We start from the raw sequence: 57,671 nt of genomic DNA, 5'->3' as shown, positions 1-57,671 counted from the left end.
TTATTCATTCCTCTATCTGAACCGGCCCAGATATGTCCATATGAGTCAGTTGCCAAAGAGTAAATATTGGTAGAGATAAACTCTTCTTCTTCATAAGTAACGACTTTATCAGGATCGTTAAATGGGATTTTAGCTAGGCTATTTCCTGAAGTACCAATCCAGATATTTCCTTTAGCATCCTCCAATAGCGTGTTTATATATTTACTAGGCAGCCCATTGTTGTAGTGGTAGTGGTGTACGGAACTGTCCTGATTGATTAGGTATAAGCCATCTTGGTTACTCCCAACCCATAACCTGTTCTGTTTGTCTTTCAGCATACAGGATGTAGCCGAAATTCCTGAAAGAAAAGGGTAGATACTATCATTTTGGAAATAGTAGACACCACTATTTCCACCTATGTAGAGTGTGCCGTGGTGGATTGTACCACATGTGAATGTTTCATCAGTAGCTATTTGATGGCTTGAATTCAGGCTTTTCCAATATTTGTCGTGGGGACTTTTCCTAAAAACAGCATGTTGCGTAATTAGCCATAGCGCAGTACTGTCAGCAACCAGTTTAGGTGATTCACTGGATTGGATTTTTGGTGGCAATGGTTCCGAATGAATTTTATTAAGGCTGTCCAGCCATTGTAGGTGTGATGAGTTTGTCCAATACAGGAAGCCATTTGGTCCGTAAGTGAGGGAGTGTACATTGGCTTCTTTGGCACCATGAGTTTCGTTGTAGAAGGCAAAAGCAAAGTTGTTTAACCTAAATATGCCATCAGGTGTCGCAAACCAGATTCCACCTTCCAAATCTTCCAGCAGGTCATTAACAGTTTGGGATAAGCCATTTTCTTTACTGAGCCTGATTGTATCATTCCCTTTGATACAGTACACTCCATGTCCGGCAGTAGCCACCCAGACTCTTCCTTTACTGTCCTTTAGAACCTTATTGATATTAGAAAATGAGAGGGCTTTGTATTGAGTAGGAATTGTCAATTGTTGATTTTCCAGTACATATAAGCCTTGAGAAGTGCCTACCATCCATTTGCCTTCATGAATTTGGAGCAGACAATTAACTTTTTGATTGAAAGGGATTTTGAACAGGTAGTCACCATTATTGTTAAGCATCGATATGCCGTTATGGTTGGCATAAATCAGGTGGTGTTCTTCAGTAAAAGCATAAGCTGTTAAGCCTGCATCCATTTCTTCATGATAAACAGCTTGTGTCAATTGTCTTGTTAGGCGGCTGATTTGCCCCAAATTATCCAAAAACCAGATGTTGTGTTCATCATCAGTAGAAAGGGAAGAGATGGTAATCGGAGAGTCTGTGTGGTCAAGGAAACTGCTGATGTTATTGCCATCAAACTTATTGAGTCCATTAGTGGTGCTAATCCAGATATTGCCTTGGTTATCTTCGGCTATACCTGTCGTGAAGTTACTGGAAAGCCCTTTATGCGTATCAAATATTTTGAAATGGTGACCGTCAAACTGACATACGCCACCTTCACTTGTTCCGATCCAGAGTTTGCCTCGTCTATCCTGTAGCAAGGAGGTACAGTGGTTTTGTGAAAGCCCATCCTTATTGGTGTAGTGTGAAAAGTTATAAAGTTGCGCACATAACGATTGAGCAGTAAATACAAAGGACAGCAGCAGTATTAATGCAGGGACAGGTAGTGAAGGGTGATACATGGGTTGAGTAGGGTTGAAATGGGAACCAGTCTTCTAATATAAATTTAGCAGCCCTTGCGGAAAGGAAAAGAAAAAAGTGATATACCTCAGCTAAATCAGGATATGAAAGTCCGAATGGGATATTTTCTAGTGTCTTGAATACGGTTTATCCTCAACAATTGTAAAAAAATATGGTATAATATGTTGAACTTGGTAATATCACGGCGCAAATAATTGCACTTATCTAATTTTCAATTGAATTAAATACTTAAAAAACTATTCCACAGATAATGAGACATTACAAACTTTTAGGGGCATTCCTTTCATTGCTGATGATAGGCTTTCATGCTCACGCCAAGTATGAGATTGATAGAGTGGAGCCAACATTCTGGTGGACAGGGATGAAGAATCAGGATCTTCAACTGATGATCTATGGAGAAAAAATTTCAGACCTGAAGCCTGAAGTCAGTTATCAGGGAGTAACACTTAAACAAGCTATCTCAGTTGAAAGTCCTAATTACCTTTTTCTGGACCTTCACATTAGTCCTGAGACAAATCCTGGAAAGTTTGATATTCTCTTTAAGGATGTAAAAGGGAAGACAGTAAAGCGATATGCCTACGAACTGAAGGAGCGTTCCCAGAAAGGAGAGGAGTACAAAGGTTTTGACAATAGTGATGTCATGTACTTGATTACACCTGACCGTTTTGTAAATGGTAATCCTGACAATGACAATGTAGCTGGGTTAAAAGAACAGTCAGACCGTAACTTTAAGGGAGGTAGACATGGCGGTGATATTCAAGGAATCATCAACTCATTGGACTATATCAAGGATATGGGTTTTACAGCTATTTGGGTAAACCCTGTTTTGGAAAATGACCAAGAAACATACTCATATCATGGTTATTCTACTACAGACTTTTACCGAGTTGACCCTAGGTTTGGTACTAATGAGGAATACAAGCAACTAAGTGATCAGGCAGCATCGAAAGACATTAAGCTGATTATGGACATGATCCTGAACCACTGTGGATCTGAGCACTGGTGGATGAAAGACTTGCCTTCTTCTGATTGGTTAAACTATCAGGAAGGAGAGTTTGTACAGACAAACCACAAGAAGGCGGCAATTTTGGACCCTTATGCCTCAAAAATAGATAAGGAAAAATACTTTGATGGTTGGTTTGTGAAAACAATGCCTGACCTGAATCAGCGTAATCCATTGATGGCGAATTACTTGATCCAAAACACTATTTGGTGGGTAGAGTACTTGAACCTTGCAGGTATTAGAATGGACACTTACTCTTATCCTGATATGGACTTTATGGCTGAGTGGACACGCCGAGTTATGGAGGAGTATCCGAATTTTAATATTGTAGGAGAGGAGTGGTCAGAAAACCCAGCATTGGTTTCTTACTGGCAAAAAGGTAAAGAAAACTTCAATGGGTATGTTTCTTATTTGCCGAGTTTAATGGATTTTCCATTGCAAGGAGCACTTAAGAAAAGTCTTCAGCGTGAAGCTGTACAAGCTTATAATGGCGGTTTGAATACAGTATATGAAATGCTGGCCAATGATTTTCTGTATGCGGATCCTTTCAATTTGGTAATTTTCCCAGACAACCATGATATGGACAGGTTCTTTACCCAAGTCAATGGAGATGTTGGGCTGTTTAAAATGGGAGTGGCTTATGTCTTGACAATGAGAGGTATTCCTCAACTTTATTATGGTACGGAAGTGTTGATGCAAAATGAAGGTCATCCTGGTGATCATGGGATTATCCGTACAGATTTCCCAGGTGGCTGGGAAGGAGATAAAGTGAATGCATTTACAGGCGAAGGACTTTCAGGTGAACAGAAAGATGCCAAGGAATTTGTAAAGAGGTTACTTAATTGGAGAAAAGACAACAAGGCAGTACAAGAAGGTAAACTGACTCATTATGCTCCTGAGAACAATGACATTTATGTTTACTTCAGGTATAATGCAGACGAAAAGGTGATGGTTGTACTGAACAAGAGTAAAAACAATCAGACCTTAAAACTGGATAGGTTCAGTCAGTTGCTTGAAGGTGTTACGCAAGGTAAAGATGTAATTAGTGGAAAGTCTTTTGACATGAAAGACAGTATTGAACTGACAGCTGATAGTCCAATGGTATTGGAACTGAAGTAAGTTCAATAAAATCTTATATATTTAGTATTGAAAGGCTTCCTATTTGGGAAGCCTTTTTTCAATTGAGAAAGTGAGGGATATTAATATATCACGAGATTACTAACGCAGAGATATTGGAAATAAGTAATCAGGTTGTTGATTATCCTGATGAAGAATCGGGCGTAAACTATGTAGCTTTTACTGCATGTGAAAAGGAACAAGTCCCTGCTTTTGATGCAAGTTGAGTAGATAGCGTATTAGATAGACATAGGATTACCTTTGTTTTGCAATATTCTATGGATATTTTTGGTCTTTCAGTGAACAAAGGAAAAATGAATAATCAGGAAGTAGCAGAGAGACTAAAAGAACTGGGGATTAAGCTTTATGGATTGAAAGAGCTTGAGCCGTTACACAGACAGGTTTGTACGACATTGTCAAATATAGTGAGTAATGGACATGAGCTGTTGGGAGCTGCTTGGGTATTGGCGGTACATAGAGAAGGTCAGGCAGTTGGAATGGTATGCATTATTCAAGATAAGTTGCTTTTTATTGCAGGTATTCCAGCTAAAGGTAAGATGATTTCTGAGGAATATCCTTTTGAAACGATGACCGATTTATCAGTTGCTTTACACCCAGTCACCCATGTCACTGAAGCAATGAAATTACATGCTGGAGGTTTTGAGCTAATCATGAAAGGATTAAAAGGTTTTATTCCTTCTGACTTTGTTAAAACCCTTCAGGAACTGGAAAAATGCCCATTGAAGTAATTGACACAAACACATAAGATAGTTATCCAAGGGTAACTTTTGATATACCAATAGACAAACACAACAACATTTTTTATGTCAATACCAAAAATTAAAATAAAAAAGATACTCATTGCCAATCGTGGTGAGATTGCAATCAGGGTCATAAGATCTGCCAAGGAATTGGGGATTAAAACAGTAGCGGTCTACAGTGAAGCAGACCGCTTGGCGCCTCATGTAAGAATGGCAGACGAGGCTGTATTGTTGGGGCCTGCACCATCTGCACAGTCTTATCTCCAAATGGATAAAATTATCCAAGTTTGTAAAGACCTTCATGTAGATGCAGTACACCCAGGGTATGGTTTCTTGTCAGAAAATGCAATTTTTGCGAAAAAAGTAGCAGAAGCTGGAATCAAGTTTATTGGTCCTTCACCTGAAGCAATTGAGGTGATGGGTAGTAAGTTGGCAGCAAAACAGGCAGTTGCGAAATATGATATCCCTTTGGTACCCGGTACTAGTGAGGCGGTGGAAGATATTGACCTTGCTAAGAAAAAAGCAGCTGAAATTGGTTATCCTGTCTTGATAAAGGCTAGCGCAGGTGGTGGCGGTAAAGGTATGAGGATCGTCGAAAAGGAAGCTGACTTTGAAGAAGCAATGGAGCGTGCAGTAAGTGAGGCAGTTTCTGCTTTTGGTGACGGTTCTGTGTTTATTGAAAAATTCATTACCTCTCCTCGACATATTGAGTTTCAGGTGATGGGAGATGAACATGGCAATACAGTACACCTTTTTGAACGTGAGTGTTCTGTACAGCGTCGCCACCAAAAGGTAATTGAAGAAGCACCGTCTGCGATCCTAACTCCTGAGGTTAGAAAGGAAATGGGAGCATGTGCAGTCAATGTAGCGAAAGCATGTAATTACTTCGGGGCAGGAACAGTAGAGTTTATCGTTGATGATCAGCTCAATTATTACTTCCTTGAGATGAATACACGTCTTCAGGTAGAGCATCCTGTTACTGAGCAGATAACAGGTCTTGACTTGGTGAAGACTCAAATAAAAGTAGCAGAAGGGGAGCAATTGCCTTTTACACAGGAAGACCTTGAATTTACAGGACATTCGATTGAAGTAAGGGTTTATGCAGAAGATCCAGCAAATAACTTCTTGCCAGACATCGGTACACTACAGACTTATAGAAAACCTGAGGGAATCGGTATAAGGGTAGACGACGGTTATGAGGAAGATATGGAGATTCCGATTTACTATGACCCAATGATTGGAAAGCTGATTGCGACTGGTGCTACACGTCAGGAAGCAATTGAGAGAATGTTGAGAGCGATTGATGAGTACCAAATTATAGGGGTGGAAACAACTTTGAACTTCTGTAAATTTGTACTTCAACATGATGCTTTTGTTTCCGGAAACTTTGATACCAAATTTGTCGAAAAGTATTTTAATCCATCTGTTTTTGTGGATGCCGATCATTCGGAGGAAGAAGAAATCGCTGTAGCATTGGTAGCACATCTTTTGGATAAAGGAAATACAACTGCTGTAACTACTGATCAGCAAGTAGAGAAAGGCAGCAAAAGTAAGTGGAAATCAAGACTACGCTAATAAATAAGGAATGGCAGGGGAATCAGACTTCTGCCATATTTGGATAGACTGAATAATTGAGATGAACAAACTTTTGATGGTAGTAGGGGCCGCAGTGATATTGCTGTCGGCCGGATGTTCCAAGTCCGTGAATATTTCAGACGAAGACTTCGATATGTCTCTCTGGAAAAATGACAAGAACGGTTGCAAGGGAGAAAGGCTAACAATTTTGGATGATTTTAAAGCTGTAAAGGATGAGCTGTTAGGTGTAAATGAGCTTGGCGTACAGAAGTACCTAGGTAAGCCTGACTTTGTAGAACTGGCAAGCCGAAATGGCAAGTACTATGTCTATTTTGTTAGCACCGGAAAGCAGTGTGAAGGAAGTGGAGTGGAGATTACAGGAGACTACTTCCGTGTAAGGTTTACGCCACTCAACCTTGTAAAGGAAATTAGCTACCATAAAGGTACAGTAAACATTGCTCAGTAATTCATAAAAAAATCCCTTCTAAATAGCATAGAAGGGATTTTTTACTTTGGAAACAGTCGTCATTACTGACCACTCATTACCCTTACATTTTCAGGGTCATTGTGAAACAGTTCGAATATTTTGTCCCCACCATCTCTTTTAACCTTACAGGTTGAGAAGTACTCATCATCAACACTTACCACTTGCGCCCAGCCCAAAGGTTTGCTTCTCTTGACAAACTTTCCTTCAAGGTTAACACGTGATACATGCACCACTTTCAGCCATTGTCCTACTTTCAGTCCATTGTTTCGACCTCCAGTTACAACAATTTCTTTTGCATAGCCTCTTTTCTGTTGGGCAATTTCAAAGATTTTCATATCCAGCGGAAAGTGCTGGTCAACAAACCTGATCGTATGTGGGCGGGCATTTTTGAGGGCAGCGGTAATTGCAGCCTCAGGGCTTTGGTAAAGTCCATCAAACACCCAGTAGCCTCCAGATCGGTTGTCGAATACATCTGAACCCAAGATTTCACCTGTTTCTACATCTATGACTTTCATGGTGAACGAAACATGGGCATTGTATCCTGCCAATACCTTTCTTGTACGGTTGCGATACCTTTCATATCGGTATTGCGGATCGGCAGAGGCACTGCTTAGGTTGCCTGTGATAATGTATTGCGCACCAAGTTTTTTACCTTGCTCCACAACAAGACCATCAATAAAGCTTTCCCCTTTCTGCAAGTTCTCTTCCGAAAGAATATCGTCAAAATTGGAGCGGTCAACTACTCGAAAGCGGTTGGATTTTACGATACCATCCACAATCACTTCGGTTAAACTGTTGGCATAAGCTCTGGCTCCTCTTGTTATAGAGGATGTGACTGGTGTTACGGCGACTACTTCTTTGTCTTGTGCATAGCTAGTCCCGATAGTTAAAAGAATCAGAATCAATCCTGAGAGTACACGTCTCATTGTTATATCTATTTACTTATTTTAAAATGACACCTCAATTAATGAAATATTGGATAAAATTAAGGAATATTCCATGAAAATGTAGTCAGAAAACAGTTTCAGTCATAATCAGTTTCTTCTATGAAGTCACTTTGAAAACTTCTGTAATTGGTTTTTGTAACCTAGGTGTAATGGTTTTAGCTGTATTTAATAAAAGGACAAATAGCAAAGGCATTTTGGACAATTTTCTTTCTGAAAGTTGAAATCAGTAACTTGCACAAGATTATATAGAAGCAGACAATTTTGATTGTCAAGTTTCCCGTTTGTGGGAAATCAGATAGGATTAGCATAATTAATGAGCGAATGGAAAAGGGATTAATACCAGTTAAAGTAACCAGCAGAGCAGCCGAAGAGGTAAAGAAGATATTTAGCAACAAGCAGATACCGGATGGTTATAGGCTTCGTGTAGGAATGAAAGGCGGAGGATGTGGAGCTGCAGGATTTTTTCTTGGCTTTGACAAGGAGCAAGAGCATGACCAGATTTATGAGATAGAAGGACTTGAGGTACTGATTGACAAAAGACACATCATGTACTTGCTTGACCTTGAGCTGGATTTTGAAGAAAGGAGAGATGAACAGGGGTTTGTGTTCAATAAACCTTGATTTTACTAAAATTTCAAAAATTAAAGTGTTCTAAGTGGTTTCTGCATAGAACACTTTATAAATTGAAGGAAGAAGACTTTTGTACTGTAGCTTGTCGTGCAGTATAGGCACCTTTTTCAGAACAATCTAAAGTGTAACCCCTCAGATATTTCGAGAATATGAGTGAGCAAAATAATTCGCAGCGGATAGGTGTGATGTTACCATTGGTGATCGCAGTGTCGCTGTGCGTTGGAATGATTGTCGGCGGTGAGTTTCTAAGCCCTTCTAGACAGGGAGGTGGACTGGCACTTAATACTGGTAAGCTGGAACAAGTGCTGAACAATATAGACCAGTATTATGTGGATTCAATTGACAGTGAAGTTTTAACCGAAAAGGCGATCAAGGCTGTGATTGAAGACTTAGATCCTCATACTTATTATATTCCTAAAAATGACGTAGATATCGTCAATTCACAACTTCAAGATGGTTTTGAAGGGGTCGGGATTGAATTCAGGGTCTTTAGAGATACGGTAAAGGTCGTGTCCGTTTTGGCAGATGGACCTTCAGATAAAGCAGGCATTCGTTCAGGAGACAAACTGGTTTTGGTGAATGGCGAGACAGTAGCTGGTCCAGGATTGGATTCTGATGAAGTGGTCAAGAAGCTGAGGGGGAAAAGAGGAACAAAAGTCAATATAGGTATTGCAAGGAAGGGAAGTGACAATACACTTTATTTCAACGTTACGAGAGATAAAATTCCTACCCATTCTGTAAATGCTGCCTATATGGTGGATGAAAAGACAGGATATATCAAGATCAGCCGCTTTGGAACCAATACTTATGAAGAATTCAAGGAGGAACTTGATAAGCTGATGGAAGAAGGGATGAAGCAATTGGTTTTAGACCTTCGAGACAATGGTGGAGGATATATGGGACAGGCTGTTCAAGTGGTTGATGCACTTTTGCCAAAGGATAAGCTGATTGTATATACTGACGGAAAGGGTTCAGCATTTGATGAACATGAATACTCAAAGAACGATGGCTATTTTGTCAACCAACCAGTAATTGTATTGATCAATGAGCATTCAGCTTCAGCATCTGAGATTGTGACGGGAGCGCTTCAGGATCATGACAGAGCGTTGGTAGTTGGTAGAAGGTCATTTGGAAAAGGATTGGTTCAAAGGCAAATCCGTTTGCAGGACAATTCATTGCTTCGACTGACGATTTCCCGTTACTATACACCAAGTGGCAGATGTATCCAGAAGCCTTATAAAGGAGTGCAAAGTTATGAACAGGAACTGGAGGAGCGTTTTATGCACGGAGAGTACTTTGTGGAAGATAGTGTACAAGTGCAAGATAGTCTACAGTACAGAACCGTAGGTGGAAGGAAAGTATTTGGAGGAGGAGGGATCTTACCTGATGTCTTTATTGGAATGGATACTACTTTTTATACCAATTATTACCGTGATCTTCTTCAGAAAGATGTGATGAGGGATTTTGCCATTGAATATGCCAATGAGCATAGGGAAAGGCTGGAAGGCATGGGAATGAAGCAGTTCATTTCAGACTTTGAACTCGATAATCAAATGGTCAAAGAACTGCTGAATAATGCATTGGAAAATGAGGTGCATTTTAATAAGGCTGAGTTTGCATTGTCTCGGGACAGAATTCTGAGAGATACAAAAGAGACAATAGGAAGAGTGATTTGGGGAGATCAGGCATTTTTCCCTGTCCATAATCAAGGTGATCCCACTTTTATGCAGGCAGTACGCATGTTTGGTCAGGCAGAAGCATTAATGGGTGTTACCAAAACCAACTAAAAGACATTATATCTAACACTTAATATGATTCCCTTCAGCAGAAGTAAAGCTGTTGAAGGGAATTTTTTTTAACCTGAATTTAAGACTTTAGACTAAGATGGATAAAAGAGTTATATCGGGCGCTTTGGTAGTTGGAATTAGCTTTGTATTGGCGGGTATTTGGCAGCCAGCTACATTGCTTGAATTGACAGACCATTTGAATCAGGTAATAAGGTATAACTTTGGTCTGTTTTACTTGGTTTTGGGGCTTCTGTTAGTGGTATTCTGTATTTGGGTGGCAATGTCAAAATACGGGCATGTAAAATTGGGGGACGCTGATGATAAGCCAGAATACAGCCGTCTATCTTGGATTTCCATGCTCTATAGTGCAGGAATGGGGGCAGGGCTACTCCAAAGAGGCGTTCAGGAGCCTTCTTACTTTTTCTGGTATCCACCATCTGAAGCGGTTTCTGTAACTACCAATGCCATGAAATATGTGTTTTTCCATTGGGGACTAACAGCATGGGGCTTCTATGCTTTCTTTGGTTTGGTAATAGGATATTATCAGTTCCGGCTAAAGCAGCCAGCCTTAACAAGTACCGCCTTACCTAAAATTAACTCACCGAGGATACAAAAGTACTTCAAGTCTGGAGCTGACTTGCTGGCAGTGATCGCTACCTTATTTGGTGTCACGGCCTCATTGGGGCTTGGAACTATGCAAATAGCAGGAGGGATAAGTCAACTGTATGAGTTGGACTCCTTCAATTCACTGGCAATAGTCATGATCATACTGCTAGGGACTATTTCATTGCTCTCTGCTATGTCTGGCATTACAAAAGGTATCAAATGGCTCTCCAACATCAATATGACAGTGGCTTTGGCGCTGATGCTTTTTGTCTTGTTGGTAGGGAATAAGCAGGCTGTTTTTGGTGCTTTTGCTGAAGGAACGATAGCCTATGTGAGCGATTTTTTCAGGTTAAGTATTGATACAGGCTTCTTGGGAAGTGATTATAATTTTGTCCATGACTGGACTGTCTTTTATTGGGCATTCTGGTTGGCTTGGGCTCCTTTTACAGGGGTGTTTATTGCTAGAATTTCAAAAGGAAGAACAATACGGGAATATGTATTTGGAGTATTGCTTTTACCGACTATAGGCACGCTGGTATGGTTTGCCATTTTTGGCGGAAACATACTGAACATTTTGGATGCGAAAAGTCTTCAGCTGGAGCAAGGAGCTTTCACGAACCTATATACGTCCATGTTTGAGTTCTTTCAATACCTACCATTTAGCGAAGCCTTGAATTTGATCACTGTATTCCTGCTGTGTACTTTCCTGATTACCTCTATTGATTCAGCTACATTTGTATTGGGTATGATGAGTAGTCGGGGTGTAAACAACCCAAGTGGAAAGGTGAAGCTACTTTGGGGAATTATCATACCTGCCGTTACCATTATTTGTATTTATATAAGCGGGGATGAAGTGCTGAAAACGATGAGTAATTTGTTGGTGATAGCCGCATTGCCATTGGGTTTTCTGATGACCATTATGCTATTCGATTTTGTGAAAAAAATTCGGAAAGGAAAGTGAAATAAGGTAATAAAAAAAGGGAAACGCATTGCGAAACCCTTTTAAATTAAGTTAGTAACCCAAAAACTAACTATTTCTCATTGCTACTTTCTACTATAACCCTTATTTCTCTATATATATCTATTATCTCTTGATATCTTTCAAATTCCTTACACTACAAATTAACGTCATAAAATTCGAAAAAGTTACACCCTTTAATTTTATTAAGAAATTAGTGGTACTTATTTAAGATCAATTAAGGTTGTGACAAAGAGCTGGTAATTGATTCAACCTTATTGGAGTAGGGAATAAGGTATTCAGGAAGGTCATTGTCATTTGTATCTATCCTGAATGTCCTCGTTTTATCTCCATAGCTGTACCTAATAAATATACCTCCTTGATCCGCACAATCAGGGCAACCGAATATAGAGTCGGTTTCATTCAAAAGCGCTGAAGGGAATTCAGCTAAGAGAATTTTAGCCATTTCATATGATTCAGAAGGCAAGGCTTCAGGTTTAAAGGGGACTTGTTCAGGTATAATATAAGTGACACTATCATCTTGATAAAGCATCTCATTGTCTATTAAGTAAAGGTGCGTGCAGTTGCCTAGACATTCACCGTAATACAGACCAAAAACCAACTGCTCATCCTTAAGAGTGGTTTTGGAAGAGCTACTATCTACCAGCGTCTTGGTTATCTCTTCTACTTTATTGCTAAAAGGAATCAGGAATTCTGGCAATTGCTCATCATAAGTATCGATACGGTATTCATATATCTGTCCCTCAAGCCTGAGTTTTAGGTAAATAGCACCTTGGTCTGCACAGTCTGGACAGCCAAAAACGGTATCATTACTTGAAAGCAATTCTTGAGGAAGTTCATTCCAAAGTACCTTGGCTATGTCATATGAAGAGTGTTCTAAAGGTTCCTCTTTAAATGGAACAGTATCAGGAATTCCTCTTTCAACGTCATCATCTTCAAATAACAAGCTGTCTTTCAATAAAAATAGGTTTGTGCAGTTTCCGGCACAGAAACCATATGAGGTTCCAAAAATCATATAATCCCCTTCTGATGGAGCTATAATGGACATAGTGTCATCGTCATCACACGAGAGGTAGAGGTTAACAATGAGTAGCAAGCAAATCACTTTGAATATTCTTTTCATAGTAGCAAAAATGTGTCAAGCTGAGTAATGCATATATAACTATATGACACTTCGATAATTACTTTGGTTGGTTTAAATCAAGAATGAATAGGTAAGTAATAGATAATGAGGTTGTTAATAAAGAATATTATAGAGGCTTCTTTTTATTGAATATTTATTTTCAGGCACTTCAATTATTCAGATAGTCTTATATTGCGAAGGAAAAGTTATATAAACTTGTGGTTTAGTACATATGAGACGTCTTCTTTTTTCACTTCTATTATTATTTATTGGATTTAATGCACGTGCTTTTGACTTGGCGGAGTTTTATTACCTGACTGACAGTAATGAGCAGATGGTACCTAGCCGGTCAATAAGCTATTTGAAAGAAAAGGGGCAACGATTGGGGATCAATGATGTACTGAAACTTGGAAAAGAGAAGTGGAGCTATGAGGCACGAGCAGAAGTATTGACCATGAAAGATCCAAGTGTACCTTATTGGATTAGGGTTGATTTGGTTGGAGATGCTTTGAAGAACGGGGAGTGGATGATGGAAGTGCTGGACAGCCATGTGGATAGCCTGGCAGCTTATGTTGTAGTAGACAGTGTTGTTCGGGATTTGGGTACATCCGGAATGAAAATGCTATTCGGTGAAAGAACCTTTAAGCACAAGAACTTTATTTACAATGTACCTTCCGGAACGGAGCATGTTACCTTTTACTTTAGGTATACTTCCGTTTATCGGACAGCATTTATATATAAGGTATGGAAAGATGAACGGTTAGTAGAGTATGCCACAACAGAATACTATATGCTTGGAGGGTTTTATGGTATTCTAGTCCTGTTGGCTGTCTATAACCTTCTATTGTTCTTTTCAGCAAAAGAGCGGTTCTACATCTTTTATGTACTCTTTGTAATCAGCTGTATTTTTGTGGGAATGGTAGAAGACCGGACAGGTTTCCAGTTTATCTGGCCATCAATGCCTTTCCTCAATCGAATAATCGATTATATTTCTCCCTTATTCTTTCTAGTGGCAACGGTCTTGTTCGGTAGTACTTTCTTGAGAATGGATGAAAAACATAAGACTGGCTGGCGCCTACTATGGGTGACGGTCGGGCTTAACTTGTTGTATTTCTTCTATGGGTTATTCAAGGGGCAGTTACTTTGGAACTCTCCTTACTATATTTTGCCTTTTGGGGTTGTCTTTGTTTATGCACTGATGATTTTACGGAAAGGAGACATGGAAAGCCGTTTCTTTTTGGTGGGATATGCATTTGTAATGCTTGGGGTGTCTATTATCTCCTTGCGAGCATTAGGCATTTATATCATCTACCACATTCTAGGAGTCTATGCTTTTAACTTTAGTTTGATCATGAAGGTGTTTTTCTTCTCAATGGCGTTGGCTGAGCGCTACAGGATGCTTAAGGAAGAAAAAGAAAGTGCGCAGCAGCGTATAATTCAACAGTTAAGGGATAATGAAAAAATTATTGAGCAGAAAGTTGTAGAACGTACTGACAAAATTAACAAACAAAAGCTGATCATTGAGTCTAAAAATGATGAACTCAGTGAAGTAAATCAGCAACTGGAACAGCAGTCACTTCAATTGGCAAAGCAGGCAGATGAGATAGCTCGTATGAATGAGTTGCTGAAAGGAGAGAATATGCAGCTTCAGGAAAGTGTAAAAGAAATTGCTACAGCAAGAGTACTCATGCAAGACGTCAACATGGATGAGTTTACAAGGATATTTCCAAACGATCAGGCTTGTTTCCAATACCTGGAAGAACTGAAATGGGATGGAGAGACCTTTGAGTGCAAGAAATGTGGCAATGATAAGTACTCTAAAGGTACAGGTCCTTTTGCGCGACGCTGTACCAAATGTGGATTTAATGAATCAACAACAAACGGGACATTATTCCACCGACTTCACTTCCCAATTCAAAAAGCTTTCTACATACTGTTTTTGGTATATGCCAAGAAAGGGGATGTTACAGCCGCTGAGCTTTCAACAGAATTGGATGTGCGTCATAATACTTGTTGGAAGTTCAGTAAAAAAGTGAAGGAGAGATTAGGGAGATTGAAAGATGTAAAAAGTACAGATAAACACGGGTGGTCTAAACTCATTATAGACTAATAAATTAACATTTAACATTTTTTAACATTATTTTTAAGTGCAAAATGAAAATCGTTAAATTTCTATTAAAATATATGTAATTGATAGTATATCAGTGAGTTGCAATTTTGTTTTTTAAGTGAAAATGCCATTTTTTCACCGAAAATTACTTTATTGTTTTTTGTACACTTATCAGTCTTATTTGCACTCATTCAAGCTATCGTAATCAGTCTAATCCCGGGTAAGATTGGTACATGGCTGAACAGTTTATACACACTTAATACTGAAAGTAAGTATGAAAAACAGAACTACTCAACAAATCAATACCTTGTATGTGCTGGTATTGGTTGCACTGCTGGGAATATTACCCTTTAGCAAAGCAGCAGCGCAATCAGATACGGTAGTAGGAGGTAAAGTCATCTCTTCAGATGACAAGATGCCATTACCGGGGGTAAACGTAATGGTAAAAGGAACTAATAACGGAACTATAACCAATTTTGATGGTGAGTATAAACTCACAACTACTCAAAAAAATGTAACCCTAGTTTTTTCTTTTATTGGATACCTTTCAAAAGAAGTATCTGTAAATGGTGCGTCTAACATTGATGTAACACTTGAGCCTGATGTAGAGCAACTGGAAGAAGTTGTTGTAGTCGGTTATGGTGTGCAAAAGAAAAGTGTTGTGACAGGTGCTATTTCTTCTGTAAAAGCAGATGAGATTGCCAAAACACCAGTTCCATCAGTAGAGCAAGCACTTCAAGGTAGAACAGCGGGTGTAATGGTGTCTAACGACACAGGTCAGCCAGGTGCAGGTATTACAGTTCGTATACGTGGTGTCGGTACCAACGGTGTTGCTTCTCCACTTTACATTGTAGACGGTGTACAGGTAGAAAACCTAAGCTTCTTAAACCCAGGTGATATTGCATCAATGGAAGTCTTGAAAGATGCTGCTTCTTCTGCAATATACGGTTCTCGTGGTGCTAATGGTGTTGTATTGGTAACAACGAAGAAAGGTAAATCTGGAAAGCTAGTTCTTAACTACGATGGTTATGTTGGTGTACAGAATCCAAGTAGAAAAGTGAGTGTCCTGAATGCAAGAGAGTATATGACTTTGCATAATGAAGCTCGTTACAACGATGGACAAAGCCCACTGTTTACTGAGGAGCAAATTGCTAATAATACAGTAGATACAGACTGGCAGGATGAGATTTTTAATAAGAATGCCGTAATGACTAACCACCAGCTTCAACTTTCAGGTGGTAATGATATCTCTACGTTCTCGGTAAGTACAGGCTACTTTGCTCAGGATGGTATTGTTGGTGGAGGTGATAAGTCAAACTATAACCGTTTTACTTTCCGTATCAATTCTGAACATAAATTCACTGATAGAATTACTTTAGGACAGAACTTATCATTTACGAAAACAAATTCTCAAGGAATTGAAGAGCAAAATGAGTTTGGTTCGATTCTTTATGCTGCGACTATCCACGATCCAATTACACCTGTATATGTAACTGATCAGGCTGAGATTGATCGTTTGGATCAGATTTCTCCAAATCCAGTAAAAGATCCTAGTGGAAGATTTTATGGAATTTCTCAGCAAGGCTTGAGAGAGATTGTAAACCCAATGGCTGCTCTTCAGAATACTTTTAATGAAAACATGAGCCGCCAATTAGTAGGTAACTTCTATGGAAGTATCAAGCTAATGGATGGTCTGACTTTCCGTTCTGACTATGGTTATAACATAGGCAATTCAAGCTATAGAGGGTTCACACCAGTAGCTTACTTCAACGTAGTAAATAGGGTAAATAACAACAGTACTTGGACTGGTTCAAGCCAATATTACAACTGGCAGTTGGAGAATGTACTGACATACGAAAGAACACTAGGAGATCACAATTTCACGTTGATGGCTGGTACGACTCACATTAATGAGTACAGAGAATGGATTAATGGTAGCCGTACTAATTTGAATCTGTCAGGATGGGATTATGCTTGGCTAGATAATGGTGCTAACGATGAAACACAAAAATCAAATGGTGCAGTTGGCGAAAGCAGATTGATGTCTTATTTCGGAAGATTGAACTACAACTATAGAGAGAAATACCTGCTGACTGCTACAATCCGTATGGACGGTTCAAGCCGTTTCGGTCCTGACAATCAGTTCGGTTACTTCCCTTCAGTATCAGCTGGTTGGGTGCTTTCTGAAGAAGACTTCCTGAAGCAAAGTGAATTGATCAGCTTTATGAAGCTTAGAGCATCATGGGGACAAATTGGTAATGAAAAGATTGGAAACTTCGCTTATCTATCACTAGCAGGTGCTACAATCAGTTACCCATTAGGAGTTTCTGGGTCACCAGTTACAGGTTTTGGTATTCTAAACGCTGCAAACCCAGCATTGAAATGGGAAGCGTCTGAGCAGACAAACATTGGTCTCGAAATTGGCTTGTTGCAAGACAAGTTGACAATGACAGCTGAATACTATAACAAAGTAACGAAAGGATTGCTGTCAGAAGAGCCAATACCATCTTATGTAGGTTTGAATAACCCAACTTCGAACTTGGGAACGGTTGCAAATAGTGGTGTAGAATTAAATGTCACTTACCGTACAATCGAGCGTGACTTTAACTACAGTATTTCAGGTAATGTTGCTTATAACCAAAATGAGATAACTGAACTGAACAACCAAAATGGTTATATCAACTCTGGTGCATATTATGGACATTCGGGTAATAGCCGTATGGAAATAGGATACCCATTGCCTTTCTTCTATGGTTATAAAACAAATGGAATCTTCCAGTCTCAAGAAGAAGTAGCATCATATGTTGGACCTGAGGGACAAGTGATTCAGCCTGATGCTAAAGCTGGAGATATCAGATTTGTAGATACCAATAATGACGGTAAAATTGATGATAATGACAGAACAAATATCGGTTCTGCTGTACCAACTTGGACGTATGGTCTTACGTTAGGAGCTGATTACAAAAACTTTGATTTGTCAGTATTCTTCCAAGGACAGGCTGGTAACAAAATTGCAAACCTAAGCCGCCGTCAAGACTTGACTTATCAAAACTACAATGCTCGTGCATTGGATCGTTGGACTGGCGAAGGCAATGATTTCCCAAGAATGACACACGCTGACCCTAATAAGAACTACACGCGTTTGAACGACATGGTACACTTGGAAGATGGTTCATTCGTACGTGTAAAAAACATTCAGTTGGGATATACTTTACCAAATACAATAGCTGAAAAAGCTGGCTTAAGCAGAGCAAGACTGTACATGTCAGTACAGAACCTTTACACTTGGACTAAGTACTCTGGTTTCGATCCTGAAATCGGTGGTGGCGGATTGGAGTATGGCGTAGATAAAGGCGCTTACCCACAGTCTCAAGTTATTCTATTCGGTACTAACCTTACATTCTAATCTATATACAGTATGAAAGGGATTAAAATATTTGCATTCGTCCTATCGGCGATGATGCTAGGAAGCTGTACAGACTTTTTGGATTTGGATCCAAAGACTGCACAAACAGAAGAAAACTTTTTCCAAGACAGAAAAGATGCATTTGCTGCATTGATGGGTATTTATGAGCCGCTTCGTTCTGACTTTGGACAATCATATCACCCATATGCCATGGTATCTGATATCATGTCTGATGATGTGTACCCAGGAGGCGGTGGATCAGCAGATATGTTGACATGGCAAAATGTTGCAAGATTTAAAGCTCAGCCTCAGGAAGATACTCCTTTGGCAATGTGGAAAAAAGGATATAGAGGAGTAGGAAGAGCTAACCAGCTTTTGGCTAAGTTTGATCAAATACAGTTCAAGACTTCAGAGCAAGAAGATGCTGAAAACTTTAAAGGGGAAGCCCTTTTTCTTAGAGGTCACTATTACTTTGAGCTAGCTCGTTTCTATGGTAATATTCCATTGAGCTTAGAGCCACTTGCTGCTGATAACTGGCAAGGAGTAGAGCTGACTTCAGCGGATGAGGTATATGCTCAAATAGCAGCAGACATGCTTGCAGCTATTCCAATGATGAGAGACTCCAGATTTGGTGATACTCAATTGGGTCGTTTGACAAAGTGGGCTGCTATGTCAGAGATGGTAAAAGTATTCCAGTACTATACAGGTTACTACAATAAGACTGAGTTGCCAGTAGCAGGCGGTGGTAGTTTTACACTTACTGATGCTATCGAGATGGCTGAGTCTGTAGTCAATGAATCAGGTCATACGCTATTGGAGGACTACGCTACACTGTTTACTGCTGAAGGTGATTTCTCAAGTGAAGTGATTTTTGAGATTCCATTTACAAGTAGTGGAAGTGGTGAGTGGAATGATACGAAACTAGGTAATATCCAGTGTCAAATGTCAGGTCCAAGAGGCCATAATGGTAATATGTTGCTTCAAGGATGGGGCTTTGGAATACCAACACATTCTCTTTATGCGGAGTTTGAAGCTGGTGATGAGCGTCTTACTGCTTCAATAATTACAGGTGAGCAACTATTGAATGATACTCCAAACTTGGAGGCAAGCTATACCAACACTGGTTACTTTACATTCAAATACACAACGCATATTAACCGTCAGGCAGAGTCGAATCCGGACTTGAACTGGCCACAAAATTACCATTACATCCGATTGGCAGATGTGATGTTGATGGCAGCAGAATTAAACCTTAAAGCAGGTAACACAGCAGCTGCAGTAGATCAGGTAAATATGGTACGTAGTCGTGCAGGTTTGGCCGACGTTTCATCTGTTGATTTGGATGGTATCTATCATGAAAGAAGAGTGGAATTGGCATTGGAAGGTCACCGTTACTGGGATCTTTTAAGAAGAGGTGTTGATTATGCAAAATCTCAGATCGATGTAACAAATTATGAGATGAGAGCACCATCAATTGCTGGCAAGCCTGCAACTGGTGATGTGGGATCTCCATCGGATTTCGAGGTTAACTTCGACGCTGCTAAGAAGGGATTATTCCCAATTCCTCAATCAGAAAGGGATCTTAACCCTAATCTGAAACAAAATGATGGCTATTAATCTAAAACCTGATACAAACATGAAATTCAATAGATTTTTCATATATCTGATGGCAGGTCTGATCTTAGGTTTGACTGCCTGTACGTTCGAGCCAGAAAAGACCGACATCGGTCCAGCTCCAACAGCCGAAGAGGTATCAATTAGTGTTGATGATTCCGATCCAAACCAATTGGTATTTGTAAATACGACTCCTGGTGCATTCAATGCAGTTTGGGATTTGGGTAATGGAACAAAAGTGACAGGAAACGAAGCTACTGGTATTTATCCATTAAGTGGGGAGTATACTGTTACCTTGACAGTAATTACAAAAGGTGGTTCTGTAACTGTTACTCAAAATGTTACTATCGTAGAAGACAATTATGCATTACTTGATAGAGAGGACTATAATAATCTGACAGGTGGAGCAGAAGCTCTAAATGGTAAAAACTGGGTTTGGGACCAAACAGAAGTAGGTCACATGGGAATTGGTCCAGTTGATACTGAGACTGCAGATTGGTGGAAAGCAACTCCTGCAGCAAAAGAAGGAAGAGGCGCATACGATGATGTAATTAACTTCAGCATCTATGGATTTGGATTCAGCCTACAGAATAATGGTGATACATACGCAAAAAGCTACATGCAAGAAGAGCTTGAGGGTATGGGTGGTACTGTCGTGAAAGACGATGACGACATCACTTTTGATATCACATTGAATACTGCTGGTTGGGGTTGGTCAATTGTTGACAAGGAAGATGGTCAGTACTTGGTATTTACTGGTGGAGCTTTCCCTTCATGGCATGTAGGCGGTAATCAGGAGTACAAAATCCTGAAAATGAATGAGGATGAACTGCAGTTGCGTACAATTGGTGGCGATGGAAATGCTTGGTATTTAGGTTTTATCCGTGAAGGATTTGAAAGGCCATCTGAGCCGGAGCCTGAAGTACCAGCGAAGCCAATTGAAGTAAACGATCTGCATGATGACTTCGAAGGAAATGGTAACTTGACTTGGTTCATAGAGGAAGTAGAAGGTTTTGATGTATATGATAACCCTGCACCAGTAGGAATCAATACTTCTGCAAAAGTAGCGAAATATACACGCACAGGTGACAATGAGTGGGCAAACGCACAAATCCAATTGGGTTATAGAATGGACTTGACAACTAGAAATGTTATCAAGGTTAAGGTGTTTATCCCAACTTATAATGATTACACTTCTGAAAATGGTGGTACAGTTGGTGGAACACTTCAAAAGAAACTTTCATTGAAATTGCAAGACTCACAACATCTTGCTCCTTGGGAGACTCAGATTGAAGTAGCCCACGTGATTGACGATTCTCAGTTAGGTCAGTGGGTAGAGTTGGAGTTTGACTTTAGTGCAGCTGCTGATCGTACTGATTTCGATAAAATCATCGTACAGTTTGGTGGTGAAGGACACTTCAACCCAGGTATTTTCTTCTTGGATGATATCGAACTACTGTAAGATCTAATCATATGGAGGCGCATCCCTGCGCCTCCTCAACTTAACCGCGCATATGAAAAAGATAATTATATCTATTGGGCTTGCTGCTCTTGGCATGATGATGTCGTGTGCCCAAAAAGATAGCAGCCAGACCCTGAAAGGAGAAGTATATTTTAGTGTAGCTGCTGAAGAAGAAAAAGAACTTGATAAGCTGATTGCTGAAATGACCTTGGAAGAAAAGGTTGGGCAAATGGCACAAGTAACCTTGGATGTCCTAACGGAAGGTAAGAGTGAGTTTGAAAGCAATGAGCCACTTGTATTGGATGAGAAAATGCTTGAAAAAGCATTCAACAAGTACAAAGTTGGTTCTGTACTGAACACAGCAAACAACAGAGCGAGAACCCCTCAGAAGTGGAATGAACTGATCTCTCGTATTCAGGAAGTAGCATTGAAAGCAACAAATGTTCCTGTACTTTATGGAGTTGATGCCATCCATGGTACAACTTATACAGCGGGCGCTACTTTCTTCCCTCAGCAAATTGGTTTGGGTGCTACCTTTAACCGTCAGCTTGCGATCAATACAGGTGAAATAACAGCGTACGAAACACGTGCTTGTGGTATTCCTTGGACGTTCTCTCCTGTGTTGGATTTAGGTAGAGATGCAAGATGGGCACGTATGTGGGAAACATTTGGTGAAGACGTTTTCCTTGTACAGGAAATGGGTAAAAACATTATCGCTGGATACCAAGGACAGGATAACCAAATCGGAGATGCTAACCACTTGGCAGCTTGTCTTAAGCATTACCTTGGCTATTCTTCATTCTCAGGCAAAGACCGTACGCCTGCCTATATTCCTGAGAATGAATTGAGAGAGCGTTACTTGCCTCCATTCCGTGCTGCGGTAGAGCAAGGTGCAACCACTGTTATGGTAAACTCAGGTATTATCAATGGTACTCCTGTTCACGCAAGTGAGTCGTTGATTACAACTTTGTTGAAAAAAGAACTTGGCTTTGAAGGATTGGTTGTAACTGACTGGGCTGATATTGAAAACCTGCATAACCGTGACAAAGTAGCATCTTCTCAAAAAGAAGCTGTAAAAATGGCTATCAATGCAGGTGTGGATATGTCCATGATTCCTTACAACTTTGACTTCTGTGATTACTTGGTAGAGTTGGTGAATGAAGGAGAGGTGCCAATGAGCAGAATCGATGATGCTGTTAAGAGAATCTTGCGTGTTAAGAAAGCATTGAACCTGTTTGAAACACCGGTTACGAAACTGGAAGACTATCCTAAATTTGGTTCAGCAGAGTTTGAGCAAAAGGCAAAAGATGCTGTAGCAGAAAGTATCACATTGCTTAAAAACAAGAATGATATTCTTCCGCTGAAAGAAGGAACTAAAATTCTGGTAACGGGTCCTAACGCTGACAACATGCGTACGCTGAACGGTGGCTGGAGCTACTCGTGGCAAGGTGAAAAAGTTCATGAATTTAGTGGCAAGTACCAAACAATTCTGGACGCTGTAAAAGCTCAGTTTGGTGAGAATAATGTCAAGTATGAGGCAGGAGTTTCTTACAACTTTGAGGGTAAATACTATGAGGAAAAAGACATCGACATTGCAGCCGCAAAACGTGCAGCTAGCAGCTCTGATGTAATCCTACTTTGTTTAGGTGAAAATACTTATACAGAGAAACCAGGTGACTTGCATGACCTTTACTTGTCAGAGAACCAACAGAAACTGGCAGAAGCAATGGCTGCAACAGGCAAACCTGTAATTCTGGTTCTGAATGAAGGTCGCCCTAGGCTGATCAGTAAGTTTGTAGATAAGATGCAAGCTGTAGTTCAGATGTACTTGCCAGGTAACTTTGGAGGAGAAGTATTGACTCAAATCCTTAAAGGGGATGTAAACCCAAGTGGTAAGCTGCCATACACTTACCCTAAGTATCCAAATACACTGATTACTTATGACTTCAAGCCATCAGAAAATCAGGACAAGATGTCTGGTATGTATGATTATGAGTCATTCCTGGATATTCAGTGGCCATTCGGTCATGGTCTGAGTTATACAGATTTTGCTTACAGCGACCTGAAATTGGCTAAGTCCGAGTTCAAAGCTGATGAGACAATTGAAGTATCAGTAAAAGTGACTAACTCTGGTAAACGAGATGGAAAAGAAGCTGTACTAGTTTTCACAAGAGACCATTATGCATCGGTAACACCAGATGTAAGCCGTTTGAGAGCGTTTGAAAAGATTGATCTGAAAGCAGGAGAAAGCAAGGTTGTAAACTTCAGCATCCCTGTTAAGTCATTGGCATTTATGAATGCGGAAAGTGTTCCGGTAGTAGAAGCTGGTGATTTCAGCATCGGTATAGGATCTGAGCAATTGGATTTTACAGTAACTGAAACAAAAGTGTTAGCTAAGGCAAACCCTGTGCTTTAAATAAACCCCAACTGCAGGTCTTAGGACCTGCAGTTTCTTTTAGTCCCCAATCCTTTTATAATCCTTGAACAACAACTAACAGAAAACTTCTATGATGAGAAAATTCTACTCACTGATATTAAGCTTGCTGATAACTGGCAGCATCCATGCACAGAATGCTGATTTTCCTCAGTTGATTTGGGCAGATGAATTTGATGTAGCTGGTGCTCCTAACCCTGAGAATTGGACCTATGATTTAGGTGATAATGGATGGGGTAATCAGGAACTTCAAAACTATACCGACAAGTCAGAGAATGTAAAGGTAGAAGGTGGTCTTTTGAAGATCACAGCCATTCGAAAAGGTGAAAACAGTTATACTTCAGGGCGAATCAAAACACAAGGATTGCAGTCATTTACTTATGGACGTTTTGAAATCAGGGCAAAGTTGCCTGCTGGTAGAGGCTTGTGGCCTGCAATCTGGATGTTAGGAGAGAATATCTCAACAGAAGGCTGGCCTGCATGTGGAGAGATCGATATCATGGAACATGTTGGATTTGATCCTGATAATGTTCATTCGGCTACTCATACACCATCCAGTTATGGAAATACAGTGAACAAGGGCTCATTGCACTTGCCTACAGCTGAGACGGAATTTCATGTATACACTTTGGAGTGGACAGAAGCAGAACTGAAGTTTTTGGTGGATGACCAGCACGTTTATACTTATTCGCCTTCTGTGAAAAATGCTTCGACATGGCCTTATAACCTTCCGCAGTTTATGATCTTGAATGTAGCAGTAGGCGGTGCTTGGGGAGGTCAGCAAGGTATAGATGACAGTGTTTTTCCAAAGCAAATGTTGGTAGATTATGTAAGGGTATATGGTAAGGCTCAAGCGCCTAAGATTTCTGGGCCTGAATTGGTGAAAGTAGGAGAGACTTATACTTATTCGACAGACCTTAATGAAAGCGCTACATACGAATGGATATTTCCTGAAGGTGTAACGATTCTTTCAGGACAAGGTACAAATACTGTTTCAGTGCAATGGGGTGAAAGTGCTGGAGAAATCAAGGTTAACCTGCAACAAGGTGAAGAGACTTTTGAAGGTTCATTACCTGTAAAACTATGGAAGACCCCAAGTGGAGATATGGGGTTTAACCTACTGGAAAAGTGGATTGTTTCACCAAATCATGAAAGTGAGATTCAGGTAGGTGGCACTTCAGAAGTTGCTGAACTGACTTTTGAAATAAGCGATCCTAAGACAATCCCCTTTGTAGATTACCTGTTTGAGGATACATACCTGAATTTGGAGGAACATACACTATTTGATTTGGAGATGGCGACAACCTCGCCTCCCAAGTCATTTCGGATTGACCTAATAGATATAGATAATAACACATTCAATACAGGCGATGTATTCAAGGTAGGAAACTGGCTAGCAGATGGTCAGTTTTACTTGTATCACCACGATTTTTCTTTTTTGAAAGCAGCACATCCTGATTTTGATTTTCAGAGAGTGAAAGGAATACGCTTCTTTATTAACTATGGTGCTTTTTCTGCTCCACCGGCAGGACAGCTGAAGGTGAAATCTATTGCATTTCAAAACAATGCCGCTCTTCAAGTACCAGCGGCTATAAGCAAAGGTAGTGCCACTGAAAATGAAGGAGAAGGAGCTTATCTCAATTGGGAATTGCCAGAGGGTGATTGGGTGAAGTCCATAACGGTACTTCGTTCAGAGGGAGGTAGTGAGATTCAGAAGGAATGGTCCTTGCCTGTCGGAAGCACTACATTTTTGGATAGTGAGGTACAGCAAGATATGACCTACCAATATCAGGTGTCACTTCAAAACCAGTTGGGAAGTAGTGCAGGATTTGACCTTGGGCAAGTCACAATAACACAAGCACCAGTTTTAGGCTTTGATTTCTCTTCGGAGTTGGTGAGTGTTTTTCCTAACCCAACAACAGATAAGCTGACCTTGAAGGGAATGGCAGGCAGAAGTATCTCATTATATAACCTCACAGGAGAGTTGTTGGAGAAAGAAAAGGTACCGAACGATAAATCCCAATTGGATTTGAGCTCGAGAGTGTCAGGTCTTTACTTATTAAAAGTGGAAGGACTGGGGACAATTAAGGTAATCAAGAAATAAACCTAAGGAAATTCATACCTAATCACGATGAAAAAGTTTGTTTGTACTATTTATATACTGCTATTCAGCATTTCAGGACTAATAGCTCAAAACCGATTTGTTACCTCAAAAGGGAAAGATCTTGTAACACCAAGTGGTGAAAAGATTTTACTGAAAGGGACTAACCTAGGTAATTGGTTGGTACCGGAAGGGTACATGTTTAAGTTGGATCAGGTAAATGCTCCAAGACATATCAATGAGCTGCTGGAAGAGATGGTAGGTCCAGATGAGACCAAGGAGTTTTGGGCAGATTTTATAGAAAACTACATCACGGAGTCTGATATCCAATACCTGAAAAGTATCGGTTCAAACCATTTACGTTTGCCTTTCCATTACAAGATGTTCACTAATGAAACTTATATGGGCAGAAGTTATCATGGTTTTGAACAATTGGATAAGGTCGTAGAGTGGTGCCGCAATGCTGGACTTTATGTGCTGCTGGATATGCATTGTGCTCCAGGCGGACAAACCGGTGATAATATTGATGACAGTGCGGGTTATCCATTCCTGTTTGAAAGTGAAGCATCACAGCAGCAGTTGGTGGATATTTGGCGCCAGATTGCGGAGCATTACAAAGACGAGGAAGTGATCTTGGGGTATGGTTTATTGAATGAGCCAATTGCCCACTATTTTGAAGACGATCTTCCGAAGTTGAATGCAAAGCTTGAGCCGCTTTATAAGCGAGTAGTGGCTTCAATTAGAGAGGTAGACGAGGAGCACCTTGTATTCTTGGGTGGCGCGCAGTGGAATACCAACTTCAGTATCTTCAGTAAGCCATTTGACGACAAGTTGGTATATGAATTCCATAAGTATTGGATGCCAACAGTGAAGGAAGAGATCCAAGCTTACCTTGATTTCAGGGATAAATACAATGTGCCACTTTATGTAGGGGAGACTGGTGAGAATACCGATGAGTGGGTAAAAGATTTCCGTATGTTGCTGGAGCAGTATGAGATCAATTGGTGCTTCTGGCCATACAAAAAGATGAACAATACGAAGGGCGTGATGAATTTTGATGAGCCTGAAACTTATCAACTGATTTCGGCTTATGCTAAAAGCGATAGAAGTAGCTATGCCAAAAGAAGAGAAAATATGCCTGATAGGGATAAGGTAAGAGTAGCTTTAAAAGGATACTTGGAGCAATGTAAGTTTGAGAATTGCTACCCTAACAAAGGTTATGTGGAAGGATTGGGTCTGGAAGCAAAACCTGTGAAAAATCAATAGTAAGTTAAAATCATTCGATCAAATGATCTGGATAAATAAATAAGTAAAAGTAGTTTTCATATTTCTTGGGCACGGCAATAGGATTCCTGTTGTCAGGCTTTTATTCTAAAATGTTGTAGAGAGATAAAGCCACCGCAATTGCGGTGGCTCTTCGGTAAGTAACAAGTATAAAATTACTGATTATACCTGCTTTATCTTGGTACTTATTTCAATTTGATTAAATGTGTTTTATACACATAATCAAAAGCTTCTATTGTGAGCTAAATTACCTATTCGTTTGATAACTAGCCATGTATAAGCCATCAATAGGATGGGTTTGGAAATACATGTTGTTTCAAAAGGAGTATAAGCCTTAATTTATACAATTAAATTGATGTAATTTTTCTTTAGCAAAAATATTTTTTAGAACAGGGCTTTAAGGGTACGTTAAGCCTCTTCTCCTTCATTAATCAAATCTAAAAGACTGTCAATCAGTGTCTCAGTGTTGAAATTCTTACTTGTCCCTTTAATGCTACAGATTGATACTTTACCATCTTTCAACTTGAAGGTAAGTTGGGTAGGACGTTGGTTTAGGGCAGATGCATCAATATAATGTTGGAAAATAGATGTCTGATTACCATCACTGTAGATGCACTTCATTCTGGAGAAGGTAGTAGGGTAGTCAGTAACAATCTTGCTCAGTAAATCGGTTATCATATTTAGGTTATTCATATAATAATGCGTTATAGTTACACTTATATATAATGTAATAACTTATTGTGAAAAATATAGTCTCTGAAAAAATAATTAGAGGAAGTAAACCAATCGATACAGCTATTTTTGGCTTTTTTCTGTACAAAAGATCCCTGATTTCGGTGGTTGTTGTGAGTGCTGTGACAACGTATATTTGTGGAATAGACTATTCTTATTGTCACTGTAACTGAATTTTCAACAACTATTAAAATGTAATGAAGGAAGTTGTCATATATGACTTTCTGAATTACGATCAGCAGATATGAAAATGAAAAAGGCCTTAAAGGCAATTCTGCTTCTTTGGTGGTCTGTAGCAAGTTATGTTGCTCAGGCACAACAACAGAAGCCCGATTTTTTGAATTATACCAAAAGCCCGTGGGTAGATTCCGTTTACAATGCCATGACACCCGATGAGCGGATTGCTCAATTGATTTTTGTTCCTTCCTTCAAAACAGATCAGATGCCTATGGTAGAAGAACTGATCGACAAGTATAAGGTAGGTGGTGTGGTTTTCTTCAGGGCAAATGCCGTAGACCATGCCTTGATGATCAACAGGTATACACCCATGAGCAAAGTGCCATTGGCTTATGCTTTGGATGCCGAGTGGGGTGTTGGTATGCGTGTACTGGATGGGATCAGTTTTCCATATGCCATGACGCTCGGTGCCATACAGGATGAGGCGTTGGTGTATGATATGGGTAGGGCTATTGCCCGTCATTTTCATAGGCTGGGTATGCACATCAATTTTGCACCTGTTGCAGATGTAAACAACAATCCGAAAAATCCGGTCATCAGTTACCGTTCATTTGGGGAAAATCCTGAAAACGTGTACCGAAAAGCATCAGCATATGTTCGAGGATTGCAGGATGAGAAAATTCTGGCAGTTATAAAGCATTTTCCAGGACATGGTGATACCGATGTAGATTCGCACCATGATCTGCCGATTATCAAACATGATATTGCAAGGCTGGACTCAGTGGAATTGTATCCATTCAAAAAACTGGTGGCAGATGGAGCAGGTGGGGTAATGACAGCGCACCTTTCTATTCCGGCTTTGGATAACACACCGAATGAAGCTTCCTCGCTTTCAGATAAAATCATCAAGGGAATCCTGCGTGAAAAACTGGGTTTTGAGGGACTTACCTTTACAGATGGTATCCATATGCAAGGCATCATAAAGCACAACTCAATAGGGGAGGCACATGCCAAAGCTTTAGCTGCTGGCAATGATGTGGTGGAATTCAGTACAAATGTGAAGGAAGCATTGGATGCCATTAGGAAAGCAATAAAGGACGGTACTATCACAGAAAAGGATATTGAGGAAAAATGCCGCAAACTTTTGGCATTCAAGTATTGGGCAGGCATCAGTAAAGATAGTGTTGTAAAAACTGAAAACCTGACTGAAGACCTGAACAATTCGCAAGACCTTTGGCTGAATGATCGTCTGGCTCAGGCTGCCGTGACAGTGCTGAAGAATGACCAGAATCTGATGCCATTGAAAGCATTGGACCAAAAGAAAATGGCAGTGCTATCAATTGGAAGTACAGACAATACACCATTCCAACTGATGGCTGCCAACTATACTAAAGTAGATTTCTTTAATATAGATGCAGCCTGCAAAGCAGAAGATATCAAGAAGCTGAAAGAGGCACTGAAGGAATACGATTTGGTATTGGCTGGTGTCCATAACCTTTTCAAGAGCCCGAGCAGGAAATCAATTGTAGTGAACCTGAATGATGGCAAGGAAGAAAAACTGAAAACGAGAGCATTCGGTATTTCTGACGGAATGGTGGAGTTGATAAAATACCTAAGCCAGGAGAAGAATGCGATTATCTCTGTTTTTGCTAACGCTTATGCAGTGGATGTACTGGAAGGAGTAGAAGATGCAAAAGGGCTTTTGTTGACCTATCAGGACGGAAGAAATATGGAGGAAGCCGCAGTGCAGGTGATCTTCGGTGGATGTGATGCCACAGGCAAGCTACCTGTAAGTATCAATCAGACATTTCCTGTGGGCAGTGGAATTGATATCCTTGGTGGAAACAGGTTAGGTTATACAGAACCGGAAGCAGTAGGAATTTCTGCTGATGCACTGAATACAATGATAGATAGTCTGGTTCAGGAAGGACTGGATGTTCAGGCTTATCCAGGCTGTCAGGTGCTTGTAGCAAGAAAGGGCAAGGTGATCCTGAATAAGGCTTACGGTTTTCATACTTATTACAAGAATGAGCCAGTGACAAGCAAGGATGTTTACGATCTGGCTTCCGTTACAAAAGTGGCGGCTGCTACAACGTCCATTATGAAAATGCAAGGGGATGGTGTTTGGAAAATGGATATGCCTTTCAGCACTTACTGGAAAGATTTTAAGGGAACCGATAAGGAAGTCCTTACTTTTCGTGAAATTCTGGCGCATCAGGCTGGCTTGAAACCTTACCTGTCATTCTGGACAGAGACACTGGATGAAAACAAGGAGTTCAAGAAAAATACATTTGATGTAAGGCCTTCCAAAAAATATCCGGTGCAGGTAGCGCCACACCTTTTTTTGCACAAGAAGTTTAAGGACAAATACCTTTACAAAATGGTGGCAGCGTCTGAATTGGGAGAAAAAGGAACTTATCGTTACTCAGGGTTGTCTTTTTTGCTCTATCCTGAAATGATCGAGCAACAGACTGGTAAAACGTTTGATACTTTTTTGGACGATAGTTTTTATGCTCCGTTAGGCGCAAATCGATTGACCTTTAATCCTTCCAGAAAATTCTCATCGAAAGAGATTATTCCTACAGAAAACGACAATATATTCCGCTTCTCAACCATGCAGGGTTATGTACATGATGAGGCTGCAGCTATGTTGGGCGGTGTTTCCGGAAATGCAGGACTTTTCGGTAATGCACAGGATTTGGCAAAACTCCTTCAGATGTTTTTGCAGGAAGGAAATTATGGAGGAGAATCTTACCTGCCTGCTGAAACAGTAAAGGAATTTACAAGCGTGCAGTTTCCACAAAACGATAACCGCAGGGGATTGGGGTTCGACAAGCCTTCATTGGATAATGAGGAAAAGTCGGAAGCAGATGCCTATCCTTGCAAATCGGCAAGTATGGATAGCTACGGGCATACAGGTTTTACGGGGACAATGTTTTGGGTAGATCCTAAAGAAGAACTGGTGTTTGTATTCCTGTCCAACAGGGTTTATCCAACAAGGGAAAACAGCGAACTCTACAAGCGCAATATCAGAAGCAGAATGCTGCAAGGCATCTATGACCTTATTGATCAAAAGGTAGCCTCTATTAAATAATCATCAACTGTACCGACAGGGCATGTCCTGTCGCAACTAAAATAAACCAATGACAAACAAAGCAGACAGAGTAATGTCCCTGGATGTGTTCCGAGGGCTAACCGTGGCGGGAATGATTCTCGTCAACAACCCGGGAGACTGGGGACATGTGTACGCACCACTGCTTCATGCAAAATGGCACGGCTGCACACCAACCGATCTGGTATTTCCTTTTTTCCTCTTTATTGTAGGGGTTTCCATCAGTTTCTCGATGTGGGGAGTGAAAGACAAACCCGAAAAGCATGGGGCTGTTTTGAAGAAGGTGATTATCCGAAGCTTGAAGCTGATCGGTATTGGACTGTTTCTGTCAGGTTTCCCATATTTTAATCTGGAGACGCTCAGGTTGCCGGGCGTACTGCAACGTATAGGTATCGTCTTTTTCTTTGCTGGTTTTATTTTCCTGAAGACAAGCTGGAAGGCACAGCTGCAAGGGCTGGTAGTAATCCTGTTGACCTACTGGGCTGTGATGACTTTGATTCCTGTGCCAGGGGTAGGAACTCCAAATTTGGACGATCCGAATATGACCATCGCAGGTTGGTTTGACAATTTCCTGTTGGAAGGACATATGTGGTCACAATCCAAGACATGGGACCCTGAAGGTTTGCTTAGTACGTTGCCAGCGATAGGTACTGGTTTGATCGGAGTATTGACTGGAACATGGATCAGGACAGAAAAAGATGAGAAAGAGAAAGTGGCTTGGATGTTTGTAGCGGGTGTTATTTTGGTGGTGTTAGGTAGTTGGTGGGATTACTTCTTCCCAATCAACAAAAGCCTTTGGACAAGCTCTTATGTACTTTATGCAGGTGGTATGGGCGTGATAGGGCTGGCATTCTCTTATTGGCTGATTGATGTAAAGAAGATTGGAAGAAAAGTAACATTCCCATTCCTTGTGTTTGGTATCAACCCGATGTTTGCTTTTGTACTCTCAGGTCTGCTGGTGAAGATTTTAATTGCCATCAAAATTGGTGATACTTCGTTGAGGTCATTGGAATATGATATACTGTATAAATCATGGCTCGATGGAACAGCCGCTTCATTTGCACATGCAGTAGGATTTGTATTGCTGATGTATCTGCCAACCTGGTGGCTTTATAAAAAGAACATTATTCTGAAGGTTTGATGTTTTCATTATATTAGAAGGTCGAAGTGAAAGCTTCGACCTTTTTTTGTTTAAGAAGTAAAGGGCAGCTTGCTAAAGTATAGAGTCTTTTTGTATTGTACGCTCGTTTTAGATTATATAATTACCACTTAGTTTAGGATTGAATACATTTTTGTTTACCCAAATTTTTTATCATGAAATTATTCAATCTTAAAAGTGTTACGTTTATTTTTTTATGTTTATCCTTATTTAGTTGTAAAGAATCAGAAGAGTATTCTCCTGATGAAAATACAAAAAAAGAAGAGGGGTGGTAATTGGACTCAAGGTTTTCATTTGAGTCTAAGATAGTCTATAATAGTGCAGCTGATTCCAATAATATATTCTTTTTAGAATCAGGGTTTTTAGGTCATATCTTTATTGAAGATACAACAGAAGTAGCGCTACATTCAATTCTATATGGTTACTCATTCCACTATCAGGATAATTTCAGGAAATTTCCAATTACTCCTAATCTTTGGATTGGTTTGGGTAGTGGTGGTTATTTTGAAATATCCTCTCCTCATGATCCTTTTTCTAATTATGCTGAAGTGGGGCTTAGTATGTCAAAGCTAGACAATTCTTTCAAAGATTTTGCCTTCCACTTTTACCAAAGGCATGAACAACTTTATGTTAATAATAAGAATCAATGTTTAATCCCTTTTGAAAGTAGTGATGAATCACAAGTGAAGTTTTTATTGATCAATACGGTAGTTGAGGATATGGGTTATGAATACTTTGTTGATACATTAAGTACTAAAATTATTCCTCGTCCTGAAAATGAACCTGAAAGAATTAATTTTTCATATCTAGTAAATTGTATAGAAGATAAGTTTTATTTAACTGGAATAGATGAAACATATTTATTAAGTGCCGATGAAGAATTTCATATAATTGATGAGCACTCTATTCGTAAGATATTTAAAATAGATGGTGTTTATTATGGTTTGACATATAAAGCTGAACAGGGAGTAAAGACTTTTAAAATGCTTTCATCATATGATGGGATAAATTGGCAAGTATTTGCAGATCCAGTTAGAGAAGATCTTCATTTATTTAATTATAAAGAAATAGATGGGAAAACTTTAGCTTATATCGGCGACCATATTATACATTTTTACAAGACAGATGTCACAATAGAATTTAAAGAAATCTCTAATATAGGGCTGGAAGGAAACCAAATTACATCTATCTCAGAGTTCAACGGAAGGGTTTACGTAACTACACTTTCTGGGGTATTTATCAAGGATATAGAAGATTTTTGGAAGTATAAGGAAGATGAACAACTTGAAGATTAAGTAAGTAAAATTATATTGGGAGGTCGAAGTGAAAGCTTCGGCTTTTTTGTTTATCTCTTACTTTATAACGTGAACTATGAATTAGCATTCACTTCTGTTATATCATAGAAGTAATGGATTTTAAACTCGCTGCTAATGTATCTTGCACTTTCAAGGCATATGTCCCGAAGGGATTGTATATGCCAGCGATGGGATTATTAAGTTTGACTTTTTATTCGGAGCAATACACCTGCCCCGAAGAGGCTATACACGTTAGTGATGGGTTTTACCGCGCGTGCAACAGCATCGAAACAGGCAACGAGATAACTCCGGTTATTTAGTACATCTTAATTATCCCATCAGTAGAAACGTACATTATTCAACCCTGAAAGGGCTATATTTTTAGGGTGATAATCCATTACTCACGATTTAAGCAAGTATTGAATTGGAATAGAGATTTCCTACTCTAATCCTTTCACATATTATGATCTACTAAATGATGTTATCCTGTTCAACCCTTTCAGGGTTATGATATATTGATTGCTGTAAAATCCAGATTGCCATCTGGAGCTAATATGGTTTGTTTCCTTCGGAAACGGTGTTTGCTGTATGAAAAAATAATCCCGAAGGGATTATTTTCCAAATTTTAAATTACTAGATGTCAGAAAGTTAAGCGAGCGCTTAACTGGGGTGATACCAGGACTGTTACCAAAAAGTGATTAAATAACCCTAGAATTACACAATCCCGCCGGATTGTGTAACACATCCCGAACTTTTTGGACCAAGTTTTAGTATCCTGAACCTGGGGTTAAGCAGCAACATTGTGGTTACGCTTTGGGTATTCTTCTACCCAATAGTTCAAGGATTCTATCTCTTTTTCAGCCTCTGACATTTCAGTATCACCCGCCAACTTTCCCGACTGCCTATTAGCAGGCTGGTCATCCGCATTCATGGTCAATTTCATTCCATTATTCTTCGCCATCTGATTTAACATCTGGAACATGGCCAAAAAAGGGTCTGTATTTGATTTAAGGCTTTCCAGTTGTTTTTCAATTTTCTCAAACCTTGAATCTATTTCTTCAACTTTAGGTTTACTTTCCGAAGATCTGATTCCTTCTTCAGTAATAAGCATTTCCCCACGTCCAGTAACTAACCAATCAACATTCAAATCGGGATAAATCTCAAAAAGTTGAATTATGTTATTCAGCTTTGGAGCGCTTCTTCCTTTCCTCCAATCGTATATTGTTGTTAGTGAGCAATTTAACTCACGCGCTAATTGATCAACAGTTAATTCTTTTTCAATCATAAACTGTGTTATGCGATTTGAAATACTCATAATATTGTAACTTTATCTTTAATGGATTGGGATTATTCCTTGTGTTTTAAACTTAATCCGTATATAATTGTAATGTTAAATGATAGTAAATATGGTTTAACCGTATTAAACAGCGTTTAACAAAAGTAGCAAAAAAGGCTAAGAATTAAATACCTAGAACCGTTTTATCATGACTGAACCACAAATACAAACGATATATACTGGGGTGAAACTTGAAATTCCATTAAGGAAACACCTTGTAACTCTCAAAAAAGTTTACGGGAAATCAAATATGGGTGATGTTTTAAAGTATCTCCTCAAACAGGACCTAGTAAAAAATAAGGATCAGCCTTTTGCTCAAAAGAATTTTAAGGAAGCACTGGAAAGCGGTTTACTTGGTTACGATGTTTTAGACCCCGCTACTGCCGAAAGTAGTTCATATCCTCACATCAATGAAGTGGATGCTTCAAGTACAGAGCCTTGCACTGTACCTGATTGTTCTTAATTATTCCCGCTATTGGAGAGAGGTTTTAAAAAAAATTGAAATGAAAGCAGCACTAGAACAAATTCTTTACGCATTAGCACCTGACACTACAATTACCTATAGCGAAGTCATAGTATGTCAGGTATATAATAAAGAAAACTACAAGCTCAATATCACTTGTGGTTTTACGGGAGACAACCTGATGCAAGCTAACATTGAAACGCCAATAGGCGCTACCATAACGCTGTTCAGGTCGCAAAAGATCAGTCATGCCAAAGAGGTTATCTCACTACTGAAGAATAACTATTTCGTGATGGAGCATTTCAGCAATGAGCTATCCAGCTTTATCACAAACCTTGATTTCAGTAGTATGTCAAACCAGGAACTGGCAGACTTCATATTGGCAAACAATGAAAGGGTATCTAACATGCTTTCATGTTACCAAAAGAAGGATTTGCCAAATCAACACCAAGAGTTCCTGATTGGATTGGCTAAAGAAACCTTAGAATTTGAAGCGGTCAGTAACTTCCACTATACGCCTAATAGAAGTTCTTAGGCTATAAGAGTTAAAGGCATTGGACAGATTCGACCGCTCCTGTTCAATAATGGCTCGCTCAACATCTGTCAGTTTGAACTTGAGAAATTTGTCAGCGGCTTGCAAGACATCTTTCTTGACTTTAGCAAAGAGTTTCTCAGTCTTACCAAGATGCTTGACGTTGCTACTTCCGCTCTCAGACAAGACAAGGTTACTCATAGCAGAAGAGTGAAGTTTTAGATTAGAGCCATCGTAGTGTTTTCGGAATGCCCTGGTCATATATACCTGATAAGTCATTCCATCATTATAAAGTACTTGTTCATTTTCATTCATAGGTTATCTGTTTTTGTGGTGAAAAATAAGGTTTAAGCGCTATTAAATTACACAATTTCAAGGTAATCGGAAACACGGAGCGGGGCGAATGTCCTGCTCCATTTAAGGCATAAAATTTTTGATTGATAATGGGTTAAACAGAGGGGTCAAGTAAAAGGCATTGCCTTTTACCTGATTGGGATTTCTTCCCACATCCAATTGCATACTCATAACATTATATATATCGGGTTCTTACCCCTCCTGTACGCCATAAGCAAAAAACATATGCTGACGGTGCAACAGGTAAACTATGCCCTTTTGGGTTTTGAAAATTATGTATAACCGTAAAAGCTATCACTGATGACTACACAAGAATTTAATGAACTGTACGATGGAGAGACACCACTTACAGCCCTATCAAGCAACATCCTTGATGAGATGGAAACTTATGCAGGTGATATGAAAGACCTTGCAGAAGAGAACTATCAAGATGATGAAGCCGAAGAATGGGAGAACACACTTTATACTATTCAAATGGCAAACCTCGAAGTAAGGAAAGCTGAATGCGAAGCACAAGAATCACAAAACAAGTAAAACGATGACAAAAGCAGAACAAGATTACTGGAAGAAAAGGTGTAATGCAGCAGAAGCATATCTAAATGAAATACATCATGGAGACGGAACCAACAAGTCAAAAACCTACAGTGAATGGGTCCAGTCGAAAGAACTTGAACCTACTCCAAGTCAACCGACAAGAACACCAACCAATAAGGAGTACGACCTCGAAACCATTCAGGATATCTGTAATGTGGTCACTGCCGAAAACCTAGATGATTTCATAGCTGACTTTAAGGAGTCACTAAACATGATTATTCAGGTGAAAAATAACGCCAGTATATTACTCAAAGCTTCAGGCCAAAACGTAACTGATGAGATGATGAATGAGATGGTGAAGGTTGGTAAAATCGGTTGGATTGATGATGGGAAAACTTACACTCCAGATCAGGAAATGTCATTAACCATCGCTCCAAAACCTTAAAGCCATGCCAATAAAAGAATATAGATGTCAATACGACTCATCCTATGCCGAGGTCACATTCGAAGTCGATACTGATGTTTTTACTACTGAATCAGCAAATGTACTGCTTGAATATTGGGACTGGGACTATGACGAAGAAGCTGACGAAATCGAAGAGGCAATTAGAAAGTGGTCACTTGAATGTTTTCGTGAAGCGATGTCCAGAAGGATTGATAATGCTGATCAGCTTATTGATGTATTTGACTCAAAACCGGAATGGCCCAAACTGGACGGATCAATAGGTGTAAAAGTTGTCAACTTCAGTCCATTTGAGTTACGAGAGGATTGGCTAACGGTAGACATAAACCCACAACATTAATTAAATCCATAAACAAAAAAAGGCCACATCACTTAACGCCTGATGCAGCCTTTTAAACTAAAATTTCGAATGATAAAGATACCGAATTACGAACAGATTCACAACATCATCAGAATGGTTTGCAAGTACTCAGAGAGGCACTTATACTATCCTGATTTTAGAAAGATTTTCGGGGATCACACCAACCCTGAGCACCTTCACAAGAAATACGAATCTACACGTTTCAGCCTTCCTGAGTTTATCCTGATGGTGGACTCAGAGGCTGAGCAGCTTTTCGCTGAGTATATCAGCAAGGAAATAAACAGCCTACTGCCAATTGACTCAGTCAAGAAACATATAAAGGACTGGTGTTTTTTTACCTACAACCTCAAGCCTGTAGAGATGTTTGATCTAGTGTTTGGCAGACATGCCCAACTGGTGAAATACAGACTTCCTACACATGATCCGTTTTCGGCAAAATCAATCTGCCACTTATTCCACAACGCTAACCAGTTGGAGAGAGAACGGATGATCTCTTACGCATTATACTTATTCAAAGAACCTATTCAGATATACAATGAAGCATAAAACACACTGGGTATTCGAACTAAAGAACAGAACGGACCTACTACTCTTTATGCTCCGTCAAACAAGTGGCTTTGCGCTGATGATCGGCCTAATGGCATTTGTCCAGGCTATAAGCATCGCCATCTTTTTTGCCTCCATTTTCGAGAGCAAAATCAGTTCACAACTGGAAGCCATGGGAATGGATAACAGCTCTATGCTGATGCACACACTTTCCATCCTTTTGGGACTTTGTGCAGGTCTGGTTATCGAGGCGGGTTCCTTCTTTTTCGCCATCAACGGCATGCAAAAGAGCAGCTACTTTTCAGCGTTTGTCAGCGGCTGCTTATCCATCGCCAGTTACCACGCCATTTTGTACAGCGAGCAAATCAATGAGCTGCTAATCTTCGGAATTGGGGTGCTCGGTTTCTTCCCTTCACTCTTTATTATGATCGCCAGCCACGAGCTAGCCAAGCGAGTGGAGAAAGAAAACTTTGAGCAAATGATGAGCAAGTACAAGCGACAAGAGAGCGAACCGGAAGCGACCGAACCAACACCCAAAAAGGTACCGGAAGCATCCACCAATTCACAGTTTGAAATCTTGAAATCCAAAATCAATAGACAGGCATGAAAACACTAGAATATATCCTTCGCACCAGTACGATGTTCCGCTTTCTATTCACCATGGCAGTGGTCATTTTGGCTGGTCAGGTAGTAAAGCAAGCCTTTGAGCTGGACAACACAATAGCTTTCACATTTTCGGCAGTGGCGTATATCGCCACTACCCTTCTGAAGGCCACTTACAACACCCTTAAAAACAAGCTTGAAATAGTCTCAGACTATCAAAAACAAGTGGATTCGCTCAAAACCGCTCTCGAAGAGGCACAACAAATCGCTGTTTCGGTAGCGAACTCAGAGCGAAACCTGAAGGCTGAAAAAGACTCGCTCGAACAGGATTTGAAGTTGGAGAAATCCGCTCACACGTCGCTCAAGTCTCGCTACAACGAAATACACCAGTCATGTATCGAGCAGGAAAAAGCCAACTCCGAAATGAGACGACAGCTCAACAATATGGGCGAGTCAGAACAGTCGCTACAATCCGCTAATACTTCGCTCAACAGTCGCTTGAATGACTTCAAAAACAAGGTAGCCGAACTGGAAGAAAACTTGGAAGATGCAGACCGAACACTGGCCATCCAGCGGGAGCAGATCAGCGAACTGAACGAGCAAAAGGAAGAGCTTAACACCAAATACCGATCCGCTCAAAATCGCTTAAATGCGCTGAAAGGTCAGCAAAAAAGAAGGGAACAGGAAGCAGAATAATGTCCTACCTGATTGAATAGCTGGACACCAATTTGGGATAAAAAAGGAGGATAACAGATGAGCGCAACACCCACACATCAGAAGCACTTCCAGTTCCTGACCAACGACCTGCAAAAGGCCATCCAAAAAAAGGAATGGACACTACAGCAAAGTTGGTGCAACGAGAAGAGCCGCAAGTATATCACCGAAGAGCTGACCTTCTATAAGAAGATCATGCAAACCACCACCTCCATTTATAATGGTGTAAAACAGGACTTGGTACAGCGGCACAACGCTTTCGTTAGCCGCAATTCAATGAAAGTGCAATTGGAAAAAGGACGCATGGAATCAGCGCATATGCTAGAGTCATCCGACCTGATCGATAAGCACCGCATAGCAGAGTTTAAGGTGATGATGTTCAAGTTTTGGTTTGCCATCCAGCAGGAGACAGACCAAGACACGATCCAAGCAAAGAGCCGAAGCATTGTAAGGCTCTATGCCCTGATCAGATTTATGGAAGAAGAAATTCCCTACGAGGAAACAGAAAAGACATTAACCGCAGAAGACGCAATCAGTAAAATATTATGAATACCTCAACGATACTTTTTTCACAGGCAATTGAAGCTAAGATGACCATGGATGGAAAGAACCTTTCCAAAAATGTAATCATTGTGCTAGGGTCAGAAACCGAAGGAATTGAAGGAAGTTTACAAGGGGATGACATCGTATTGGTTCAAAAGTTTTACGACTTGTTCAATTACGATTCAATGGAGCCAGTAAAAGAGCTGACCGATATCCTGGACAAACTAACTCCTGAAGTACTGACAATACTCTACCCATCTGATACAAGAGTCAACAAATACCACCCAAACAAAGACCTCTATAAAAAGCCCGCAGGTTTGACAAAACAGATCAAGTCATTCCACAAGGCTTTTAACTACCTAACCAAACGGAAAGGTATTGCAACCAAAAGAATCGTACTGAAAGTAATCAAGGCGGACTACTGGCAGCAAGCCCGAACACTGGATAGGATGCTGTTCGAATTTCCGGATCACGAAGAAGAAATCATTAAATCCCTAAGCAGCGAACATGAAAACAAATGGTTTGATCATGTCAAGCTGGCTGATGGAGAAATGGAACACCTGTACCGCTACTTTGGTATCGACTTTCAGGATCACACGGTACAAGACTTCTATAATATCTATAACAGGTTTGGAGATATTGACAAGTCTGAGTTTATCTATAAGTCTTGCATTTACCAACTGATCAGGGGTGAGATCAAAAAGATCAAGCACGTAGATGCAGACAAGTATATTCAAATCTTGGATAAGATTGTACTGATGTCAGTCCAGTATTTGGGCGAAAATGCTGACCTGTTTGTACGAGGCATGCAGCCAACTTCCTACGAATCGGTAAAAAGGAAATATGGAGCGGATTTTATCAAAGACATCCCCGCTTATGATGGGCTGGCGCTTGAGCCGGACAACACCAAGAACTACCAACGGAGGTTTACCACCAGCAAAGGCAGGTTGGAGTTTGACTATTACAATGTCTACGAACCGCTGAATGTTTATCCTGGCAATTTCAAAACTGCTGAAGAAGCAGCAGAAGCATGTCCCAATATCCTAAGCTATTTCCACCATATCTCACAAGGGAATGCGGAATGGGATGCACCAATATTGGGAGACAGATTAACGGTATTGCTTGACTGGTTCCGGATTGCCTATCGCTATCCAAAAGCCAGACTCCCTATGGTCATCCTGATGAGCCGCGAGCGTGGAACAGGTAAGTCAACCTTACTCAACCTGATGCGATACATCTTTGGAGCCAATGCCATGGTTACTGATATCAACGACCTGTTAGGCAGGTTCAACTCACACAACGCTTACAAGACATATATAGGTCTGGAAGAAATTAAGGTAGAAAGTGAAAGAGACCAGGCGATGAACATGCTAAAGGATTTGATCACAGGACACACAAGATTGATGGAACCAAAAGGTGTGATCAAGTCTGAAGTATCCAACTTTGCTCACTTCATAGCCACCTCAAACCATGAGGATAATATCATGAAGATTGACTCTGATGATGAGGACCGTTTCTTTATGCTGAAACCGCCAGTACTACAAGAGACAAAACCAAACATGCTGCAGATGATGAAGGAAGAAGTCCCTGCATTCCTGAGCATGTTAGTCCAGACTCCTATCCACCATGTAAACCCCAATGCCCGAAACAACAGCATTGCCGAAATGAAGATGGGCCGTCTTTGGTTCAATGTAAAGCACATTCAAACGGAAGAGTTTTTCAATGTGATCAAGCATTCAAAGCCAATGGCCATGAAAGAGGTCGAAACCTTTATGAGAGACCTTTTCCTCAACTTCAATGTGCAAACGGTCAGGATACACCCAAAGGTACTTTGTGACCTGATGAAAGACACCGCCAAGTTTAAGTACAGCCCTGATGACATCAAGCGAGTGTTTGCAGAAAAAGGATACAAAACCCTAAGTACAAGTGTGTCATTTATCTACATCCCTTTGGATGTGGAAAAAGACCATAAAGGCAACCTTCAGTACATCTATTACAGAGAGAAAATCAAGAACACCAGCGAGTACAGGATTCCCAAAAACCGCTATTACGAGCTTCAAGCTGAAGATTGGTTAACACCTGAAGAATTTGAAAGAATCAAGGGTAAGACAATCGACGACCTGAACATTGATGAGGAAAACTACTTGGTTGAAACCGCCAAAATTCACCTGAACGGCAACGCTGAAGACCTGGTATTTGAATACCTCAAAGCTCAGCCAATTAACAGCAGGTGGATAGAAATGGAAGACTTGATGGAAAGGTTTAACCGAAAGGTAGATAACCCAATCAAACAGGATCAATGGCGCAAGCATATACAGAGCTTTCACGACTGGAGCGAGAAAGACAGAACAGTAGTGATCTCAGACAATTACGACAAGATTCAATTTAAACCTCCTTTCTAATATGATAACGATTCAAAGTGAAGACCTCGAACTAATATTCAAGGCTACAAAAGCAGCACTGGAGTACAGAGCCAACCTAGGTAAACTCAATAATTATCCGGATGAATTAAAGCCAGACTTCGACTGCTTCAGTGATTGCTTGAACTGGTACCATGATATGTTACAGGATCAAAAGTCAAAGAAATCTGAACAAATCAGACTTGCTCAGATGATGGGAGAAACCGATCCAAAAGTATATGAGGATAAGCAACTGGAATACCAGCTGATGCACCAGGAATATATGAGGATAAGAAACATTATCAGCTATCTAAACAAAGAAGGAGTAGCATGGACCTAAACAAAAACCTCAACCATATACAGCAACTGGCTGAAGGGCATAAACGGACAGATACCATCAACCCATTTGACCATGCTTGGCAGGTAACGGAATGGAAAGATCAGAACTGTCTGAAATGCCGAAAATGCCTATCAGCTCACCACCCGAAATATGAGCTGCCATTGCTGAAAGAGAGTATCCAACTGGTGAAAACAGGTCAGGAGTGTATCGGGAAACTGGCACTTGAAATCATCTTTTACCAGGATACTATCCCCATTGAAGTGGCTGAAATGATGGGCATTGCTCAAAACCTAAACGATACATGCAAAGCATTTGAGCCATTGACGAAACATGAGAAAAAAGATCCTAACCAACTAAACTTATTCTGATGCATATCCTAGACTATTACGAACCTAAGTTCAAAAAACCTGAAGGTGTAACCGAAGCAATAATCAACAAGGTTCACCGCTTCGAGACAGCCTTATATATCGCGCTGGCTTATTACCGCAGCTTTGCCAGTGGCAACCAAGCAATGAAGCTCAAGTACAAAAACTTCGAGAGGAAAGCCGAAAGCTTTATCACGCTGTATGAAATGCCTAACAGCCCTGAGTTTGACCTGCTGGACAAAAAGACCGATGAGATATTCCCATACGTCGAATCGCTTTCCGGCAGCGATGAGTATCACTTCAGACTTATGGTATCAGTGGCCAGCAGCTATTTTGAGGAATACAAAAACGTGATGTTTCAAAATGCCCGAGCCATAACCAAAGAAGAATGGGAAAAACGAATCAAACGAGCAATCAATAGACAAGCTAAACGCAAGATGGAAAAGCAGATGAAGCAGGACATTTCAAATGCAGGTCTGGGACTTTCCACTTTCTCTCGCATGATGCAAAAAATCAGCTTAGACCTTCCTGAGCAGATCAAAAGCGTCAGACGCTATATGGACAATAACATCATTGTAGAACTTGAACCCGAAGTATAACCATGGCAACGATTTATTATATCACAGAAAAGAAAACCGAGACAGGTAAGAAGTTTCAGGAACTGGAAAGAAGAATGGAACAAGCTTATGATGATCAAATTGATTTCTGTTTTAAGTACAACATTAAACATTACCGTCCTGATGACTTTGCAGCTCAAGGAGGTTTTTCCTCTGTAACCTTTGATAAGGATGTTGAGGTGGATACCAAGGTTTGGAAGAACGTCTATAATTCTAGTCATGAATGGATGCCAAAACTGAACACCAAATTAGGTAAGACGATACAAAAAGAAATGGATGAATGTCTTCTAATAGGTAGAAAAGAGCTGAATCAATGCGTCGGTTATAAAGGCTTTCCTAATCATATAGGATACTCATTTAGAAATAAAAAATACTATGGTTTTATGGTCAGCGATACATTTAAGTTTGACCCTCCAAAAGACTGTAAAGAAATCACATTCACTGAGTACAAACACCTTTTCATTAATAATAATGAGTAGTTCTAATGGAATAATTCTAAGCATTGAGTTAGGCTTTCTTTTCATGTTGATAGCCTTGGTCATTTTTCTAAATATAGATGATGCTAAAAAACTAAAAGAGTCTAAAAAACATCATCGAGAAATAAGAAACCATATCGATCAAGAAAAATTCAAACTTGAAATCTTCGAAAATAATATCATAAAGCTTATGAAAAAGCCAAAAGGTCATACTCATTACTATAAAGAGGTTGGTGTTTTTTATGATATGGATGAAGCTATAGAAGCAAAAGTCAATGCTGAGTTTAAACGTGATCAAAGAGATGGATCAGGGACTCCCACATCTTATTATTAATCAATAACCCCTAAAACCATGGCCCTTATAAAAGTAATGCTACTCTACTTTATTGTCTTGGCTTTCGTCTCACTACTGGGAAGCTTATTAGACAAGAAGAAAGGAAGTCAAAATATATGGTCATACGATGATGATGATGACGATTATTACTATGACAGTGATGATGATGATTCTGAATAAACTCGTGCATTTTTCACCTAACGGGAGGGACTTCTCACCCCTCCCATTTTAACTACAAAAATCAATGGCAAAATCAACTCGGCTTACTCAGTTTATACACAATGCCTATATCAGAGTAAAATCAAAAGACTTTAAAGAAGAAGAACATTGTCAATATCACAATATACTAAGGGCAAGCTCTGACCTGGGAAAAGCAGCTGAAGCTGCAAACCTCAACAAAAAAGCATATATCAAACATTACATTAACAGTTTAACTCTTGTGAATTTTGTAAATCCAGAAACGTTCAACTTCCATATTCAGACATTTTACCCAATCTTTATCAAAGACACTTTTGAGGATAAATTAGCAAGTTCTTTTCTTTGGATTTGTGATTGGATTAGCAACAATGAAGGGAAGCTAATGATCAGTACCATTGGCTATGTGTATGAAAAGAACCTGGCAGGAAAACAACCTACATTCAAAAGTATAGAACATGCCCTGGTATATGCCGAAAAAAAGGTACTAGCACTTGATCCGGAAGGACCAGGAACAACACGAGAATATCAGGCAGGTGCAGCGTTAGCCGCAATTATGCAAGTGGCCAACTACAAAGGCGTGGACTTGTTTCTTCATGCAGGATGGAGATTGGCATTTAATCGAACTAGACCAGTTGATAGACCAAAAAAAACCATGCAATGTTGGTATTGTGAAGACAAACTATACGTGGATGGTAAGACGTGCCCTAAATGTATGGACAACTAAACCTGTTTATGATGGAAAGAAATATTAATTACACCGCCATTATTGGTTTTATCTGTCTGATATGTGTGATGGTGCTGCTCCTACTCCCGGCTATTATCGACTTCAATAAAGACATAAAAGATACGGTTGCAGGAAAATCTTATAAATGGCAGGAAGAATATGCATTGGATAGTCTGGATTGATTATCAACAAAACAACAGATCAACAGCCTTTGGATTCCCAAAGGCTTTTTTATGCCTGAAAAAAAACGAATCGAAAAAAAAATAGGGATAATACAATAACTAAAGATTTAGTTCTCAGTAAAACTCAGCGAAGTTGAAAATAGTGTTGATTTTGTTGATTTGTTGATAATGGTATATAAAAAACTAACTATCAATAACTTACACAATCAACAAAATTTTTAAAAATGTTGATAATCAACAAAAGTGTTGATCAGCTAAGGAGAGAATTAGTCAGGTTTTTTAAAGTATTTTAACAAAACACACCAAAAAGGGTCAAAAACCGATCAACAAACAACATGCTGTTGATCAGATTTACCAAAAATGTTGATCTTATAACTCATTGATAAACTAACACTTAACATAGACTATCAACAAATCAACAAAATCAACACTTTTTCCCAACTCTCCACGGAGCCACTAAATCACTGAAATTTCGTATTTGGTCAGAATTATGGGAATAGTACAAAATCTGACATATCCAAGATTTTGACCATGTACATTTGTCCTATTTTATGTACATTTGTCCTATTAGAAAGGTCTATAACGGACAAATGTATATCCCAATCAACCCCTCTTACACTACCCATTATCCAGCTTATTTTTTTGTGGAAATCAAATCCATGACCTATGTCAATGAGGTTAAGCCCTACAGTACTTTTGCTGGATAATTACCTGTACAAGTTTTTGAAGAAGCGCAACAAGCAGAAACGGCTTCGCATCAATCCTAATTTATGTATCGGTCAGAAAGGACCTGACCGTAAACGTATGCTCCATATGCTGGAGCAAGCAGAGAAGTACAACCGTGTGCATGTACTGATGCACAACCCTACACTATCCAGACGGTACCGCCTCCAACGACTGATCAAGGAATGGTTTTGCAAAGAAATGCTGGACTTTGTGCTCTACAATGCCAAGCGTAACCATGGCCATAATGTGCTTTTGATCATCAGTGAGTTTTTGGAGCTTCACCAAATCTCTGAAGATGACCTCCAGCGTGAAACAGCCTACAAGACTTGGCAACGCTCAAACCACAAAAAAGAGCTGGATCATTTTCTCGCCACCAATACAAATGATGATATACTTTTCTAATTGATAACAACATGACAACCTACTCAGGACAAACCAATATTGGCGGACTGGCCAAGATCCAGTACGTACTGGAAGAGGAAATAGCCTCCTTTCCCGAACAAATAGGTGCCAAGCTGGATGGTGATATAGAGCTGTATCCTACCAAGGTGTGGAAGGAAATCTACTTCACGCAGGAAAGCGGCTCACTGACAGTTAAGGAAAACCAAAGTAGCCAGGGAGAATACTTTGATACGGCACTTTCTTTCCAGCTCCCAAAGGTGCGGGAGATTGTAACCACCGAGCTAAGCGAGATAATAGGGAAAGAGTTGATCCTGCTTTGTGAGTATCAGAACGGAGACGTAAGAGCCGTTGGCACCAAGGAGCTTCCAGCCCGGATCACCTATGATGACGGATCAGGCGCTCAAACTGCTGACAAAAACGGGTACCGCCTATCTTGCCGTTATCAGTCAGCTTGTGATATTCCATTCTATGAGGGAGCCACCGAAACAGAAGTCAAGATACCAGACCTTATTGTAGAGAGTGGCAACCCTGAAGCACTACTGGTACAGGGCACCAACAATTATGAATGGGTACATGATCCGGATGCAGGACTTTCCTATCTGTATTTGGAAGATGGTAAAAGCTCCGTATCAGGATTTCAGTTTTGTGATGCACTGATTTCGGGTGATGTAGACCTGAGCGATGCCGGATGGACCAACCTTGTTTACTTATGTTTGAAGAATGCCAATAACCTGAACCTGACTTTGGGTGATTGGATTAAGCAGCAAGATGTTACGGTAGATGTTACCAATGCCATACTCCAAAAGGATAAGCTTTTGTCAATACTGGAACAGGTCGATAACATTGGCAGTAATCAGACCTTTACAGGACGTACCTTTAAGATTGGCGTACTGGTAGATGAGTTTGGGTTTGAGTCTTCAGCACAAGGGTTTCCGCTTATTCCTGGAGAGGAACCAGACCAATCATGTATTGACCTGATGGAAAAGCTGGGCGGAGAGAACTTTGACGGCAACGGGGAAGGCTGGACATTTACGACCGCTACTTTTGGCCTTGTGAAAGTGAAGATGAAGAAAGGGTATTTTGATCTGCGTAACCGTTTTTCTCAGAATTCAGGAGAAGGGCTGATCATTGTCCGGGGACCATACAACAATGTGTTTATCAATGCCACTGGTATGGAATCGTACTATGGTTTGGAGGGATCGATTGTGGAATTTTACCATACGGAACCTGATAGCCTGATAGAGCTTGATATGAAAAAGCTAAGCATCTATAATGTAGATTTTACTGATGCGGCAAATGCTTCTACAGCCACCTATGACCTTTCACTTAACCGTATTGCAGCTGTCTATCTGGACGTGTTCAATGAGCTGTTGCAGGAAGCTGGCAGTCAGATGACCATCAAGCTATGGAGCCACTGGTTTTACCTGAGCTTCTTTGGGGATGACAACTATATAGAGCAGGTACTGAAAAACCCACTGCGGGAAAGGCTGCAATGTGCCAATGTCTTTTTTGAAAAGGATAGCGGATATCAAAGCGACCAAGGGGCATCAAGCAGTATTACCCGATATGCTATTAATGATGATGGTGATATGATGGTATTGGCGGTAGCCAGTGTAAATGATGATCCTAATAACTATCAGGATATAAGCATCAACAATTCAGAATTTGGCAATGATGCCATCAAGGGGACATTTAAAGCATTGTATGCAAGGTTTGGAGACTTTTTCACTATCAATGATCAAACAAATCTGGAGGAAATCATCTTCAAGGAGTCAATTATTGGAGATGAGGTAAATGGCGGAAGACAGTTTATAGCCAACAATAATGCGAATTTACGCCTGATAGACGGTAGTGACTCAAAGTTATCTGTACTTCAGGGCAATGCCTATTTCAGGTTATGGTACAATCCTAAACTGGAAAGGATCTCATTTGCAGATACAGCACTGGTAAGGTTCTATGCAAGGGACAATGATATATTGCAGGAGATTGATATGCCTATCAATTACACAGATGATCGTACTATAGAGCTGAGAATCAACAACCACCCATTACTGGAGAAGGTGAAATCAATACAAACTACCTATGCAGGTGGGTACCAAAACAACAATGGTGTATGTATTGTATCCAACAATCCATTACTGGCAACCATTGGTAATACAGTTGGTACGGCTGACTTTAGTGGGCTTGATTTTGATGTGGATATCAGTGATCCTTCGGATACTGGATACCCTCAGTTTAGCCTGTCGCAAATGGCTTGTGATACTTTGCTATTCTCTAACACTACCAACTTGGGTAAAGGTGACTTTGTGATTTCTTATTTGCCTAACCTTACAGGGGTACTGGACCTGTCAAACGTCAGGATACATAACGAGTTTGGTAATGGGTACCTCTATCTTTTTGAATTGCCATTGGTGACTGGCGTAACACCATTCAAGGCAGGTAGTTACTCAGTAAGGTCTCAGATCCTGTTCAGGAATATGGACTCCATGCCTGATAACTTTGATTATGATTTTGCCAATGTCGAGTTCGGCTTCAGGAGTTACAATTTCTTTTTCAATATAGAGGGTAAAATAAGGAACATGCTTAATGTGAATGGAGAACTGAGAAGACTCAACTACAGGGGAAATGGTATGAGTGGTGTCTTGGATTGGTCGGGTTGTCAGTGGGTGTCCCGCTATAACGATGATGGGAACTCCAATGCAAACTATATCATTACGGAAGGGGATTTGGAAATAACGGTAGCAGATACCAGCGATGTTGTTGCCGATGACTTTACCGTAATCAAAAACAGTGGCGGTACCTTTACTGTCAAGAATGTAAGTGGAACAACACTGGCCACTATATAACAAGAAAGCCTCCCATCACCGGGAGGCTTTTTCACCTTTCTATTGAACAACTTTTTGTCCTACGGGAAAACATCTCCTATCCTGTTATTGCTTCAAAATCGAATCACCGAACTGAAGCGCAATGAATACAGCACTTATTTCTACCATACTTAATAGCGTCTGGGCTATTAATCAAGACTCTGTCAAAGGATTTGTACCACTGATCAACTCCATATTGTCCGGACGTAGTTTCTGGGAAGGAAAAGACCTTGCTCAGCTTCGGGAAGCGCACCGCTCCAACACGATGAATTATACTGTTGCCTCCAGTGGAGTAAGTAAGCAGAGAAGATTCGGGGTTGTCAAGATCCATGGTGTTGTCATGAAGAATGACCAACAGTGTGGCCCTGAGGGGACCATTACCAAATCAAAACAAATTATTGCCTTTGATAATGATCCGGATATTGACGCTATCCTGTTGGATATTGACTCTCCAGGTGGTCAGGCTGATGGTACACAAACATTGGTAGATACAATCCGAAATACCCGTAAACCTGTTGCTGCTTTTGTCAGTGATGGAATGGCCGCTTCTGCTGCTATGTGGATTGCCAGTGCAGCAGATGAGATTATTAGCTCACATGATACCAACCTGATCGGCTCTATTGGTGCAATGATGAATTATGTAGATGACCGTGAGTATTGGGAAAGTTTGGGCGTAAAGTTCAATAGTATTTACGCTGATGATGCCTCAGAAAAAAACAGTGAGTACAGGGCATTGATGGAAGGTAACACTGAACCATATAAGCAAAAAATCCTGAACCCACTTAACAATGCCTTTGTGAACGGTATCAAGAAAAACCGACGTGGAAAGTTGAAGCTAAATCATAAGACCTTGTTCAAAGGAGCCATTTTCACCAGCAGCGAAGCATTGGAAGTTGGTCTGATCGATGCCATTGGAGATGAAAACTTTGCACTCAAAAGGTTATCCGCACTTACAGATAAATCAAATTCTTCAAAAAAGACCAATACCAAAATGTCAAATATCACCACCAACAAATGGGCACGCACTTTTGCAGCTTTAAACGCTACTGAGCTTGACGCTACAGAAGAGGGCGTTGTGCTTAACAACGAACAGATGGATACCATCGAGCAGTCTTTGGCTGCATCAGAAGCGGTACAAACGCAGCTTGAAACTGCCAATGCCAATTTGGAAACAGCCAACTCTGATCTTTCAGCAGCTAACGAAAATATAGCTACGCTTGAGGCTCGTATCCAGGAGCTGGAAAAGAGTCCGTCCGCAAGCAGTACGCAACCAGCTACTGGCAATAGCGACAACGACAGCAGCCCATCTACTGACGCTGAAGCCGCTCACTTTTCTACTGTCGGAAAACAAAGACAGGAGCGTATCGCCAGAATGAGAAAATAATCCTTCACCTTCTAACATTTCATAGAAATGCCTGACGCTATTAATATTGAAGCATTACAGCAATACTGTGAGGAATTTCAGCGAGAGCTGATTACCATCCCCACCACTTCCATGGATGACATTTTCAATCACTTTAATGTCTTGCCAGGAATCAAGGACCGTTATGTTCTTTCCACGCTGCAACTTGAAAAGCTCCTAAAACCTTACGGTAAGGATTGGTCTAAAAAAGCCAATGTGGGTGCCATCAAGCCAAGGACCTTGCAGGTACAGATTGGTGAGGTCAACTTGGAAGAAAACCCATTGGAATACCGTAAGTCATGGTTAGCCATGCTTATGAAAAAGGGTGTCGATGCAAGTGACCATCCTTTTGAGAAAGAATTTTTTGAGCAGATTCTCGCTACTGTAGGTCATGAACTGAATATGGATGTCCTGTTTAATGGCATCTATAACAGTGCTGGTACCGATGCGGTGGATGTGAATAATGGCTTCTTTAAGATCATCACGGATGAGCTTGCCATTGGCGCGCAATCAGCGATAGACAATGCTGGTGATGCAACAGAAGGTTTTGACCTTACAAGAGGTAACGTCATTGCTACAGGTGCAATCACTTCAGCGGATGCACTAACGAAGCTTAAAGACATGTACCGTCAAATTGACGATGCCTTCAGAAGCAGACCTGTTAAGATGTACATGAGTTACAATGTTTACGATAAATATTGTGACGATTACAAAGCCGAGACTGGTGCAAATCCATACAATACCAAGTATGAGCAAACCTACTTGGAAGGCTCAGCGGGTATGTGTGAGATTGTTCCTTTGGCTGGAATGGGTACCTCTCAACGTGTGATCATTTCTCCTGAATGGAATATGTGTGTGGGTATTGACGGTGAATCTGACCAGGAGAAAATCGAGGTAATGAAGACCAACCCTAAAACGTTGGCCATCTTCCTTGCGCTTGCCTTTGGTGTTCAGTTTGCCACCCTAGATGCGGTTTGGATCAACGACCAAGCCTAACCAATAAAGGTCTGATTGATAACGCCAATCAGACCTATTCTCTCACTTCTTACAAATCATATCAATCATGTTAGAAGATGTTTTATGGAACGATGGCGAGCCAAACCCTGGGGACTGGAACAGATCCTTGCCATTGCCAAACTTGAAGATATTGTAACGCTTCCTGTTCCTGTATCTGACGAACCTGCTTATGTAGATAACCTGCTGTCAGATTTGGTGACGATCACGGGAGATATTGTATTCGCCAATACTGTAGGGTTCACGCGTGTCTATGGAACCATTGAGACATTGAAGCTTGATGGGGAATCTCAGGGTGAGTTTGACGGCATGTCAAAATTGAACTCCATAGAGTTTTTGCATCCGGGTTCCAAAGGGGAAATGCTTGGTTTTGACCAGTACACGCAGAATGGCAACTTCATTATCCTTGTGCGTGAAATGGATGGCCAAACACGTATGCTTGGACATCGTGGCTATCCGGCCAAGCGTGTATCTGGTGGAGTTGCTACAACTGGTGCTGCTTCAGCAGATCGAAGAGGTAATACATTCAATTTCCAATCAGCTCGAAAAGGTCCTGCACCTATTTTTATGGGTACTGTAAAGTTGTCTGATGACAGCGTGCAAGATCCATTCACGGGCGTAATCACTCCTGGCGTATAATGAAAGACATCAAAAAGTATTTGGAACAAAAGACACCCTCCTATGAGGCGGGTGTCAGACTATACCTGAAGTACGGCAAGAACCGTAACCTTGTAGCCCTATTCCAAAGAGGAAAGACAGACTACAATGTCCGGAAGCTTAACTCTGTACTGAAGTACATGTACCTGAAGTATGAGCAGGACACAAACAGTAAAAAGGCTCAGGAAGAAAAGGTAAAGCAGGAAAACCAGCCTATTAAACTTGAAGCTGCTGAAGAAACTACAGCAGAGCAGGAAGCTGAAGATACTGAAGCTCCAGCTGAGCAGGAAGCTGAGGAAGTTGATTTCAAGGAAGGCTTAACCGAGCTGACCGAACCTGATGACCGGGTGGATGAGGCAAGCTTGGAACCGCTGTACAAGGAAAGAAGGGCTTTGTATGATGAGTTCAATTTCCTGTTCCATAACAAGCTAAACGCTCAGACTCATATCGAGGAACGAAAGGAAGCCGCTCTCAGGTGCAAGGAGATTGCTATCAAGATACTTCCTGAAGTGCATAACAAACTTGATGCAGCCAAGAACGGGGAAAAGGTAGTGCCAACGCCTGAGCCTACAACTCTATCTGAGGAAGAGCAGGAAGAGGTTAAAAAGAAAATCGTGCATGCTCAGAAGATGATTAGCAAATACAGAAAAGATGATAGCAAGGCCCATTTAGTTGAGAAGTGGGAAGATACCCTTGCTGAACTGAAAGCATCCATCGCGTGAAAAGAAAATTAGGAGGTTACTACAAAAAACTGCTGAATGATAAAGGCAACCTGTTGGACAGGATCAAAGCCAACAGCATTGATGAGTCTGTAGAATTGAGCGCCAAAGAACAGGCTGCTTCAATCCGGATACGTGCTGCATGGTCGATGTTATTGTCTGGACAGAAAAAATCCAATGTAGTAATCTCCTTAATGGATGAGTTCGGTATCTGTGAAAGTCAGGCATACAAGGACTGCAAGGCAGCATATAGGCTTTATGGAAATTTGAATATAGCTGAGAAGGAAGGTCTAAGGGCTATTCATTATGAATTGGCCATGGATGCTTTCAGGATAGCGGCTAAAGCAAAGGATGTAGAGTTTATGCTCCGAGCCAATGAGCAGATGATTAAGCTCTCAAGGCTTGAACAGGCTGACGGTGCTGTACCTGATTTGCCAACACATCAATACTTGATCCAGCTAATTTCAAATGGTGAGGTAATCGATATTGACTTTGAGGACCTTTCCAGCCTTCCTAAGCAAAAACATCAAATGGTGGTTGATGCAATGGAGGAAATGGAAGTAAGTAGGGAAGAAATGAAAATGATACTCGATGGCAAAGAAAAAGAAGAAGAATGATCTTGTAATAAAGCAGCTGAAATTCAATAAACCTCAGCTTCGATACATGATTCACAAGTTTGCTTCTTCAATATCTATTTGGGGAAGGGGAACAGGTAAGTCTTCATTGATTGCATGGCTGATGCACTTGATTGTACAGCTTATGCCTCGCTCAAAGTGGATGCTTGTTGGCAGGACCTACAGTGCCATTTTAAGTAAGACACTTCCCTCTACGGTAGCTTCACTGGAACGGATTGGCTATATCAAGGACTATCATTTTTTCATTGGCCGGAAGGCTCCAAAGCTTTGGGACTGGGATGAGCCTTACGAACCGCCAGCCAAGTATGACAACTGTATTTATTTCTATACCGGGACAATCTTTCAATTTGTATCTCAAGATGGCAATAGTAGTTCTGCAAGGGGTGTCAACTCTGATGGAATTATAGCCGATGAAGGGTTGGAGCTTGACAAGGATAAGTTTGATAAGGAAGTCTCAGCCACCAACCGTGGTAACCTTGACTATTTTAAGCATATCCCTTTACACCATGGTGTTTTCATTTTTAGCTCCATGCCTTATATGAACCAAGCGGATTGGTTGCTGGAATATGGAAGTTATTACAAGGATGATTATCAGACGGATATCATCGACATCAGAAATGAAATTGTTGATCTACAGATAGACTTCCTGCAATCAAAAGAGCAGGAACAAAGGCTGCTGATTTGGGAGGATATCAAGAAGCTTAACAAGCTACTAAAGTACTTCCCTTCCAAAAAAGGGATGTTCTATTCTGAAGCTTCAGCGTTTGACAATATCCAGAACCTTGGCTTTAAATATATAGAGCAGCAATTCAGGGATTTACCGCTATTCATTTTCATGATTGAAATGCTGAATAAAAGACCAGGGAAAGTTGAGGGTGGCTTCTATCCTATGCTGAGTGACAGGTTACACACCTATGTAGCAGAGTCCAACTTCAGTTATCTGGAAAAACTGGGCTACAACCTTGAAGCACTCAGCAAACGAGATAGCCGATTTGATACGGATGTAGACCCAAACAAACCGCTGATCATTTCAGTGGACTGGGGTTCTATAGTATCAACACTACCAGTGTCACAGCAGCATGGACGGGAGATGCGAACAGTCAATGCTTTGTATGTGAAGCATCCGAAACTGACCTATGACCTGGCTAATGATTTTGGAGACTATTACCTCGCGCACCTCAAAAAGGAAGTGACATTCATTGAAGATCATTGGGGCAATACAAAATCGCCAGGATCAAAGACGACTATGAATGATGACTTTGTAGCGCAACTGAGAAAAAGAGGCTGGCGAATAAAACGAATCAATCTTGGCAGACCTGCACTACAATCAGAGAAGTATCAGATTGCTCACAAGATTTTTGCAGGCAACCATGAGCGTATTGACCGCTGGACCTTCAACCGTGAAAACTGTAAATGGCTATTGCTATCTATGATGCAGGCCAAAGTCAAGGAAGGACGCAAAGGCGAAATACAGAAGGACAAGAGCAGGGAGCGGAACGCAAGTGTTGACCAACGAACCACTACCCACTTTTCAGACTCATGGGATTTGCAGGCAGTGGCCGTCAATAAAGGAAAGATCACACCAGGTAGTTCTTTCGTGCCGAATGGCTAAAAAAAATTCTGTACTGGGATTTTCGAAATATCTACTCTAACAATATCAATAAGGCGGTTTTTCAATTTCTAAAACCTTTAAAATTCTATTTAAAGACAAAGTTGACCCCGCCGCGCACTGTTGCAAAAACTTCACCCTAAAGGTGAAAAATATGGTATATGACAGTTCACCCTATGGAAAATACAATCACTAGAACGCACGCAATAGAGATGATGAGGAAAGAAGGAGCAGTCTTTTCCATCACATTTGTCACTGCTGACAGCAACCGTAACCGTGGGGGTGAAATAGTTCACCTTTCGGATTGCCAGTTGCAGGGTATCAGCCATGTACATGGGAATCGCAGGGTGAAGACCAAAGCCGGGAAGATCCGAGAGTTCTGCATTTTCCTGATGACACATTTTAATGATCACCGAGTAATCCCTAGCTAATGAGCGCACAGAGCATATATATCAGTGAGAACGGAGCTGCTGCTTACATCGGTGGTGGTGTCAATGCATTGGTCAAGACCAACATTGGTCCAACCTCCAAGACTTCCAGCAGCAGTTCATCAGGTAATACAGAGATAGCACACTGGGGAAAGAACAACCTCAGACCACAAGAGATGTACGAGGATGTAAGCCGCTCAACAATACTCAAACGGACATTGGAGTGGAAAGCCAAGGCCCTATATGCTGGCGGTATGGTGTACGGTGTCACTGAGATAGATGATAAGGGCAACGAGACGTTTATCCGCAAGCAGGACAAGGAAGTGGAGGAATGGCTCAAGAGAACCAACTTCAAGCGTATGTACCTGTTCCCTGCTTGCCTGGACTACTTCTATTACCATACAGTGTTCCCTGAATTGATCATGGGTAATGGCCGTAATAAGATAGCCAACATCAACCGCATCAAAGCAGCATGGTGCAGATGGGGCCTGATAAAGAGTGGCCCACTCAAGAAATGCTATATCAATCCGGACTGGAAAGCAGCCAAGGAAGAAGACCAGACCATTGTTGATGTCATCAATGTAGAGTATGACCCTATACAATCGGTAAAAGATAGTAAAGCAGATAAGCTGATCTATCCCCTATCATTCCCGGCAATCGATGAGGAATACTATCCGCTCCCTGCATGGGATACCGTCCGTAAGTCCGGTTGGTACGAAGTAGCCATGGGTATTCCTGAGTTCAAGAAAGCTGCACTCAAGAATCAGCTAACACCCGCATTCCATATAGAAATAGCTAAATGGTGGTGGGAGGACAAGTACGAAGAATGGGGCACCATGTCAACCAGTGAAAAGGTAGCTACAGTAAAGAAAGAAATGGAATGGTTTACTGAAACCATGACTGGTACTGATAATGCCATGAAAGCCATCATGACTGCTACAGATGATGACGGAATGGGTAACATCCGAAAGGGTTGGACCATTACCCCAATTGACAATAAGCTGAAAGACGGTGCCTATATCGAGGATTCGCAGGAAGCCAGCTCACACACCCTATTCGCAGCAGGAGTTCACCCAACGCTTATTGGTAGTACACCAGGAAAGCAGATGGGTAACGCTGGCGGCTCGGAGCAACGAGTAGCTTTCAACAACTACATCCTCACTTCTCAGCCTGACCAGGATATCATCTTGGAGCCGGTGCAGTTCATATTCGACTACAATGGGTGGGAGTATGAAGTGAAATTCAAAAACAGCCTGATTAACAAGCTTGACTCAGGCGCTGAAGTAACCGAGAAAACCAATAGCTAATATGTTAATCTCTACACCTGAAGAACTGGCCAACAATCTTGACAACGTCAAGGATGACTTTGATATCGACCTGATAAAACCTGCCATCCGCAGGACAGAGCGCAAGCATATCATTCCAGTGATCAGCAAGGCATTGTATGACCGCATCAATGACAAGTACGAAGCCGACCCTGCTACACTGACAGATATTGAGCAGGAGCTATTGGACGAGATCCAGTCAGCACTCGCTAACCTG

Annotated in this window: 52 protein-coding genes (1 of these 52 running past the window's edge); 46 read left to right on the top strand and 6 right to left on the bottom strand. The window is 40.7% G+C overall.

The window, feature by feature from the left end; all coding sequences use genetic code 11:
* Nucleotides 1-1,670: the 5' portion of a two-component regulator propeller domain-containing protein gene (locus tag V6R21_RS17905; RefSeq protein ID WP_334244957.1), read on the bottom strand. Its footprint begins 1,510 nt before the window's first position; 1,670 of the gene's 3,180 nt are visible here — the first part of the coding sequence; it begins with the start codon at nt 1,668-1,670; the stop codon falls past the left edge of the window.
* 269 nt (nt 1,671-1,939) lie between these two features.
* On the opposite strand from V6R21_RS17905, the gene V6R21_RS17900 reads away from it, so the two are divergent.
* From V6R21_RS17900 to V6R21_RS17885, 4 genes are all read left to right on the top strand, one after another.
* Entirely contained in the window at nt 1,940-3,811 is a 1,872-nt protein-coding gene (locus V6R21_RS17900) for a glycoside hydrolase family 13 protein (RefSeq protein WP_334244956.1), read from the top strand.
* A gap of 311 nt (nt 3,812-4,122) precedes the next feature.
* Nucleotides 4,123-4,557 carry a hypothetical protein gene (locus tag V6R21_RS17895; protein ID WP_334244955.1) on the top strand — a complete coding sequence of 145 codons (435 nt, stop codon included), beginning with the start codon at nt 4,123-4,125 and terminating at the stop codon, nt 4,555-4,557.
* A gap of 75 nt (nt 4,558-4,632) precedes the next feature.
* Nucleotides 4,633-6,144 carry an acetyl-CoA carboxylase biotin carboxylase subunit gene (gene accC, locus V6R21_RS17890; protein ID WP_334244954.1) on the top strand — a complete coding sequence of 504 codons (1,512 nt, stop codon included), beginning with the start codon at nt 4,633-4,635 and terminating at the stop codon, nt 6,142-6,144.
* Nucleotides 6,145-6,205: 61 nt separating this feature from the next.
* Entirely contained in the window at nt 6,206-6,610 is a 405-nt protein-coding gene (locus V6R21_RS17885; RefSeq protein WP_334244953.1) for a hypothetical protein, read from the top strand.
* A gap of 62 nt (nt 6,611-6,672) precedes the next feature.
* On the opposite strand, the gene V6R21_RS17880 is transcribed toward V6R21_RS17885, so the two are convergent.
* Entirely contained in the window at nt 6,673-7,557 is an 885-nt protein-coding gene (locus tag V6R21_RS17880) for a CsgG/HfaB family protein (protein ID WP_334244952.1), read from the bottom strand.
* Nucleotides 7,558-7,899: 342 nt separating this feature from the next.
* On the opposite strand from V6R21_RS17880, the gene V6R21_RS17875 reads away from it, so the two are divergent.
* The 3 genes from V6R21_RS17875 (at nt 7,900) to V6R21_RS17865 (ending at nt 11,562) form a co-directional block, all read left to right on the top strand.
* On the top strand, nt 7,900-8,199 hold the full coding sequence (locus V6R21_RS17875; RefSeq protein WP_334244951.1) for a HesB/IscA family protein: 300 nt from the start codon (nt 7,900-7,902) through the stop codon (nt 8,197-8,199).
* Nucleotides 8,200-8,357: 158 nt separating this feature from the next.
* Nucleotides 8,358-9,995 carry a S41 family peptidase gene (locus V6R21_RS17870; protein ID WP_334244950.1) on the top strand — a complete coding sequence of 546 codons (1,638 nt, stop codon included), beginning with the start codon at nt 8,358-8,360 and terminating at the stop codon, nt 9,993-9,995.
* Nucleotides 9,996-10,092: 97 nt separating this feature from the next.
* Nucleotides 10,093-11,562, top strand: coding sequence for a BCCT family transporter (locus V6R21_RS17865; protein WP_334244949.1), 1,470 nt, complete (start codon nt 10,093-10,095; stop codon nt 11,560-11,562).
* 235 nt (nt 11,563-11,797) lie between these two features.
* Here V6R21_RS17865 and V6R21_RS17860 read toward each other — a convergent pair whose 3' ends face one another.
* Nucleotides 11,798-12,703 carry a hypothetical protein gene (locus V6R21_RS17860; RefSeq protein WP_334244948.1) on the bottom strand — a complete coding sequence of 302 codons (906 nt, stop codon included), beginning with the start codon at nt 12,701-12,703 and terminating at the stop codon, nt 11,798-11,800.
* Nucleotides 12,704-12,935: 232 nt separating this feature from the next.
* On the opposite strand from V6R21_RS17860, the gene V6R21_RS17855 reads away from it, so the two are divergent.
* The 7 genes from V6R21_RS17855 (at nt 12,936) to V6R21_RS17825 (ending at nt 27,096) form a co-directional block, all read left to right on the top strand.
* On the top strand, nt 12,936-14,813 hold the full coding sequence (locus V6R21_RS17855) for a 7TM diverse intracellular signaling domain-containing protein (protein WP_334244947.1): 1,878 nt from the start codon (nt 12,936-12,938) through the stop codon (nt 14,811-14,813).
* A 274-nt stretch (nt 14,814-15,087) separates the two neighbouring features.
* Nucleotides 15,088-18,219, top strand: coding sequence for a SusC/RagA family TonB-linked outer membrane protein (locus V6R21_RS17850; protein WP_334244946.1), 3,132 nt, complete (start codon nt 15,088-15,090; stop codon nt 18,217-18,219).
* Between the two features lie 12 nt (nt 18,220-18,231).
* Nucleotides 18,232-19,836 carry a RagB/SusD family nutrient uptake outer membrane protein gene (locus tag V6R21_RS17845; protein WP_334244945.1) on the top strand — a complete coding sequence of 535 codons (1,605 nt, stop codon included), beginning with the start codon at nt 18,232-18,234 and terminating at the stop codon, nt 19,834-19,836.
* 19 nt (nt 19,837-19,855) lie between these two features.
* Nucleotides 19,856-21,295: a PKD domain-containing protein gene (locus V6R21_RS17840; protein WP_334244944.1), complete on the top strand. Its 1,440-nt coding sequence runs from the start codon at nt 19,856-19,858 to the stop codon at nt 21,293-21,295.
* A 52-nt stretch (nt 21,296-21,347) separates the two neighbouring features.
* Nucleotides 21,348-23,711 carry a glycoside hydrolase family 3 N-terminal domain-containing protein gene (locus V6R21_RS17835; RefSeq protein ID WP_334244943.1) on the top strand — a complete coding sequence of 788 codons (2,364 nt, stop codon included), beginning with the start codon at nt 21,348-21,350 and terminating at the stop codon, nt 23,709-23,711.
* A gap of 91 nt (nt 23,712-23,802) precedes the next feature.
* Complete coding sequence (locus V6R21_RS17830; protein WP_334244942.1) at nt 23,803-25,833, top strand: family 16 glycosylhydrolase; 2,031 nt, start codon at nt 23,803-23,805, stop codon at nt 25,831-25,833.
* A gap of 27 nt (nt 25,834-25,860) precedes the next feature.
* Nucleotides 25,861-27,096, top strand: coding sequence for a glycoside hydrolase family 5 protein (locus tag V6R21_RS17825; protein ID WP_334244941.1), 1,236 nt, complete (start codon nt 25,861-25,863; stop codon nt 27,094-27,096).
* A gap of 426 nt (nt 27,097-27,522) precedes the next feature.
* On the opposite strand, the gene V6R21_RS17820 is transcribed toward V6R21_RS17825, so the two are convergent.
* Complete coding sequence (locus V6R21_RS17820; protein ID WP_334244940.1) at nt 27,523-27,807, bottom strand: hypothetical protein; 285 nt, start codon at nt 27,805-27,807, stop codon at nt 27,523-27,525.
* Nucleotides 27,808-28,090: 283 nt separating this feature from the next.
* On the opposite strand from V6R21_RS17820, the gene V6R21_RS17815 reads away from it, so the two are divergent.
* The 3 genes from V6R21_RS17815 to V6R21_RS17805 all read left to right on the top strand — a co-directional run bounded on the left by V6R21_RS17815 (nt 28,091) and on the right by V6R21_RS17805 (nt 33,589).
* The gene (locus tag V6R21_RS17815) at nt 28,091-31,117 is read left to right on the top strand and encodes a glycoside hydrolase family 3 N-terminal domain-containing protein (RefSeq protein ID WP_334244939.1); all 3,027 of its coding nucleotides are present in this window, start codon (nt 28,091-28,093) and stop codon (nt 31,115-31,117) included.
* A 49-nt stretch (nt 31,118-31,166) separates the two neighbouring features.
* Nucleotides 31,167-32,276: an acyltransferase family protein gene (locus V6R21_RS17810; protein ID WP_334244938.1), complete on the top strand. Its 1,110-nt coding sequence runs from the start codon at nt 31,167-31,169 to the stop codon at nt 32,274-32,276.
* A gap of 293 nt (nt 32,277-32,569) precedes the next feature.
* Nucleotides 32,570-33,589: a hypothetical protein gene (locus V6R21_RS17805; RefSeq protein ID WP_334244937.1), complete on the top strand. Its 1,020-nt coding sequence runs from the start codon at nt 32,570-32,572 to the stop codon at nt 33,587-33,589.
* A 787-nt stretch (nt 33,590-34,376) separates the two neighbouring features.
* Here V6R21_RS17805 and V6R21_RS17800 read toward each other — a convergent pair.
* Nucleotides 34,377-34,904 carry a helix-turn-helix domain-containing protein gene (locus V6R21_RS17800; RefSeq protein WP_334241764.1) on the bottom strand — a complete coding sequence of 176 codons (528 nt, stop codon included), beginning with the start codon at nt 34,902-34,904 and terminating at the stop codon, nt 34,377-34,379.
* 169 nt (nt 34,905-35,073) lie between these two features.
* Here V6R21_RS17800 and V6R21_RS17795 point away from each other — a divergent pair, with 169 nt between their 5' ends.
* Nucleotides 35,074-35,388 carry a hypothetical protein gene (locus tag V6R21_RS17795; RefSeq protein ID WP_334241761.1) on the top strand — a complete coding sequence of 105 codons (315 nt, stop codon included), beginning with the start codon at nt 35,074-35,076 and terminating at the stop codon, nt 35,386-35,388.
* A 40-nt stretch (nt 35,389-35,428) separates the two neighbouring features.
* Nucleotides 35,429-35,923 carry a hypothetical protein gene (locus tag V6R21_RS17790; RefSeq protein WP_334241759.1) on the top strand — a complete coding sequence of 165 codons (495 nt, stop codon included), beginning with the start codon at nt 35,429-35,431 and terminating at the stop codon, nt 35,921-35,923.
* On the opposite strand, the gene V6R21_RS17785 is transcribed toward V6R21_RS17790, so the two are convergent.
* On the bottom strand, nt 35,870-36,235 hold the full coding sequence (locus V6R21_RS17785; protein ID WP_334241758.1) for a hypothetical protein: 366 nt from the start codon (nt 36,233-36,235) through the stop codon (nt 35,870-35,872). The two genes, V6R21_RS17790 and V6R21_RS17785, sit on opposite strands and share 54 nt — an antisense overlap.
* Nucleotides 36,236-36,574: 339 nt before the next feature.
* Here V6R21_RS17785 and V6R21_RS17780 point away from each other — a divergent pair, with 339 nt between their 5' ends.
* From V6R21_RS17780 to V6R21_RS17650, 27 genes are all read left to right on the top strand, one after another.
* Nucleotides 36,575-36,808, top strand: coding sequence for a hypothetical protein (locus tag V6R21_RS17780; RefSeq protein ID WP_334241756.1), 234 nt, complete (start codon nt 36,575-36,577; stop codon nt 36,806-36,808).
* A gap of 4 nt (nt 36,809-36,812) precedes the next feature.
* The gene (locus tag V6R21_RS17775) at nt 36,813-37,253 is read left to right on the top strand and encodes a hypothetical protein (RefSeq protein WP_334241754.1); all 441 of its coding nucleotides are present in this window, start codon (nt 36,813-36,815) and stop codon (nt 37,251-37,253) included.
* A 4-nt stretch (nt 37,254-37,257) separates the two neighbouring features.
* Complete coding sequence (locus V6R21_RS17770) at nt 37,258-37,611, top strand: DUF2528 family protein (RefSeq protein WP_334241752.1); 354 nt, start codon at nt 37,258-37,260, stop codon at nt 37,609-37,611.
* A 69-nt stretch (nt 37,612-37,680) separates the two neighbouring features.
* On the top strand, nt 37,681-38,178 hold the full coding sequence (locus V6R21_RS17765) for a hypothetical protein (RefSeq protein ID WP_334241750.1): 498 nt from the start codon (nt 37,681-37,683) through the stop codon (nt 38,176-38,178).
* A complete protein-coding gene (locus V6R21_RS17760) occupies nt 38,168-38,785 on the top strand; it encodes a hypothetical protein (RefSeq protein WP_334241748.1) in 618 nt (205 codons plus the stop codon). The genes V6R21_RS17765 and V6R21_RS17760 overlap by 11 nt, the downstream gene beginning before the upstream one ends.
* On the top strand, nt 38,782-39,477 hold the full coding sequence (locus V6R21_RS17755) for a hypothetical protein (protein ID WP_334241747.1): 696 nt from the start codon (nt 38,782-38,784) through the stop codon (nt 39,475-39,477). The genes V6R21_RS17760 and V6R21_RS17755 overlap by 4 nt, the downstream gene beginning before the upstream one ends.
* 57 nt (nt 39,478-39,534) lie before the next feature.
* Entirely contained in the window at nt 39,535-40,044 is a 510-nt protein-coding gene (locus V6R21_RS17750; RefSeq protein WP_334241745.1) for a hypothetical protein, read from the top strand.
* Nucleotides 40,041-42,440: a primase-helicase family protein gene (locus tag V6R21_RS17745; protein WP_334241743.1), complete on the top strand. Its 2,400-nt coding sequence runs from the start codon at nt 40,041-40,043 to the stop codon at nt 42,438-42,440. Before V6R21_RS17750 ends, V6R21_RS17745 begins: the two co-directional genes overlap by 4 nt.
* A gap of 1 nt (nt 42,441) precedes the next feature.
* Nucleotides 42,442-42,777 carry a hypothetical protein gene (locus V6R21_RS17740; RefSeq protein WP_334241741.1) on the top strand — a complete coding sequence of 112 codons (336 nt, stop codon included), beginning with the start codon at nt 42,442-42,444 and terminating at the stop codon, nt 42,775-42,777.
* Nucleotides 42,768-43,145 (top strand): hypothetical protein, encoded by a 378-nt coding sequence (locus V6R21_RS17735; protein ID WP_334241738.1) that lies wholly within the window; start codon nt 42,768-42,770, stop codon nt 43,143-43,145. The genes V6R21_RS17740 and V6R21_RS17735 overlap by 10 nt, the downstream gene beginning before the upstream one ends.
* Nucleotides 43,145-43,741, top strand: coding sequence for a hypothetical protein (locus tag V6R21_RS17730; RefSeq protein ID WP_334241737.1), 597 nt, complete (start codon nt 43,145-43,147; stop codon nt 43,739-43,741). Before V6R21_RS17735 ends, V6R21_RS17730 begins: the two co-directional genes overlap by 1 nt.
* A gap of 2 nt (nt 43,742-43,743) precedes the next feature.
* Complete coding sequence (locus tag V6R21_RS17725) at nt 43,744-44,238, top strand: hypothetical protein (RefSeq protein ID WP_334241735.1); 495 nt, start codon at nt 43,744-43,746, stop codon at nt 44,236-44,238.
* Entirely contained in the window at nt 44,231-44,569 is a 339-nt protein-coding gene (locus V6R21_RS17720) for a hypothetical protein (RefSeq protein ID WP_334241733.1), read from the top strand. Before V6R21_RS17725 ends, V6R21_RS17720 begins: the two co-directional genes overlap by 8 nt.
* 18 nt (nt 44,570-44,587) lie before the next feature.
* Complete coding sequence (locus V6R21_RS17715) at nt 44,588-44,749, top strand: hypothetical protein (RefSeq protein ID WP_334241731.1); 162 nt, start codon at nt 44,588-44,590, stop codon at nt 44,747-44,749.
* A 64-nt stretch (nt 44,750-44,813) separates the two neighbouring features.
* A complete protein-coding gene (locus V6R21_RS17710; RefSeq protein ID WP_334241729.1) occupies nt 44,814-45,491 on the top strand; it encodes a hypothetical protein in 678 nt (225 codons plus the stop codon).
* On the top strand, nt 45,476-45,673 hold the full coding sequence (locus V6R21_RS17705) for a hypothetical protein (RefSeq protein WP_334241726.1): 198 nt from the start codon (nt 45,476-45,478) through the stop codon (nt 45,671-45,673). The genes V6R21_RS17710 and V6R21_RS17705 overlap by 16 nt, the downstream gene beginning before the upstream one ends.
* 666 nt (nt 45,674-46,339) lie before the next feature.
* Complete coding sequence (locus tag V6R21_RS17700) at nt 46,340-46,801, top strand: hypothetical protein (RefSeq protein ID WP_334241724.1); 462 nt, start codon at nt 46,340-46,342, stop codon at nt 46,799-46,801.
* 11 nt (nt 46,802-46,812) lie between these two features.
* A complete protein-coding gene (locus V6R21_RS17695) occupies nt 46,813-49,647 on the top strand; it encodes a hypothetical protein (protein WP_334241723.1) in 2,835 nt (944 codons plus the stop codon).
* A gap of 121 nt (nt 49,648-49,768) precedes the next feature.
* Nucleotides 49,769-51,049: a S49 family peptidase gene (locus tag V6R21_RS17690; RefSeq protein ID WP_334241721.1), complete on the top strand. Its 1,281-nt coding sequence runs from the start codon at nt 49,769-49,771 to the stop codon at nt 51,047-51,049.
* Nucleotides 51,050-51,076: 27 nt separating this feature from the next.
* Nucleotides 51,077-52,063 carry a hypothetical protein gene (locus V6R21_RS17685; RefSeq protein ID WP_334241718.1) on the top strand — a complete coding sequence of 329 codons (987 nt, stop codon included), beginning with the start codon at nt 51,077-51,079 and terminating at the stop codon, nt 52,061-52,063.
* An 84-nt stretch (nt 52,064-52,147) separates the two neighbouring features.
* Complete coding sequence (locus V6R21_RS17680; protein WP_334241717.1) at nt 52,148-52,720, top strand: hypothetical protein; 573 nt, start codon at nt 52,148-52,150, stop codon at nt 52,718-52,720.
* Complete coding sequence (locus tag V6R21_RS17675; protein WP_334241714.1) at nt 52,720-53,460, top strand: hypothetical protein; 741 nt, start codon at nt 52,720-52,722, stop codon at nt 53,458-53,460. The genes V6R21_RS17680 and V6R21_RS17675 overlap by 1 nt, the downstream gene beginning before the upstream one ends.
* Entirely contained in the window at nt 53,457-54,074 is a 618-nt protein-coding gene (locus V6R21_RS17670) for a hypothetical protein (protein ID WP_334241712.1), read from the top strand. Before V6R21_RS17675 ends, V6R21_RS17670 begins: the two co-directional genes overlap by 4 nt.
* Complete coding sequence (locus V6R21_RS17665; protein ID WP_334241710.1) at nt 54,049-55,704, top strand: hypothetical protein; 1,656 nt, start codon at nt 54,049-54,051, stop codon at nt 55,702-55,704. The genes V6R21_RS17670 and V6R21_RS17665 overlap by 26 nt, the downstream gene beginning before the upstream one ends.
* A gap of 173 nt (nt 55,705-55,877) precedes the next feature.
* Nucleotides 55,878-56,132, top strand: a complete 255-nt coding sequence (locus V6R21_RS17660; RefSeq protein ID WP_334241707.1) for a hypothetical protein — start codon at nt 55,878-55,880, stop codon at nt 56,130-56,132.
* Nucleotides 56,132-57,436, top strand: coding sequence for a hypothetical protein (locus V6R21_RS17655; protein WP_334241705.1), 1,305 nt, complete (start codon nt 56,132-56,134; stop codon nt 57,434-57,436). The genes V6R21_RS17660 and V6R21_RS17655 overlap by 1 nt, the downstream gene beginning before the upstream one ends.
* A gap of 1 nt (nt 57,437) precedes the next feature.
* A partial coding sequence (locus V6R21_RS17650) for a hypothetical protein (protein ID WP_334244936.1) occupies nt 57,438-57,671 on the top strand: 234 nt, incomplete at its 3' end.

The organism is Limibacter armeniacum, assembly GCF_036880985.1.
GTDB classification, from domain to species: domain Bacteria; phylum Bacteroidota; class Bacteroidia; order Cytophagales; family Flammeovirgaceae; genus Limibacter; species Limibacter armeniacum.
Note: the sequence above shows the minus strand (reverse complement) of the source record. Positions and strands in the feature narration are given on the sequence as shown.

Coding starts and splice junctions, on each gene's coding strand:
- V6R21_RS17810 (WP_334244938.1), top strand. CDS start 31,167: ATGACAAACAAAGCAGACAGAGTAATGTCCCTGGATGTGTTCCGAGGG.
- accC (WP_334244954.1), top strand. CDS start 4,633: ATGTCAATACCAAAAATTAAAATAAAAAAGATACTCATTGCCAATCGT.
- V6R21_RS17710 (WP_334241729.1), top strand. CDS start 44,814: ATGGCAAAATCAACTCGGCTTACTCAGTTTATACACAATGCCTATATC.
- V6R21_RS17705 (WP_334241726.1), top strand. CDS start 45,476: ATGTATGGACAACTAAACCTGTTTATGATGGAAAGAAATATTAATTAC.
- V6R21_RS17755 (WP_334241747.1), top strand. CDS start 38,782: ATGAAAACACTAGAATATATCCTTCGCACCAGTACGATGTTCCGCTTT.
- V6R21_RS17700 (WP_334241724.1), top strand. CDS start 46,340: ATGTCAATGAGGTTAAGCCCTACAGTACTTTTGCTGGATAATTACCTG.
- V6R21_RS17860 (WP_334244948.1), bottom strand. CDS start 12,703: ATGAAAAGAATATTCAAAGTGATTTGCTTGCTACTCATTGTTAACCTC.
- V6R21_RS17855 (WP_334244947.1), top strand. CDS start 12,936: ATGAGACGTCTTCTTTTTTCACTTCTATTATTATTTATTGGATTTAAT.
- V6R21_RS17715 (WP_334241731.1), top strand. CDS start 44,588: ATGGCCCTTATAAAAGTAATGCTACTCTACTTTATTGTCTTGGCTTTC.
- V6R21_RS17735 (WP_334241738.1), top strand. CDS start 42,768: ATGGACCTAAACAAAAACCTCAACCATATACAGCAACTGGCTGAAGGG.
- V6R21_RS17665 (WP_334241710.1), top strand. CDS start 54,049: ATGGCAAAGAAAAAGAAGAAGAATGATCTTGTAATAAAGCAGCTGAAA.
- V6R21_RS17900 (WP_334244956.1), top strand. CDS start 1,940: ATGAGACATTACAAACTTTTAGGGGCATTCCTTTCATTGCTGATGATA.
- V6R21_RS17820 (WP_334244940.1), bottom strand. CDS start 27,807: ATGAATAACCTAAATATGATAACCGATTTACTGAGCAAGATTGTTACT.
- V6R21_RS17840 (WP_334244944.1), top strand. CDS start 19,856: ATGAAATTCAATAGATTTTTCATATATCTGATGGCAGGTCTGATCTTA.
- V6R21_RS17780 (WP_334241756.1), top strand. CDS start 36,575: ATGACTACACAAGAATTTAATGAACTGTACGATGGAGAGACACCACTT.
- V6R21_RS17770 (WP_334241752.1), top strand. CDS start 37,258: ATGCCAATAAAAGAATATAGATGTCAATACGACTCATCCTATGCCGAG.
- V6R21_RS17825 (WP_334244941.1), top strand. CDS start 25,861: ATGAAAAAGTTTGTTTGTACTATTTATATACTGCTATTCAGCATTTCA.
- V6R21_RS17835 (WP_334244943.1), top strand. CDS start 21,348: ATGAAAAAGATAATTATATCTATTGGGCTTGCTGCTCTTGGCATGATG.
- V6R21_RS17830 (WP_334244942.1), top strand. CDS start 23,803: ATGATGAGAAAATTCTACTCACTGATATTAAGCTTGCTGATAACTGGC.
- V6R21_RS17675 (WP_334241714.1), top strand. CDS start 52,720: ATGAAAGACATCAAAAAGTATTTGGAACAAAAGACACCCTCCTATGAG.
- V6R21_RS17815 (WP_334244939.1), top strand. CDS start 28,091: ATGAAAATGAAAAAGGCCTTAAAGGCAATTCTGCTTCTTTGGTGGTCT.
- V6R21_RS17680 (WP_334241717.1), top strand. CDS start 52,148: ATGGAACGATGGCGAGCCAAACCCTGGGGACTGGAACAGATCCTTGCC.
- V6R21_RS17765 (WP_334241750.1), top strand. CDS start 37,681: ATGATAAAGATACCGAATTACGAACAGATTCACAACATCATCAGAATG.
- V6R21_RS17870 (WP_334244950.1), top strand. CDS start 8,358: ATGAGTGAGCAAAATAATTCGCAGCGGATAGGTGTGATGTTACCATTG.
- V6R21_RS17895 (WP_334244955.1), top strand. CDS start 4,123: ATGAATAATCAGGAAGTAGCAGAGAGACTAAAAGAACTGGGGATTAAG.
- V6R21_RS17740 (WP_334241741.1), top strand. CDS start 42,442: ATGATAACGATTCAAAGTGAAGACCTCGAACTAATATTCAAGGCTACA.
- V6R21_RS17795 (WP_334241761.1), top strand. CDS start 35,074: ATGACTGAACCACAAATACAAACGATATATACTGGGGTGAAACTTGAA.
- V6R21_RS17800 (WP_334241764.1), bottom strand. CDS start 34,904: ATGAGTATTTCAAATCGCATAACACAGTTTATGATTGAAAAAGAATTA.
- V6R21_RS17850 (WP_334244946.1), top strand. CDS start 15,088: ATGAAAAACAGAACTACTCAACAAATCAATACCTTGTATGTGCTGGTA.
- V6R21_RS17730 (WP_334241737.1), top strand. CDS start 43,145: ATGCATATCCTAGACTATTACGAACCTAAGTTCAAAAAACCTGAAGGT.
- V6R21_RS17790 (WP_334241759.1), top strand. CDS start 35,429: ATGAAAGCAGCACTAGAACAAATTCTTTACGCATTAGCACCTGACACT.
- V6R21_RS17845 (WP_334244945.1), top strand. CDS start 18,232: ATGAAAGGGATTAAAATATTTGCATTCGTCCTATCGGCGATGATGCTA.
- V6R21_RS17690 (WP_334241721.1), top strand. CDS start 49,769: ATGAATACAGCACTTATTTCTACCATACTTAATAGCGTCTGGGCTATT.
- V6R21_RS17655 (WP_334241705.1), top strand. CDS start 56,132: ATGAGCGCACAGAGCATATATATCAGTGAGAACGGAGCTGCTGCTTAC.
- V6R21_RS17695 (WP_334241723.1), top strand. CDS start 46,813: ATGACAACCTACTCAGGACAAACCAATATTGGCGGACTGGCCAAGATC.
- V6R21_RS17685 (WP_334241718.1), top strand. CDS start 51,077: ATGCCTGACGCTATTAATATTGAAGCATTACAGCAATACTGTGAGGAA.
- V6R21_RS17775 (WP_334241754.1), top strand. CDS start 36,813: ATGACAAAAGCAGAACAAGATTACTGGAAGAAAAGGTGTAATGCAGCA.
- V6R21_RS17720 (WP_334241733.1), top strand. CDS start 44,231: ATGAGTAGTTCTAATGGAATAATTCTAAGCATTGAGTTAGGCTTTCTT.
- V6R21_RS17875 (WP_334244951.1), top strand. CDS start 7,900: ATGGAAAAGGGATTAATACCAGTTAAAGTAACCAGCAGAGCAGCCGAA.
- V6R21_RS17745 (WP_334241743.1), top strand. CDS start 40,041: ATGAATACCTCAACGATACTTTTTTCACAGGCAATTGAAGCTAAGATG.
- V6R21_RS17880 (WP_334244952.1), bottom strand. CDS start 7,557: ATGAGACGTGTACTCTCAGGATTGATTCTGATTCTTTTAACTATCGGG.
- V6R21_RS17660 (WP_334241707.1), top strand. CDS start 55,878: ATGGAAAATACAATCACTAGAACGCACGCAATAGAGATGATGAGGAAA.
- V6R21_RS17750 (WP_334241745.1), top strand. CDS start 39,535: ATGAGCGCAACACCCACACATCAGAAGCACTTCCAGTTCCTGACCAAC.
- V6R21_RS17865 (WP_334244949.1), top strand. CDS start 10,093: ATGGATAAAAGAGTTATATCGGGCGCTTTGGTAGTTGGAATTAGCTTT.
- V6R21_RS17785 (WP_334241758.1), bottom strand. CDS start 36,235: ATGAATGAAAATGAACAAGTACTTTATAATGATGGAATGACTTATCAG.
- V6R21_RS17885 (WP_334244953.1), top strand. CDS start 6,206: ATGAACAAACTTTTGATGGTAGTAGGGGCCGCAGTGATATTGCTGTCG.
- V6R21_RS17760 (WP_334241748.1), top strand. CDS start 38,168: ATGAAGCATAAAACACACTGGGTATTCGAACTAAAGAACAGAACGGAC.
- V6R21_RS17725 (WP_334241735.1), top strand. CDS start 43,744: ATGGCAACGATTTATTATATCACAGAAAAGAAAACCGAGACAGGTAAG.